Here is a 57,671-nt window from a genome sequence, read left to right on the forward strand (position 1 = left end):
CGGCTGAAGAAATGCCGCTTCGCCAGTGCATCTTATGCCCGTCGAATCTAAACGGGCGCTTCCGCTTTTCTTATTTTCCACCAGATTGCAAGTTGATCCCTTGAATAAAGTACTTTTGGAAGAAGAAGAACAGCAAAATAACCGGCAACAGGACAAGCAAAGATCCTGCCATCAAATAATTCCATTGGGTGTTCATCTGGCCTTTGAAAACCTGCAGGCCAATTTGAAGGGTATATAGATTTTCGTCGTTCAAGTACAGCAACGGCCCGAGGAAGTCGTTCCAGGCACCATTGAAAGAGAAGATGGCTACCGTCGCAATTGCGGGCTTGGTTAAGGGCAAGCCGATCTTCCACCAAATATAAAAATGATTAGCCCCTTCCATTTTGGCTGCTTCAATCAATTCATTTGGAATAGTCATGTAAAATTGGCGCAGCAGGAAAATATTAAATGCACTTCCAAAAAACGCCGGAACTACGAGAGGAAAGTAAGTATTAACCCAATTTAATTTCGCAAACAGCACATATTGAGGAATCAATGTAACAAATCCGGGAATCATCATAGTTGCCAGTACGATGGCGAACAATATGTTTTTGCCGCGGAAAGGGATTTTGGCAAAACCGTAGGCGATAAATGAATTGGATATGACATTGCCGATGACGACAAGCGTCGTGATGGTTAAGGTATTAATGGTGTACCGGGTAAATGGTGCCGCTTCCCATGTCCGGATATAATTTGCCCAATTCCAGGATTCCGGAAAGAATGTCGGGGGAAAAGACATAACCTCAGCCATCGTTTTCAAAGAAGTTGAGATCATCCACCAAAGAGGAGATAAAATCAGTAAACTGCCAGCTGCTAATAGAATGAAATTGATAAGCTTCAACAAGTTTTTGCGATTTCCGCGATGTTCAAAATATCCTGGATTTTCATTTGTACCGGAGAGGGTTTTCAATCCATCTTTTTTTTCCACATAAGATGCATCATCGGTGGTTTTGGCCATTTATTTCTCCTCCCCTTCGTAATGCACCCAGCGCGGAGCAAGTTTTAAATTGATCAAAGTCAGCACAAAGACGATAACGAATAAAATCCACGACATGGCCATGGCGTAACCCATGTTAAAGTTTTCAAATGCCTGCCTCCACATGTATAAATTATAGAATAGCAGGGAGTTGGCGGGTCCGCCTTCACCATTGCTGGACATGACGTAGGCTTCCTGAAAAATTTGGAACCCGCCTATCAGGCTGGTGACCACGTCGAAGAAAATGACTGGAGTGATCATAGGAATGGTGATATGACGGAATTGCTTCCAGGTATTTGCACCGTCAATTTCCGCTGCTTCATAGAGTGACTTGGAAACTCCCTGCATGCTTGCTAAGTACAGGAGCATCGATCCTCCGACACTCCACATCTTCATCAAAATAAGTGATGGTTTTGTCCAATCTGGATCAAAAAGCCAATTGGGGCCATCGATATTAAACCAGCTCAGAATTAAATTGACCATACCGGTGCCTGGATCCAGTAATTGCATCCACAGCAGGTAAACGCCTACTCCCGACAGGACAGCAGGCAAATAATACAGGGTGCGGAAAAACCTGATACCCGGGATGTCCTGATTTAAAAGAGCCGACAGCAGGATCGCTCCGATTGTCGTCAATGGTACGGAAAATGCTACAAAGTACAGCGTATTCCAAAGGGAGGTCCAAAAAAGACTGTCTTCTGTAAAGAGTCTTTGATAATTGTCCACTCCGACAAAGTCCATCTGCGATGTAATATTATAGTTGGTGAAACTTGCCATAAAGGAAAATACCAAAGGTCCCGCAGTAAAGGCAAGAAATCCGATAATCCACGGCATAACGAAAATATAGCCGTAAATGCTTTCCTTCCGGCGCATCGTCAATCTTTTTTTCCCCAAAGGATTTCCCCCCTTACTGACTGTTGTTGTCTACCAGATTCTCCACATCGGCCTGTGATTTGGCCAACGCTTCTTCCGCTGTCATAGAGCCCAGGAAGAATTCTTCCACGTTAGGATTTATATAGCTCGTGAAATCAGGCGCAATAACCGGCACCGGTGTCAGGAGCGTATGCTCCATATTGTCAACTGCCATTTGATAGACCATTGAACCGTCTTCTGTAAATTCATCGCTAGCCGCGGCATTTTCAGCGGCTTCGATATTCGCTACGTTATCAAAGTTTTGGACTGCCCAGTATTCTTGTGCATCAACGTCAGTCAAATATTTGATGAATTCGTATGAAGCTTCAGGATTTGCAGCTCCTTCTGGAATTTCGGCTACGAAACCGCCGCCCCAGCTGGTATTGCCGCTTCCGGACTCACGTTCCGGAAGGGGAGCCACACCAAAATTCAGCTCTTCTGCATAGTCGCGGATCTGTGTATAGAAAGTTGGTGTGATGGCATACATGGCAAGGCTGCCGTTAAAGAAAGGATTTCCTTGCTGGCTGTCGATTTGTGCCTTAAAGGCGTTGATGACATCGTCGCCATATTTTGTCTGCCAGGTTTTCAGCCATTCAAGTGTTTCCAAGTTCGATGCTGTGTCGATTTGAACATTGTTGTTTTCATCGAAATAGTTTTGGCCGCCTGCGTTCAGCATCCAGACGTCAAAATCGATTCCCCACCGCGGATAGAAACCGATGCGCTCGTAATCATCGCCATTCTTCACATCCAGTTTTGCAGCATATTCCTCGAGTTCTGCCCATGTTGCAGGCGGCTTCTCCGGATCTAAACCGGCATCTTCAAAAGCATCTTTGTTATAAAAGAGAACGCGTGTGTCGGTATTAAAAGGGATGCCGTAAGAATCACCTTCGTGAAGTGTAGCATTCCACAATTCCGGATAAAAACGTTCTGAAATGTCGTCTTCTTCAAGAAACTCGGATAGGTTCATCGCTTGTTTTTCCTGGCCTCTTAGTGCTGTAGTATTGATGTCATTGATGACGACATCAGGTGGATCGCCAGCAGCAATGGAAGCTAGCTCCTTGGTCCAAATATCACCGAACGGAAGATAGGTGTGCTTAACCTCAATTTCATCCTGTGACTCGTTGAAATCTGCAATAATCTGTTCAATGACCGGGCGACGGATTTCGGAACCCCAAAATGTCCAGAAATCGATGACAACTTTGCCGTCTTCATTGACAGTGGATTCGTCGCTGTTACTCGTCTGGAAACCAGCACAGCTGCTTAGAGCCAGAGTTGACCCCATTAAGCCGATTAAAAATAAACGCGTTTTTTTCATCTCTTTCTCTCCTTTTTTGTATGATTGTTTTGAATCTATTGAGCTAGGGTATTTATGGAATAAAATTAACTTCGATTCACGAAGTTTCAAACGAGAGTCTCTGTAATCTCCTTAAAATCACTTCCCTTTTTTCTCTTTTTAGAAACACAAAATATTCCATCTTCTATTCAAAAGGTGCATACATTAACAAACCAAGGTTTCCAACCCTGTTTGTAATTCACAGATAATTGTCTATAATTAAGACAACTAAGATACAGAAGGAGAATGCGAAATGGCAGAGATCAGGATTGAAAATCTGGGGAAGAGGTATGACAAAGGCGCTCTTGCCGTATCGGATTTTAATCTCCATATTCAAGATGAAGAATTTATCGTCTTTGTGGGTCCATCAGGATGCGGAAAATCCACCACTCTCCGGATGATTGCCGGCTTGGAGGAAATAACGGAAGGTGAATTTTATATAGATGGCAAGCTGATGAACGGAGTTGAGCCGAAAGACCGTGACATTGCGATGGTTTTTCAGAACTATGCCTTATATCCGCACATGACTGTGTTTGAAAACATAGCTTTCGGCTTGAAATTGCGGAAGGTTAAAAAATCCGAAGTTAAACGGCTTGTCGATGAGGCCGCAGCCATTCTTGGATTGGAAGACTATTTGGACAGAAAACCGAAAGCACTGTCAGGGGGGCAGCGCCAGCGTGTCGCTCTAGGGCGTGCCATCGTGCGCGATGCAAAAGTCTTCCTGATGGACGAGCCGCTTTCCAATTTGGACGCCAAACTGCGTGTGCAGATGCGTGCGGAAATCGTCAAACTGCATAGACGGCTGAAAACAACGACTATTTATGTAACACATGACCAAACAGAAGCAATGACGATGGCCACCCGAATCGTCATCATGAAAGATGGTCTGATCCAGCAGGTAGGTTCCCCAAAAGAAGTGTATGATTTTCCGGAAACACGGTTCGTTGGCGGATTTATCGGCTCGCCAGCCATGAACTTTTTTGAAGGAAAGATTGATAACGGAACTTATGTGCTGGGGGACAAGGTGTTGGATATTCCGGCGCAAATAATGGCAATGCTGAAGAGCGAAGGCTATGAAGGAAAAGCGGTGACTTTAGGCATCCGTCCGGAGCATATCCACGTCAACAATGAGGATTTGTCCGGTATTCCGGCAAGTGAGTTTGAAGCGGTCATTACAGTTGCTGAATTGACAGGAGCTGAAACAATTCTGCATGCAGTTTATGCAGAGCAGGAGTTTATTGCTCGTGTCGAAGCTGCCACGACGATTGAGCCCGGCCATACGGCAACATTGGCATTTGATATGGCTCACGTCCATTTCTTTGATGAGGAAACAGGAAATCGCATAAAAGCTATAGAATTATCAGAAACTGTGATATAGTGATTTCGAAAACATAAATAAAAACACCACTAGGGGAGCCGGATATCGGCTGAGACGAGCATTAGCTCGGACCCTTTGAACCTGATCTGGATCATACCAGCGGAGGGAAGTGGCGACCGTCTGCTATTTCTTTTATCGACTGCATACGCCGCTTCCCTTTGCCGGGAAGCGGCGTTTTTATTTTGTCCAAAATGAAAGGGAGATGGAGAAATGACATTTTGTGAAGAAGTGAGAAAAGAATGCAACAACCTGTGGCAGGCAAGTTTTGATCACCCATTCGTCAAAGGAATTGAAGATGGTACTTTGCCGATCGATGTTTTTCGTTTTTACGTGATGCAGGACGCTTATTATTTATCGCATTTTGCGAAAGTGCAGGCCTTGGGCGCATCCAAAGCAACCGATTTGGAAACTACGCAGCGATTTGCGGTTCACTCCGCTCACACGTGCAGTGCAGAAATGGCGCTGCACGAATCGTTCATGGAGCTGCTGGAAGTCACTGAAGAAGAATGGGCTGCCTTTGAGCCTTCGCCGTCTGCTTATGCATACGTATCGCATATGTACCGCGCTGCTGAAGGGGATCTGGCGGATGTACTGGCAGCCATTCTGCCCTGTTATTGGCTTTACTACGAGATTGGGGAACGCTTGAAAAATGCCAAGCCGGATCATCCAATTTATGACAAGTGGATTGAAACATACGGTTCAGAGGAATTCGGAGCACTTGTCCATGAACAGATTCTTCGCATGGATCAATTGGCGGAAGGACTTTTGGAAGAACGCCGCAAAAAACTGAAAAATCACTTCTGGAAGAGCAGCTATTACGAATGGAATTTCTGGGACCAGGCATGGCGAAAAGAATCCTGGTCTATCGATTCTATCGACAAGGTAGGTGTATAGGATGATTCGTCAAATCAAGAGAAAAAATCCGCTTATCCATTGCATCACCAATCATGTGGTATCAAATTTCCAAGCCAATGGGCTTCTCGCAATAGGTGCTTCGCCAATAATGGGAGACGCACCGGAAGAAGCGGCAGAGCTTGCCGCATTGTCACAGGGCCTGTCACTGAACATTGGAACCCTTCATGCAGAGTCGCTAAAAAGTATGCTGATTGCTGGGGAAGCTGCCAACCGCCTGGGAATTCCAGTCGTTCTGGATCCGGTTGGAGCAGGAGCGAGCAGTTTCCGGAAAAATGCTGTACACAAAATTTTAAATACAGTTGACGTCAGCGTCCTTCGCTGCAATGCAGGAGAGCTTGCCGCTGTGGCTGGGGAGCAGTGGCAGTCAAAAGGTGTCGATGCCGGAGAAGGCTCCCTGGACGTCAGAGAGTTGGCCACCTCGACAGCCAAACAATTGGGCTTGCTGGTTGCAGTCACAGGAAAGACGGATATTGTCACTGACGGAAAATCGACAATAGAAATCCCTTTTGGGGATCCGATCATGGCTTCCATCACGGGAACAGGCTGCCTATTGAGCAGCATTGTTGCTGCAAGCCTAGCCGTTCAATCCGAAGTTCCATTGAAGACGGTCAGCAACGCGCTGAGGTTTTATGCGATTGCCGGGGAACGGGCTGCAAAAACTGCGTTTCTTCCGGGTGATTTTCAACTGGCTTTCATCAATCAGCTTGCGGGTCTGACAGATAACGAAGTAAAGGAACAAATCTTTTTGCAGGAGGAGAGGATATGACAAAGACTCCACAAACTTTGACTATTGCCGGATCGGACTCAGGTGGGGGAGCGGGCATCCAGGCTGATTTGAAAACGTTCCAGGAACTTGGTGTTTATGGCACTTCGGTTATCACTGCAGTGACCGCACAAAATACAACAGGGGTCACTGCCATCTATGCAATGTCCGCTGAATCGGTGCGTGAACAGTTGAAAGCAGTGGGCAGTGATTTTGAAATTTCTGCTTTGAAAACCGGGATGTTATTTGATCCGGAAATCATCAAAGAAGCCGCCGCAGCCATCCAGCAGTTTGGCTGGAACAAGCTGGTCGTAGATCCGGTCATGATCGCTAAGGGTGGTGCCAATTTATTGCAGCAGGAGGCGGTGCAGGCATTGAAAATTCACCTTTTGCCCCTTGCTTTTCTGGTTACTCCGAATATCCCGGAGGCACAAGCACTGACGGGGATTGCTATTACAGACTCCGCCAGCCGGCACCTGGCAGCCCAGCGGATTTTGTCCATGGGAGCAGAATCGGTTGTCATTAAAGGAGGGCATGGCAAGGACCCGAAGTATGCAGAAGATTATTTTCTGCATTCGAGTGGAGAATCGGTGCTGTATCGCGCGGCTCGCATTGCGACTGTGCAGACACATGGCACCGGCTGTACGTTCGCAGCGGCTGTGGCTGCCCAATTGGCTAAAGGCGAAGAGCTGCAAAACGCGATTTGTACGGCAAAGGAATTTATTCAAGCTGCACTCAGAGTGCCGCTGAATATTGGTTCCGGCCACGGGCCAACCAATCATGCCGCATATAAAGCAGACCTGGCCTCAAAAAGAGGAGTGGATAGCATTGAAGTTTTCCGATAAAGCTGCAGTTTATTTTATAATGGGATCAAAAAATTCAGGGGCACGAAATCCTCTTAAAGTGTTGGAGGCGGCATTGGAAGGAGGCATCAGCCACTTTCAATTGCGTGAAAAAGGAGAAGGCGCTTTGACAGGTGCCGACTTGCTTGAATTTGCTTTAGACTGCCAGCAATTATGCCGCAGCTACGGTGTCCCGTTTATCATCAATGACCTTGTGGAACTGGCTTGCCAAATTGATGCCGATGGCGTTCATATTGGACAGGACGATGCAGAGGCGGGACAGGTCCGCCAAAAGATCGGAAAAGAAAAACTCTTGGGCGTTTCTGTCCACTCTGTAAAAGAAGCGCAACTGGCTGCCAAAGCCGGCGCAGACTATGTTGGAATGGGTCCAGTTTTTGGGACAACTTCAAAAGCGGATGCGAAAAAGCCGGCCGGTGTTAAAGAAATACGGACAGTTGCAACAGCGTTTCCTTTCTTGCCAATTGTGGGCATCGGGGGCATCAAGCCCGAAAACGCAGTGCAAGTTTGGAAATCCGGTGTTGCAGGAATTGCTGTTATATCATCGATTACAGAAGCACAGGATATTGCAGGGCAGATTCTTGCTCTGCAGGCCGCCAGTAAAGTTGGTGACTGGAAATGAACACAAAAAAACTGGTCCTTATGGCAATGTTCGTCGCCATTGGAGTGGCAGGCTCCGCTTTTGTTTATTTTCCAGCGGGTATTGCCCGCGCCTATCCCATCCAGCATGCCATCAATGTACTTGCGGCTGTTCTTTTTGGACCCGGCCCTGCCGTACTAATCGCTTTTTTGACTGGAGTTGTCAGAGTGCTGACGGGAACCGGCTCCCTTTTAGCTTTTCCTGGCGGGATGATCGGGGCTTTGTTTGCAGGAATCTTGTACGCCAGATTTGGCAAGGTCTGGTTTGCTGCTATAGGTGAAGTCGTAGGTACGGGCATTATTGCTTCCTTGGTGGCTGTTCCCTATGCCCGGCTTTTTCTCGGAACGGAATTTGGCGCTTTATTTTTCGTGCCGCCGTTTTTTATCTCCAGTCTGGCTGGAGCCATACTGGGCATGGTCTTAGCAGCTCGTCTCTTAAGAATGGAAACATTGAAAGTGTGGCAATAAATCACGGAATTTTCTGGAAGGAGTTTATAAATTCTTAATTGCGGGGAAACAGTGCAATATAGACTTTTAAAAAGGGAGTGGACAGAATATGGTAAAAATTGCAGTTGAACATCCATTTACGTCAGTACGCGAAGCTTTAGAGAAAAAAGGGTATCAGACAGATATGTTAGAAGACAAGTCAGATTCTACTGACTACGATGTGATTGTCGTTCGAGATCAGGAAGATTTAGCTGATTATCACATGAGCGTTTCACTTGTTGAAGCTAAGGGCCGTACATTATATGAAATTGTAGAAGAAGTAGAAGAGCGTCTTGTGCGCGGCGGTAAAATTCAAGCGCCGCAGCCTACAGAAGCTGAACGCAAAGACAATAGCGGCGGAAGCGGCGGTGGATTCTTGGCCGGTGCAGCAACCGGAGCAGTAATCGGTGCAGCAGCCGGGTTATTATTCGCACCTAAGAGCGGGAAAGAGCTCCAGGAAACCGTCAAAGAAAAAGTTGCCAGCTCTAAAGACCAGGACGGTGAAAGTTCTGGCGGAGCGATGGACCAAGTAAAAGAAAAAGCCAATCAGTTAAAGGATAAAACCAGCGGCATTACAGAAAAAGCCAAAGGAAAAGCTGATGAACTAAAGGCAAAACGTGCAGAAAAACAAGAAGAAAAACAAGAAGAAAAAGAGTTGAAGAACCAGAAGAAAGTTATTGAAAAAGAAATAAAAGAGCAGGAAAAGGCTGAAAAAGAACATGAAAAAGCTGAAAAAGCAGTAGAAAAAGAAATCAAAAAAGCCGATAAAGAAGCCGATAAAGAAAAAGGCGGCATCGAAGTTGTTGAATTAGGTGACGCTTCTGTCCAAAAAGACAGCACCGGCAGCGTAACGGTAAAAGCTGAAGACAAAAACAAAAAGTAATGCTTTATAAAAAGGTGTCCGCCAAAAATTGGCGGACACCTTTTTTTATTGAAAACAAGAAAGTGTCCAGCCTCTCGAGTCGCTTCAGCCTTGTCGGAGGTCCGCAGGATGCGGATCAGCTAACCGTTGCGACAGGAAGTCGCGCTCTTAGGTTAGCTTCTGCTTTCGGCTGCTTCCGCTTTTCTTATTGTCCAGACTCCAGCGCCCAGCTCTTTGGGTCATAAGCCAACCCGTTGTCCAGTTGCAGTGCCTAGCTCTTCGGGATGTAAGCCAATCTGGCTGCGCGGCTGAAAACACGCCGCTTCGCCAGATCGTCTTACACCTGTCAGAGCTGAACAGGCACTTTCACTTTTCGTGTTGTGCGGCTGAAAACACACCACTTCGCTGGTCTGTCTTATGCCCGTCAGAGCTACACGGGCGCATCCGCTTTTCTTTATTCCGCTGCGACTTTGTCTATTGGGTCATGGGGTGTGGGCTCGGGTACGCGGGAAAGGATCACCAGGCCGATGACAAATAATATGACAAGGCTGAAAACGCCCATACTGGAGTTGCCGGTTACTTGTGAAGTGACTGCTACAAGCAGGGGACCGGTAATTGCCGCAAACTTTCCGAAGATGTTGTAAAAGCCAAAGAATTCATTGGAATTCTCTTTAGGTACAAGTTTGCCGAAATATGAACGGCTGAGTGCTTGAATTCCGCCTTGGCTAGTAGCCACAAGCATTGCCAGAATCCAGAAATCCGTGATGGTTTCCAAAAAGAATGCATAGATGCAAACCAAAATATAAACACAGATTCCGACATATAGCATTTTCTTGCCAGTGAACCGATTTGCTAATCGCCCGTATAGGATGGCAAAAGGAGCGGCGACAACTTGGGTAACGAACAGTACAATTAAAAGGTTTGTCGCGCTCAAACCCAAATCCGTTCCATAGGCAGTGGACAGGGAAATGATCGTACCAACCCCGTCAATATAAAAGAAGTAGGCAATCAGGAATAAGAACAGGGACCGGTACTGGCGGATCTCCCGGATGGTTTTTCCAAGACGCTTAAAGCTTTGATAAACTGGATTGGGTTCACGTTCAATGTAGTGAAGCTGCTTGACGTGCCGGAACATCGGCAGGGAAAAACAGGCCCACCAAACTGCTGTAATCAAAAAGGCGATCCGGCTTGCAACCGTAACTGAAATCGGCAATACGCCATTTTGGGCAAGAAGGATAATTGCAATAGAGATGATAAATGGGATGGTTGAACCGATATAGCCAAGTCCGTAGCCGAATGCGGAGACGCTGTTCATCCGTTTTTCTGTCGTGACATCAACAATGAAAGCGTCATAGAATAAATTGGCGCCGGTTGCGCCGAGAGCAGCAAAAACGTAGCAAGTCAGCATCAATAGCCAATTATCGCTTGGCACAAAAGCTAATAGCGCTGTAGAAATGGTACCCAATAGAAAGAAGGCCGTAAAAAACTTTTTCTTCATTCCCTGATAATCGGCAATGGTTCCCAGTATGGGGCCAATCATGGCTAATATAAAAGTGAAGATTGCAATTGTGTAGCCCAGATAAGCTGTTGAATCGGATAAACTGACACCTGCTTCAGTCGCGGACGCTTTGTAGTAAATGGGAAAAACTGCGGTTGTAATAATTATAGAATAAGCAGAACTTCCCCAATCGTATAAAGCCCAGCTTTTCTCTTCTTTGGAAAACTTCTTCATGGCTCTTCCCCCTTTATCACACGTAAAGTACCATTAAACTAACTGGTGCTCAGTGGAATCAGTCTCTTTAATAATTGAATTTTCTCTATATATGTTAAGTTTATTGTACAAGAAGACTCTAAAAAATGATGCATATTGTTTAAAAAAATACAGAAATTTTACATATTCCCCTGGGAGAAAAAATGCTCTGCGAGTTGCTTTTATGATTGGCAGTAATGGGAGGTTGGGACTGCATGCTGGAATTCCCCGCATTGGTTGAGTAGAGCTCAGCATTCGTTTAAACTTAATAAAGGAGAAGAAAGTAGGGATTGTTTTGAAGATGATTTCGTGGAACGTCAATGGCCTGCGAGCAGTTATGAAAAAAGGCTTTATGGATTTTTTTGCTGAAGCAGATGCGGATATTTTTTGTCTGCAGGAAATTAAATTACAAGAGGGCCAAATTGAGATGGACCTTCCCGGCTACTATACATATTGGAACTATGCACATAAAAAAGGTTATTCCGGTACAGCGATTTTTACGAAAGAAGAGCCTCTGTCTATTCAATATGGTTTGGGATCGGAAGAGCATGATACAGAAGGACGGATGATCGCGCTGGAGTTTGATGGCCACTACGTCGTCACCGTCTATACACCCAATTCTCAGCATGGTTTGCTTCGTTTAGATTATCGCCTGTTATGGGAAGAAGCGATCTTGTCATTTGTGAAAACCTTGGATAGTCACAAACCAGTCATTCTATGTGGAGATTTGAATGTCGCACATGAAGAAATCGATTTGAAAAATCCAAAAGCGAATAAGAAAAATTCAGGTTTCACTCCTGAAGAGCGCGGTAAGATGACCCAGTTTCTGGCGAACGGTTTTGTGGACACGTTCCGCCATTTCCATCCGATGGAAACAGGTTTTTACTCCTGGTGGTCATACCGTTCCAATTGCCGTGAAAAGAATATAGGATGGCGAATCGATTATTTCCTTGCTTCACAAAAATTGCTGCCGCACTTGAAAAGTGCAAAAATCCATACGGATGTATGGGGCTCTGATCATTGCCCGGTTGAGTTGCAGTTAGCGTTATAAAAAAACACACTCAAAAATGAGTGTGTTTTTGCTTTGATCACCTACCGATAGTTTCACGTGAAACTATCAGAGGCCCATGACGCGTTTTGTCAGGCGTTTGCAGTTGTCTTGGTCAAAGTAGTCAATATACTCTTTCGCCCTTGGATACCATTCGTTGGAAGTGATGTTTTCTTCGATAATTTTTTTCAGGTATTCATAAACATTGTCGATTGAAACAGCGTTATAACCGTAAAGATCCGTATCCATGTTCAGGTAAGCACCTCTTTTTTCAAGGTATTCCTGCTTGTCGAACATATAGAATATGATGGGTTTATTAAGGTATAGAAAATCCCAGGAAACACTGGTTATATCGGTCAGCAGCATATCGTTATGATCAATCGAATACTCGATGGTTTCATGATTGAAATCCAGAAATTTAATGCCGTGCTCATTGTCTGTAAGACCGGCAAAGTACTTTTCAAACTTCTTCATAAAAGGATGAAGAGCAATGTTCAGGTGAAGATTGTGGTCAGTAAGCAATTTTTGAATGCCTTCATGCTTCAACAAACCAACGGTGCTCTTAAAATATGCGCTGTCGGTAAACTCTTCTTTTGTCAGGTCAAAAAGCCATTCCCGCCACGTCATCATCATCAAAATGTTTTTGACTGCCGCAGAAGGCTGGTTTGGCGGGTACCGGTCAAATCGAGGGAAACCGGTGATGATCAGTTTCTGCTCAGGTATCTTCCATTCGTTGAGCTTCAAGTTGTATTCATATTGCGAAGCACAATTGAAATAATCAGTTCTCTTTAACAACGGTATATCTTCTTTTTGAATCAGTATCTTTTTAAAGCCTTCAATTCCGTGGCTGACATGGGTAATGAGGGTTTTCCGGTTGAGGAAAAGAAATTTGTCGGCTGAGGGAACAATGTCATACAGAAGAGAATGTCCGTGGAACGTGTAATCGGCTTGGAAAAACAGCAAATAATTTTTGAAACTTCCGAGTGGAACAGCATTTTCAATCCTTTGTTCCTGTGCATAAGTGGTTTTTGGATCATACATCCAATAGGCCGTTACTTGTTCCTTGTGGTTGTTTACTAAGTATTTATGATAAACCGCAGCATTATCTTCATACTTTTCACCCAAGTTTCCTCCAACCAAGGCAATTTTCTTTCCGTTTTTCTTTTTCGTGAAAAAGGCGAGGAGATATGCGGCTGAGACTTTTGAAAAAACTTTCAAAGGATCCCATCTCCCTTTTTCTTTTAATTCTACACTCATCTAAAAGCCCTGCTTTCTACTAGTTGTCATTACTTTAGTTTTTCATATATCGCTGTCTTTGTCTATCTTCAGTTAAAAAACTAATTTTTCATTCATTTTAGGGTATCTTCTGATTGCGACAAAACTCGATAGGAGGCTATATTTTTCACCTGCAGGTCTGCTCTACCCAAAGCAGCCGAAGCGGTGGATGAAAGCCGGTTTCTTTCTTTCAACTTATATAGCAGACGAAGGGTGTAGAAGGTTCTGATCAAGCATCCAGCCACTTGGTGTAAAGAGCAACGGCAAAAGGGAATGAGGCTAAGCCATACCAAGTAAGATAAAAAGTAAAGGCACGCCATTGGGCATCCCTTTACTTTTTATAAAGTTGCATTCAGCGATCCCGGTGTTGCCGATTATGGCGGTCGAGAGAAGAATGGTTGACGCCAAACACATTTTCTACATCAATGAGAAATGCGATGCCCTTACCTGGAGCATTTAAATCTACAGCTTCTTCAATGCTTTGGATTACGCCTTCTGCGTAGCTGGCAGGAACCAGCGTCAGTACGACATCTTTCTCGGGATCTATTGTGAAGTTCATGAACTTTTGCTGTTCGTTGACGCCGGTGCCACGGCCATTTAAAATGGTTCCACCCTCTGCACCCGCTTTTGAGGCTGCTTTGACAACGGCTGCGGAATCTCCTGAATTTACAATGGTTACAATTAATTGAAAGTCTTTTGCTGCTGATTCCAAGTCTATGGCTCCTCTCTTCTTCCTTCTATCATCGCTCCGTTCGGATAAATGAGGCACTCCCAGCAACTTGCTTAAATGGACAGTAAAGCCCAATCCATAGCCCGGTTTTCCTAATTCACCTGCTTTGGAGACAGCCTGGGCCACCCCACTTTCAAGTTGGCCATCCAATGCCAGGAAAATAACGTCTTTTTCATGGGTTGCCGGCAGACCCAAAAAAGTGGGTTTTTCATTTCTTCCTATTCCTTCTCCATAGATAACGGTTGCCCCATCCACCCCGGCATGTTTAGCGGCCGCAATTACGTCGCGCGAATGGCCTCTTTTGACGATGGCAATCATCAGCCTGTGATTAAGAACCATTGGTTTTTTTCCCACCTTTTCTAGTGAAGATTAAACCCAGTATCAGTACTGCGATGATCGGAGTGAGGGCAACAAGCGCGATCATTCCGAAGCCATCTGTCAAAGGGTCGCTGCCTTCAATAGCAGTTGAAATTCCAACTGCCACAGCCACCACAAAAGTAACGGTCATGGGCCCGGTTGCCACTCCTCCAGAATCAAAGGCGATGCCTATAAATGTCTGGGTTGAAAAAAATACTAGTATGAAGGCCAGCAGGTAACCCGGAATGATAAAATACCACAACGGCCAGCCAGTTAAGATTCTCAGCATGGACAAAGCGATCGAAACGCCGACTCCAATGGATAAAGTGTAAAGCATCAGTTTTCGGGAGATGTACCCTCCGGTTTCCTCATCGACTTCGTCTGTCATGATGCTGACTGCCGGTTCTGCAAAAGTAGCTGCAAAGCCAAGAACGAAACCAATGGGAATCAGCAGCCATTTATTGTTCCACCTGCCAAGTTCTTCTCCCATCATGGTTCCGACAGGCATGAAACCGACGTGGACTCCTTGCAGAAAAAAGGAAAGACCAAAAAAAGTTAAAATAAAACCGAGTCCGACCTGCAGAACACGCTGCATGGGCAGCTTCAGCATGAAGATTTGAAAAGCAGCGAAGAAAACCAGAAGCGGCAGCAGGGCTACGCTGACTTCGGCCATCACGGTTTGGAATCCATCGAAAACGTGGATATTCACCTGAATAACACCCCCAGCATCATCACTGCCAAAATCGGTCCAATGGATGCCAGCCCAATCAAACCGAACTTTTCGCCGGAACTGTCATCTTCTGTGCGAAGAACGGAAGCGACGCCAATGCCGAGCGCCAGGATAAACGGAACCGCCATGGGGCCTGTTGTAACACCTCCGGAATCGAAGGATATGGAAACAAAGGCTTCGGGTACGAACAGGGATAAGAGGAAGACAAGAGCATAGCCGCCGATGAGTAAATAATGGAGAGGAATTCGAAAGATGGTGCGGATCATGGCCAATGCGACGAAAATTGCCAAGCCCAGAGAAACTGAGAGGATGAGAATTGCTGCGCTGACTGTTCCTTCAGAAACCTCTTCAATCTGCTTGGCAAGAACACGGACATCCGGTTCTGCAATGGTGACGGCTAGACCTAGTAAAAATCCGGTTGCGATAATAAATCCGGCTTTTTTGGTGCTAGGCAGCCTTCTGCCAATCATTTCACCTATGGGCAGCAGCCCGGCGTTGACCCCAATAAGAAATAGAAAAAATCCGAGACTGACAAAAAGTACTCCAATAAGGAACTGGATGACCGCTTCAAAAGGGACCTGTATAAAGACGAGCTGCAAAAGAATGACGACTACCGTGACTGGAAGGATTGCGGCGGCAACTTCTTTAAAAGTGTCTCTCACATTTTCCATCAGATGTCCGTCTCCAATTCTGTTTTTTTATTCCTATTCCCTGTGAATGGGATCATAAACTTTTGCTTTCTTATTAAAAAAGGGGCATCTGCACACTCTTCGGAGTGGCAATGCCCTGTAAGTTCTGAATTTATAAAGTATGCAGCAAAGTGCGTCGTAAATCATACATCCTTTTTATTTCTTAATACCTCTTCCAGTGCATCCTCTGTAGAAGAATCAGCCAGTTTAACATTTGAACGGTAAGCGGCCCGGGTAATGAGGTGGCCCGAGACAGGAGCTGTTAAAAAGACAAATGTTATACCCAATAACAGCCTGACGCTGATGAAATTTTCGGATGCCCAGAAATAGATGAAGGTACCTAATAAGGACAGCAACACCGCTAATGTCGAGCTTTTGGTGGCGGCATGCGAACGGGTGTAGACATCCGGCAGCCGAAGAATTCCGATTGCACTGATTACAGCCATGATGCTGCCGATCAAAATCAGAAAAACACCAAAATATTCACCGATCATGTTTATGCTCAACAATATCGCCCCTTTCCACAAAACGCGCCAATGCAAGGGTACTGATAAATGCCAGTATACCAACAATCAGGATGACTTCGAGAAATGCATGTGTGCTAAGAACAACCGAAAATACAGCAACACCTGAGATCAAATTGACGCCGATCATGTCGAGGGCGACTACGCGGTCCGGCATCGATGGTCCACGGATGATGCGGTAAAGCGCCAGGATAATAGCCAGGATGAAAAGGGATAGGGCGATGGTCAATATCGTATCGATCAATTTCTCGTCACCTCCATAATTGCTTTTTCAAAAACCTTGATGGATTTTAAAACGGAATCACGTGAACTTTCTACATCCATGGCGTGTATATAGAATGTTTTCCCATCCGGAGACACTTCCATTACGACCGAGCCCGGAGTCAAAGTCAGCAGGAGGGCGAGTGTGGTCAATTCATAATCACCTTCCATGCTGTGCTCGTAGGTAAAGATTCCGGGTTTTATTTTCAGCCTGGGACTAAGAATCTGTTTCATGATCAACAAACTGGATTGGGAAAGTTCCGAAACGAAAATAAACAGCAGTTTAATGGTGGAGTAGACCCGCAATAAGTAAAACTTTGTACCAAAAAAACGATGCATGAGGAAAAGAATCCCAATGCCGATCAAATAACCGGTCAGAAAAGTTGTGATATAAAAAGCGTCTTCATCCATCAACAACGTCCAAAGAAAGGCAATAGTGATGTTTAATAGGAACTGAGCCGGCATTTTCATTCACTCCTTTCAATAGAAAATGGATTTACTGGATGATGCCTAAAACAGCATTGATATAAGTACCTGGATTCAGTAATGTTTTAGCAGCATCTGTAACGTAAAGAGACAAACCTTCAACGCCCAAGCCGATGCCGATGGTCAGGAATACCAGTACTAAACAAGGCAACAGGACGCCTCTGCGCAAAGGCAGTTGTTCTTCCTTGCTGACAATTGTTTCACCCCAGAAGCAGTTTTTAAAGACACGAAGCAGCGAGTAAAGGACAAAAATACTGGATAACAGTGCCAGCGCAAGCAACACGTAGGATCCGCTGTCGATTGCAGCACTTGAGATCAGGACTTTGCCAATAAAACCACTGAGCGGCGGAATGCCGGCAAGTGACAGCATTGCTATGAAGAAAGACCATCCAAGCAATGGATAGTTTTTCATGAGTCCGCTCATACCCGCCATTTTTGAAGAACCGCTTAACGTAATCATCGTACCAACAAGCAGAAACAGCAGCGCTTTGGCAACCATATCGTGAATTAGGTAGTAGATAGATCCTTCAATTGCCTCAGGAGTGGCAATTGCCAGCCCGACAAGCATGAATCCAACCGCAATGACAACATTATAGGCCGCAATGCTGCGTATATCATTAAAGGCAATCGCGCCTAAACTGCCGCCGATCAAGGTCAAGCCGGCCATGATGCCGATGATGGTATGGGTGATTTCAGGCTGATGGTAAAAGATCAATGAAAAAATGCGGAACAGGGCATACACCCCGACTTTGGTCAATAATGCTCCAAACAGAGCAGAGGTGACGATAGGCGGTGAACTATAAGATCCAGGAAGCCAGAAGTAAAGAAGCAATCCCGCCTTCAAGCTGAAGACAACCAAAAAGACGAGGCTGATAGTTGTCAGGAGCGGGGTTTGGCCCACTTCTGCAACCCGTTCCGCTGCATGTGCCATATTCAATGTACCGAGGGTTCCGTAAAGAAAAGCCAGGGCTACCAGGAAAAACCAGGAAGAAACGATATTGATGGAGACATACTTGATAGCCTCGCGCAGCTGGCGTTTGGAATTCCCCAAAGTCAGTAATACATAGGAAGACAGCAGCATCACTTCGAAACAAACAAACAAATTAAACAAGTCGCCAGTTAAAAATGACCCGTTGACGCCGGCTGCCAGAAACAGTACGGTCGGATAAAAATACATGGTCTGTAATTCTTTGCTGGTGGAAATCAGCGCATAGCTTAAGCAGACGGCTGTCACGATGCTGGAGGTCAGCACCAGCAGAACGGAAAAAGAGTCTGCAACGAACAAAATGCCGAAAGGCGGTTCCCAGCCTCCGAAATCTAAACGCAAAATTCCATCGGCCTGTACCGTGTGCAAAAGATAGATCGAAATGCCAGCCGTTACGACCATGGCGGCAATGCTGATCCAGGCCTGGATACGGCCATAGGTCCGGAGGAAAATCAGCAATACCCCGACGATAATCGGGAGCAGCATAGGGAGGACTAAAATATTATTCATCATCAGAACCTCGCATTGCGCCTAAATTATCCGTTTCCAATTCCTGATAGGCACGGTAAGCCAGCACAAGAATAAAGGCTGTAACAGCAAAACTGATAACAATGGCAGTTAAGATCAATGCCTGGGGCAGGGCATCCACGTAAATTTCAGCTTCTTCACCGAGCAGTGGGACCGTACCCTGTTTCAATCCGCCCATTGCCAGAATCAGCAAATGGACAGCATGGGACAAAATAGCGGTCCCCAATATGACGCGCACTACATTTTTTGATAATACAAGATAGATGGCGACCGTGGTAAGGACGCCGACCAAAATAATGATCAATGATTCCACAGGCTACTCATCCTCACTTATGCTAAGAATTATATTCACGACAACACCAACGACAGTCAATGCAATGCCGGCTTCAAATACGGTAACAGTGGCCAGCTCTGTTTTTCCGAAAATCGGCAAATTGAAATAGCCAAAACTTTGCGCTAAAAACGCACCGCCAAAAAACATCGGTGCTATTCCGCTTAGCATGGCCAATAGCACACCAAACGCGGATAACTTTTTAAAATCAATCGGCAATGCATCACTGACAGTTTCAGAATCGTAGGATAAAAACATCAGCACAAAAGCCGAAGCAATTACCAATCCTCCGATAAATCCCCCGCCTGGCTGATTGTGTCCGGAAAGGAACAGGTAGATGCCGAAAGTTAAAATAATCAAGACGGCGCCTTTCGATACGGTTTTTAAGATCACGTCATTAATGTTCATCTTTTCCCGGCCCCTTTCCATGTTTTAAACGGATTAATGTGTAGACGCCAAGTCCGGCAATAAACAGAACCAGTGATTCCAGCATGGTATCAAAAGCACGGAAATCCCCGAGAATGGCATTGACAATATTGTCTCCACCGGCCAGCTCATAGGAATCTTCAAAATAGCCTGAAATGCTTTCGAACAATCGTCCGCTGTTGACTGTCAAGCCGATCAGCGTGACTGTAACCCCAGCAGCGATTGCGATAACTGCATTTCGGATTTTAATGCGTTTAGAAGAATCTTCCGTCTTCCACTCCGGCAAAAAGTTGAAGCACAAAAGAAACAGAACAGTGGTTACTGTTTCGATGACCAATTGTGTCAACGCCAGATCGGGTGCCCGGAAAAGCACGAAGAATATGGCGATGGAAAAACCAAGCACGCCATTCAGTAAAATAGCTGTAAGACGGGACTTAGCGAACGGGATGCTGATGGCCGCAATCGCCATCACTACTATCAGCATGCCTTCATAAGTCGTGATGGGCGAATCGGCTGTCAGATCAATTGACAAAGCCCCCGTAGAAATCAGTGTGCCGCCAGCAGCCGCAATGAAGAAAACGAAGATATAGGCAAAATACGCTGGCAAATGGCCAGTCATATAATGTGTAGTAATCCAATTTGCTGCCCTTTTCAAATCCTGAAGTAAAGAATTGTAAAGGACGGTGAAATTCCAGCCAGCGGGTTGAATGAGGTAAATTTTATACCAGCTGCGGAAAGTAAGAAAAAGAAGCGTCCCAACTGCAATAATTCCCAAGGTCATAAATAATTCAGTATTGAATCCATGCCATGCGGAAATGTGCGGGGCAGCACCAGAAATTCCCGGTATGATGCCATGCAAGGCCGGTTTCAGCAAATGGTCGCCCAGCAGGTTAGGGGCAAAAAACAAACCGACAATCAGTACGCATAGGATAGCTGGAGAAATAAGCATGCCGATAGAAGGTTCTACAGGCTTTCTATCCAACTTTTTCAACTGAGGAGCACCAAAAAAAGTACGGAATACGAAAATCATGCAGTAGACGAAAGTGAAAACGGATGCAGTCCAGGCAATGATCGGAATTAACAAGCCCCAACTGGAAACTCCAAAAATTGGAAGGCTAACCGCATTGACAGAAGCTGTGAAAAACATTTCTTTGCTCAAAAAGCCGTTGAGCAGCGGAAGGCCCGCCATTGAAAAACTCCCGATGACAGCAAAGGTAAACGTAATCGGCAGAAATGCCATAAGACCGCCGAGGCGCCGTATATCACGCGTCCCCACCTGGTGATCGACGATGCCGACTACCATGAAAAGCGCACCCTTGAATGTAGAGTGGTTGACCATATGGAACAAAGCCGCAAATATGGCTAAGCCGTATAACGCACCTTGTTCTCCATCTCCGAAATGCAGTGCTGCTGAACCAAGGCCGAGCAAGCTCATGATGAGGCCCAGCTGGCTGATGGTTGAATAAGCGAGCAGAGCTTTCAGGTCAGTCTGGCGAACGGCACAGAATGCCCCCCAAAACAAAGTAATAAGCCCGACAATTGTTACTGTCCAAAACCACTCGGCTGTCCCCCCGAAAATTGGTGTGAACCGGGCCACCAGGTAGAGGCCCGCTTTAACCATCGTGGCAGAATGCAGATAGGCGCTGACCGGAGTCGGTGCTTCCATTGCATCCGGCAGCCAGATATGGAAAGGGAATTGCGCTGATTTTGTAAAGGCACCTAGAAGCACCAGGAACATCGCCGGGTAAAACAATGCGTGATCTGTATATTGGCCGATAACAGTGACGGTTTCCCGAATGCTGAAAGTACCGGTCATAGAGTGCAGCATCAAAAACCCGGCAAGCATGCCTAAGCCGCCGAACACAGTGATCAATAGTGATTTTTGAGCACCATAACGCGAGTTTTTTCGGTGGTACCAGAATGCGATCAACAGGAATGAAGAAATACTGGTCAATTCCCAGAAGACGTATAAAACAAGGAGATTGTCAGATAAGACGACACCGAGCATAGCGCCCATAAACAACAGCAGGTAGGCATAAAAATGCGGAAAGGAATCGGATGATGATAAATAGTAGATGGAGTAGAGAACTACCAGGCTTCCCATGCCGGTAATCAGCAACGCCATAATCAAACTGAGGCCATCAAGGTAAACTGTAAAGTTAATGCCAATTGAAGGAATCCAATTGACTGCCTGGATCAGGGTTTCACCATTAGAGATAGCGGGGATTTGCATGATGAAAATCAGGAACAGGGCGAGCGGGACCAACAGCACGAACCAGCCAATATGAAAGGCTCCAATTCGTTTATGTATGAGCGGAATGAGGGCGGTGGCGATAAACGGGATTAAAATAGCTAAAATCAATAAGTACACAGCAGAACCTCCTGTATTGGATTAGAAAAGCAATTGTGAATGGAAAAAACGGAGAGTGGGTATATAATAAGGGAAATGGGTTTCGTTTTTCCTGCAATATGATATGATAAGGGCTCGTAAAGCAACCAATATAAATTATACAGGAAAATCAAGTGCTTTTCATGCGTCAGCCCACGCTGAGACCAAAAGTCCGGGAATTCTTACTGAATAGAAAACATGAAAGTAAATGAAAACCCTTGATTTTCTATAATGGAAGAAGTATAATTTCATAGTTTTGAATGTCAGGATATGAATTATATTACAGGGGGGTGAACATAAATGAAAAAGATTAGAGGACGAATGGATGAAAGCATCCTGGTATGTGTTTTTTACGGGCCGAATGGTGAGCGGTTGATCAATCGGGGTAATAAACTCGCTACCATGTTGGATTGTCCATTGTATATTTTAACGGTGGATCAGAAGCCCGTAGGCGAGTTCGATGCTGAAAAAGCAGCCTATATTGAACGGTGGAGAGAACTTGCAGAAGAATATGAAGCCGAAGAGTTTATTGTTCGTGACAATGAAAAGCGCCCCTCTGCAAAAGTGATTGCGGAAGTGTCTCATGAATTTAATATTACGCAAATTATTATTGGGCAGACTGCAAGAAGCAGATGGGAAGAAATTACCAAAGGGTCATTCCTAAATATGCTGCTGCGCGAAATTCCATTAGTGGATCTTCACGTCGTTTCATTGGCACGCACGGTGAAAGGCGTTGAAGGGGACGAGTTTGAAAAAGGTGTACGCTGTTATTTGGTGAAAGATGAAGACAGCTATAAAATCAACTTTACCCAATCGAAAAACTGCCAGCTTGAAGGGATTTTCTTTAAAGAAATCGGCACTGACTTTGACAATGGCATCTTTAAGTTCATGCAGGACAATAAAGTTTATCAAGTTGAAGTGACGGAAGACCGAATTGACTTGCCTGAAATTATAGATGAATGTTTAGGGAAAGAATTAGTGAAAAAATAAGCATCAACATCAAAAGGCTGCCTCGCCATCGATGCAGCCTTTTGTTGATTCAGGAGGCGAATCGGGAAGTCATGAAGAAAGCCAAAAGGTTGGAGCCGCTAATCCCAAAAGAACTGGAAACGCAGTCTTTTATTGAGGCGATAGATGATAATTACATAAGCAATTGCAAAATTTCACAGGAAACCATTGATTTTAGCGCGGAAGAAGCCCTTCATTTTGATAAAGTAATTTTTGAAAACGTTAATTTTCTTGAAACGGTTTGGCCGCGTTCCGAGTTTGTCGATGTGGTTTTTTTGAATTGCGATCTATCTAATGCGGACTTGAGCCGCACCGTATTTCATCGGACGGAATTCCGCAATTCCAAATTGTTGGGCACTAATTTTGCCGAGGCAGGAATCCGGCACACTCTGTTTGAAGAATGTGTCATGAATTATGCAACTTTCGGTTTTTCTTTATGCAACACAGTTAGTTTTGCTTCTTCTTCTCTGCGTTTTGCAGACTTTTACCAGATGGAACTGAAGACCAGCGAATTTCTGATGTGTGAGATGAATGATATCAATTTCACGGAAACGAGTCTGAAAGGCATCGACTTAAGCACAAATACTTTTGACAGCATCCAAGTATCCATTGAAAAGCTTCAAGGGTGCAAGGTTTCACCCGATCAAGCAATCGCTTTTGCGCGGCAAATGGGAATGATCGTCGAAAACAACTAGTATTATAGAAGAAACATGAAAAAATGCCAGACAGTTTCCACTGTCTGGCATTTTTTAATTATATAAGTTGAACTTAAGAATTATCATTTCATACACCGCTTCAGTCTTACCGTCAATGGCTGAAGGACGCCATTACCAGAAAGGCTTCCAGCGCTTTTCGAATCTACACGGCAGCTTGCGCTTTTCTTGATGTCCAGCTCCAGCGCCCAGCTCTTCGGGTCATAAGCCAACCCAGCTGTGCGGCTGAAGAAACGCCGCTTCGCTGGTCTGTCTTATGCCCGTCAGAGCTACACGGGCGCTTGCGCTTTTCATTGTCCAGACTCCAGCTACCAGATTCTAGGGTCATAATCCACTCTGGCTATGCGGCTGAAGAAACGCCGCTTCGCCAGAGCGTCTTATGCCCGTCGAATCTACACGGCAGCTTGCGCTTTTCTTGTTATCTTACACCTTTCATAAAGCTTTGGATGCGTGGGGCGAAGATGAATAGCAGGATACTAAGGACGATGGATGCGCCGCCGATAATTCCGAAGTACATCATTTCATTTTCAACTGTGTAGAACTTGACCAATTGGGCATTGATGGCTTGAGCCGCAGCGTTGGACAAGAACCAAAGACTCATTGTTTGAGCAGAGAAAGCGGCAGGTGCCAATTTGGTTGTTGCTGATAACCCGACTGGAGACAAGCAAAGTTCGCCAAGCACTACAATAAAGTAACTAAGAACGAGCCAAAGTGGATTGACCAGTGCCGCAGGACCGCCAAAATAAGCAGGCAATAGGATAACTAGGAAGGACAATCCGGCAAACAGAAGTCCAAGTGAGAACTTCTGGGGAATAGACGGCTGTCTGCTTCCCAGCTTAACCCATAGCCAAGCAAAGACCGGAGCCAGCATAATGATGAATAATGGATTTAGTGATTGGAACCAGGCAGGAGAAATGGTGATTCCTGCAAATTCAAGATCCGTACGTGTATCCGCGTATGCCGCAAGAATGGTTGAACCCTGTTCCTGGATTGCCCAGAACATGACCGAAGCAATGAATAATGGAATGTATGCCAATAAGTGTGAACGTTCCACTTCCGTTGTTTTTTTGCTGCGATACATAACCGTGAAATAAGCAATGGGAATCAAAATCCCAAAAATCCCGACAATCGCTACAAAGCTGTCAAAAGTCAGCAATCCTGTTGGAATACCGATGGCAACTGCTGCTGCGATGATCAATGCACCAACAGTGAAGATTTTGATGGTGGTCTTGCGTTCTGAAGGCAATAGTGGGTTCGGCACGACCGTTCCTGCCAGTCCAAGATTCTTCTTCTTTGTAGCAACAAAAATCACCAAACCTAGGAACATGCCGACAGCTGCTATACTGAAACCTAAATGGAAGCTGATGTTCATGCCGACAGTACCAACGAGTAACGGGGCAAGGAATCCTCCCATGTTGATTCCCATATAAAAAATGCTGAAGCCAGCGTCGCGGCGGTCATCGTTTTCTTCGTAAATCTCACCGACAACACTTGATACGTTGGGTTTCAATAAACCGGTACCAAGGACGATCAAAACCATGGAAACAAAGAATAAAGCAAGGCTGCCTGGAATCGCAAGAGCGATGTGCCCAAGCATAATAAGAATTCCTCCATAAAAAACAGCCTTTGAAGTGCCAAAAATCCGGTCAGCTAACCAGCCGCCAATGATCCCGGACATATAAACGAGTGAGCCGTAAATTGACATGATGGATAACGCAGTCGTTTGATCAAGGCCAAGACCGCCTTCGGAAATTTCATAATACATATAAAAGACCAGAATGGCTCTCATCCCATAATAGGAGAAGCGCTCCCAGAATTCAGTGAAGAATAGGGTGAAAAGTCCTTTTGGGTGGCCAAAAAAGCCTTTTTGAGGAACACTATTGACAATCTCTTGTCGAGAATACTTTTCAGACATTAAACTAACCTCCAATTGTTTATTCTAACATAATACTTTTTTTAGTTAAAAAAATCAAAATTATTTTATCGTCTTTAAATAAAGCGTTTTTTCACTTAAACATTCAAACTTCTATTAATTTTATATGAATTAAATTTTATTAGAATAATTTTTATATTCAAATTTGTATTATTAATTACTTTTTTTATGGGTGATGTGGCATGGGGGTAGGAGATAATCTTTAAAAGTGTCTATTTACCTGCTATTTGAAATACTATTTAAAATGGCAATTTAAGTAAATAAAATATCCTATTAAATTACCATATTTAGTAATCTTTAGTTAGTGTTCACTAATTATTCACACTTTTTTAAAGAATTATCCAATAAAGATTGTGAAAAAGCGCAAGGTGCAGTATATTTAAAATAGTTAGAATATTAATTAGGAAGCAGGAGTATAAAATGAAACAGTTAAGCAAACGAATCAAGGACTTAAGAGAAGCTAAAGGACTATCTACTGAAGAGTTGGCAGAAGAAATCGGCTTTGCAAAAAGTACGGTCTGGGCTTATGAAAGTGGGAAGAAACAAGTGTCTGTAGTGCATCTCGAAAGACTTGCCGATTATTTTGAGATATCGGTCGACAGTTTGTTGGACCGCAACGAACGGACAATTAATGTGGATCTTCAAAATACCAGTTTCTTAAACGATTACAACTTAATGCTGGACGATCAGCCGCTTAATCAGCATGAAATTGCTGAAGCTGCTTCTTTTATCCAGGTTAAACGCCGTATGGGCAGTTATGGAGTCGCGACTTCCTAATTGCTTAATAAAAGCCCAATAGAAATGCTCAATCCTGTTCAAGGGATTGGGCATTTTTTCGTTCGAAAAAAATTAAGTGAAAACAGAGAATGGTTTAACTGCGTTTTACTTCAGAATCTGAGGGGAAGACACGGGGTATAGCAAATTGATTATAGGAGGCTAAAACAAATGGGGAAAACGATTTTTATTACAGGAGCAGGAAGCGGACTGGCGAAAGGAACAGCATTTGGCCTTGCAGTACAGGGCCACAAAGTAATTGCGCCGGTAGAAACTGCTCCGCAAGTGACAGCATTGCGTGAGGAAGCAGAATTAAAAGGCTTGGATTTAGATGTATTTAAAATGGATATCAAAAACCCTCAGGATCTGGCGCAAATGCTCGATTACGATTTCGACATTTTTGTTGCTAATGCTGCAGTTAATGAAGGTGGGCCACTTTCAGAAGTGCCGATGCGGAATTTCAGAGAATTATTCGAAGTCAATGTTTTCAGCACTTTGGAGACTGCGCAGATTGCTGCGCGTAAATTTGTGGATAAAGGCAAAGGAAAAATTATTTTCATGTCTTCAATGGCAGGGATTATGGCAACACCATATGTCGGGCCATATACTGCGACTAAACATGCAATCGAAGCGATTGCGACGACGATGCAGAAGGAACTGGAAGGTCATGGAGTACAAGTCGCAACTATCAATCCAGGAGCTTTTGCGACAGGCTTCAATGACCGCAGCGCGGAAGCGAAATGGAAATGGTACGATGAAGCCATTCACTTTACGCGGAAAGAAGATATGGAAGAGGCCGATCAAGCTTTGGAAAATCAATACGATCCTGCTGAGATGATTGCGAAGATGGTGGAAATCATTCCTCTTGATACGCATAAATTCCGCACCGCCTTTCCTGAAGAAACTGAAAAGCAAATGAAAGAAGAAGAAGCGAAGCGATGGGATTTAGAAATTTAACAATGATTCTTTCATTATAAGTAATTGGCGCATGAAGAAATGCACAGAAAACAACCATCCGTTACCTTTAATTGAAAAGTGAGGAGAGTAGGGGAACTGCCTTTGAAGCGAAAGCTTGAAGGGCGGTTTCTTTATGTTTTTACAGGAGTTTTTTGTTGGCGTTTAATCGGGGAAAAAGGGTCGAAAATGTGGTAAGCTAACTCATACGATACGAGTATTAGGAGTGTTTTATTTTGTTGGAAAGCGCAAAAAAATTACTGCAATCCCATTTTGGCTACGAGTCTTTTCGGATTGGGCAGGAACAAGCTATTACGCAGGTGTTTGAAGGGCACAATTCGATTTGCGTCATGCCGACCGGCGGGGGCAAGTCCATGTGTTATCAAATTCCGGCACTTGTTATGGAAGGAACCACGATTGTCGTGTCGCCGCTGATTTCGTTGATGAAAGACCAAGTGGATGCCCTATTGGCAGCCGGCATTCCGGCAGCTTATATAAACAGTTCGCTTGGTTTTGATGAAGTCCGGGAAACGCTGATGGATGTTCAGCGTGGGGCCATCAAATTGCTTTATATTGCTCCAGAGCGATTGGATTCGGAAATGTTCCTGAATGAACTGCAGGGAGTCCATGTTCCGCTTATTGCAGTCGATGAAGCTCATTGTATCTCTCAGTGGGGCCATGATTTCCGTCCGAGCTACCGGTTGATCAGCCGCATGACGGAGTTGTTTCCAAATAATCCGACAGTACTTGCTTTAACGGCAACTGCTACGCCTCAAGTGCGGGAAGACATTTGCCGGATTTTAAATATTGAAGAACAGCATACTATCATGACCGGATTTGAGCGCGCTAATTTGACGTTTTCTGTCATACGGGGACAAGACCGGGAACGGTTTGTAAAGGAATATGTAGCAAAAAACGACAAAGAAGCGGGGATCATCTACGCTGCTACGCGCAAAACGGTAGATTCGGTTTACGAGATGTTGATAAAAAAAGGCATCAAAGCAGCGAAGTACCATGCCGGAATGCCGGATCAGGAGAGGAAAGTCGGCCAGGAGCGTTTTCTCAACGACGAAGCAACTGTGATGGTCGCTACCAACGCATTTGGTATGGGCATCGACAAATCCAATATCCGCTTTGTCATCCATTATCAAGTGCCGAAAAACATGGAGAGCTATTATCAGGAAGCGGGGCGTGCAGGGCGTGATGGTTTGCCAAGTGAATGCATCGTGCTGTATGCGTCGCAGGATGTCCAGACACAGCGCTTTTTAATTGACCAAGCGCAAGACCCAAGCCGCATTCCCGGAGAATTGGTGAAACTTCAGGGAATGGTTGATTATTGCCATACTGAAAGTTGCCTGCAGCAATTTATCATTCATTACTTTGGGGATGCTGCCGCTGAAAAATGCGGCCATTGCGGCAACTGTTTGGACGACCGGGAAAGCATGGATGTGACTAAGGATGTTCAAATGGTCCTGTCTTGCGTGATCCGAATGGGACAAAAATTTGGCAAGGCGATGACGGCCCAGGTGCTGACCGGTTCACGCAATAAAAAGGTGCTGGATTTTGGTTTTGACAAACTTTCTACTTATGGGATTTTAAAACATCAAAATGCCAAGGAAGTTTCAAATTTAATTGAATTCATGATTTCCCAGGAGCTATTGGCGGTGGAACAAGGTTCGTTTCCGACTATCTATGTACCTGATGGCGGAAGAGATGTATTGCTGGGCAAGCGAAAAGTGCTGAGAAAAGGTGCGGTTGCCACAAAACAGATTGCTTCAAACGATCCTTTGTTCGAAGAGTTGCGCGTAGTTCGAAAAAGTTTGGCTGACGAAGCCGGAGTGCCGCCTTTCGTTATTTTCTCTGATAAGTCATTGCAGGATATGGTAGCGCGAAAGCCCAAAACCGATGAAGAGTTTTTAGAAGTTAATGGCGTCGGTGCGAATAAGCTCGAAAAGTATGGTGAAGCCTTTTTGCAGGCTATCCATTCTTTTGGCGGCATAAATAACTGAATAAATATAAGCAGTGAAACTCCGGTTAAATCGGGGTTTTTTTATTTTCAAATTGTCAGATTTGTATAATTATGCAGTTAATTCTAATAAAACGTTGAGTGTATTTCATTGGTATTGGAAGCGTTTTCAATAAAACGTAGGATTTTGGCCTTAGCATAAACAATTTTTTACTCGGAGTAATTGTATATATATTCAGACTTATGATATACTATCAAAATATTATGACACAAGAGTGTAATGAAGGAGGCGGTTTGATGAGCAAGAAAGAATATCCAATCCCACAAGGACTTTATCATCCAGATCAAGAGCATGAGGCGTGCGGAATAGGTATGATCGCCAATATTAATGGACAAAAATCACATGCTATCGTTCAAAATGCCATAAATATATTGTGTAACTTGGAACATCGCGGCGGACAGTCGTCTGATACAAGCACAGGAGATGGTGCTGGGATCTTAACCCAAATACCCCATCGTTTTTTCCTCAAACAATGCGAAAAAGAAGGCATCACATTGCCGGAAGAAGGAAAGTACGGCATTGGTATGTTATTCATGCCCCAGGATTATGATCTTCGAATGAAGACAAAAGAAATGATTCAACAGATCATTCAAGAAGAAGGGCAAATCTGCCTGGGATGGCGTCCAGTTCCCGTAAACGATTCGTTTGTTGGGAAAGTCGCATCAAAAACAAAGCCCGTTATCCGCCAGGTATTTGTCGGAGCTGCACATGGTTTAGAAAACCGAATAGATCTTGAGCGCAGGTTATATATTATCCGCAAGCGGATCGAACAGGCAATGGTCGGCAAAGAAGATTTTAAAGATGTCTATTTCAGCAGTCTTTCAGCAGGGACGATTGTCTATAAAGGCATGCTAATCCCGGAACAGCTGGATTCGTTTTATATTGACCTCAACCATCCGGAATTTAAGTCGGCATTAGCTCTTGTCCACTCACGTTTCAGCACGAATACCTTCCCGAGCTGGCAGCGTTCACACCCTAACCGCTACTCAATCCACAACGGCGAATTCAATACCCTGCGAGGCAATGTCAATTGGATGCGTGCCCGCCAGATGCTGTGTACGTCCCCGGCATTCAATGAAGAAGACCTTCAAAAAGTCCTTCCCGTCATCGATGAATCGGGCAGTGACTCGTCTATGTTCGACAACTGCTTTGAATTTTTGCATTTGTCTGGAAGATCGCTTGCACACACAGCAATGATGATGGTCCCGGAACCATGGGTCAATGACCCGACCATCAAGCAGGAGAAAAGAGATTTCTATGAATACCACAGTACACTTATGGAGCCATGGGACGGACCGGCTGCACTGGTCTTTACTGACGGCAAACAGATTGCGGCTTGCCTTGACCGAAATGGCCTTCGTCCAGCGCGTTATTATGTGACGAAGAGCGGCATGATTGTTATGGGTTCAGAAGTGGGTGCATTGGATATTTTTGCAGATGACATCATTTATAAAGATCGTCTGCGTCCAGGTAAAATGCTGCTGGTGGATCTGGAAGAAGGCAAAATCATCCCGGATGAAGAAATCAAGCTTCAGATTGCGGGAGAACTGCCTTACAAAGATTTTATCGAAAAAAACATGTTTGACCTGGAAGATTTGCCAGAGCCGGTGAAACCTTCTAACTCTGAGGATACGCAACCCTTGATCAAGCGTCAATTGGCTTTCGGCTACACGATGGAAGAAGTCCAAAAAATCATCAAACCGCTGGCAACTGACGGCAAAGATCCTGTTGGGTCAATGGGCTACGATTCACCATTGGCTGTTTTATCGAAAAAACCACAGCTTCTTTACAATTACTTTAAGCAACTTTTTGCTCAAGTAACAAATCCGCCGATAGACGCGATCCGTGAACATATTATTACAGCTGCACGGACTACTATCGGTGCAGAAGGAAACCTGGTTCAGCCAAGCCCTGAAAGTGCACGCCACATCCGATTGGAAACTCCGGTTTTGACCGCTGCGGAACTTGAAAAGCTGCGCCAGCAAAATATTGCGGATTTTAAAGCTGCAACAATTTCCATCCTGTTTTCAAAAAATGACGGCACGGAAGCAATGGAACAAAAGCTGGAATCCGTTTTCAAAGAAGCAGATCAGGCGCTTAAAGACGGCGCAACCCTGCTGATTTTATCTGACCGCGGTGTAAATGAAGAGTATGCAGCAATTCCTGCGCTTCTTGCCGTTTCTGGCCTTCACCATCATTTGATTCGCCAAGGAACCCGTACGCAAATGAGTATTTTACTGGAATCTGCAGAACCTCGTGAAGTCCATCATTTTGCGGCATTGCTTGGCTATGGGGCAGAAGGCATTAACCCTTATTTGGCTTTTGATACAATTAAGAATCTGGTTGAGATTGAAGATATTCCCAATATGAGTTTTGAAGAAGCAGAACAAACCTATGTAAAAGCTGTTACAGATGGCATCATCAAAGTGCTGTCTAAAATGGGTATTTCAACTATTCAAAGTTACCGTGGTGCACAAATTTTTGAAGCGGTCGGCATTCATATGGATGTAATCGATAAATACTTTACACGTACTTCTTCACGCCTTGGCGGAATCGGCCTTGATATCATTGCCAAAGAAGTACTTATGCGCCATGCGGCAGCTTACCCGGCTGCTCAAGGAGACGATCAGGCGCTGGATTCGGGTGATGAGTTCCAATACCGTGAAAATGGTGAAAACCATCAGTATAATCCGAAAACGATCCATACACTGCAGCATGCATGCCGGACCAATAATTATGATGTTTTCAAAAAATACACCAATCTTTTGACTGATGAAAAAGCGAATCTTCAATCACTGCGCGGTTTGATGTCCTTTAAGAAACAGACACCGGTGCCAATTGATGAAGTAGAAACGATCGAGGAAATCTGTGCACGTTTTAAAACAGGTGCCATGTCTTACGGTTCTATCAGTAAAGAAGCGCACGAAGCTCTTGCGGTTGCGATGAACCGCATCGGCGGACGAAGCAACTCCGGAGAAGGTGGAGAAGAAATTTCCCGCTTTATTCCTGACGAAAATGGCGATAATCGCCGCAGCTCCATCAAACAGGTGGCATCCGGACGTTTTGGTGTAACCAGCCATTACCTGGTGAATGCCGATGAAATCCAAATTAAGGTGGCACAGGGAGCAAAACCCGGAGAAGGCGGCCACTTGCCAGGCAAGAAAGTTTATCCTTGGATTGCAGAAGTCCGCGGGTCGACTCCAGGTGTTGAATTGATTTCACCGCCTCCGCATCACGATATCTATTCGATCGAGGATTTAGCTGAATTGATTTTCAATTTGAAAAATGCAAATCCGGATGCACGCATCAGCGTTAAATTAGTATCGGCTGTTGGTGTCGGCACAATTGCGGCCGGCGTTGCAAAAGGCCGTGCAGATGTCGTACTGATCAGCGGATATGATGGAGGAACGGGCGCAGCACCGAAAACAAGCTTGAAGCACACCGGTCTGCCGTGGGAAATCGGCTTGGCCGAAACGCATCAGACCCTTCTGCTCAATGGTTTGCGCGATCGGATTGTTGTTGAAACAGATGGTAAAATGATGACCGGACGCGATGTCGTGACAGCAGCTCTTTTAGGTGCTGAAGAATTTGGGTTTTCAACTGCCCCTCTTGTCGTACTTGGCTGTATCATGATGCGCGTTTGCCATCTGGATACGTGCCCTGTCGGCATCGCTACCCAAAACCCGGAGCTGCGTGAAAAATACGGCGGAGATCCGGAGCATGTCGCGAACTTCATGCGCTTTATCGCACGAGAAACGCGTGAGTTAATGGCAGAACTTGGCTTCCGCACAATTGATGAAATGATTGGCCGGACTGATGTTATCGAAGCCAATCAGGCGGTGGATCACTGGAAAGCAGGCGGCATTGACTTGAGTGCGTTGCTGTATCAGCCGGATCTTCCTGAAAAAGTCGGACGCTATGCAACCATCAAACAAAACCATGAGTTGGAAAAGACTTTGGATCATCAGGAATTATTGCCGCGTTGCCGGAATGCGATTGAAACAGGTGAGCGCGTGGAAATAGCAACGGCAATCCGCAATATTCATAGAGCCACCGGGACAATTGTAGGCAGTGCCATTTCGAAACGCTATGGTGCGGAAGGCTTGCCTGATGACACGGTCAACTTGAACTTCCAAGGGTCTGCCGGACAAAGCTTCGGGGCATTTATTCCAAAAGGGATGTCGATGAACTTGATCGGCGATGCCAATGACTTTGTCGGAAAAGGCTTGTCGGGCGGGAAAATTACGGTTTACCCGGCATTGGATTCAACATTCCTGCCTGAAAACAACATTATTATCGGAAATGTGTCGTTCTACGGTGCATCTGCCGGTGAAGCTTATATTTACGGTGTGGCTGGCGAGCGTTTTGCAGTCAGGAACAGCGGAGCAAAAATTGTCGTTGAAGGTGTGGGCGACCACGGCTGCGAATATATGACAGGCGGCCGGGTAGCGATTCTCGGACAAACCGGCAAAAACTTTGCAGCCGGCATGTCCGGCGGCGTAGCCTATGTGCTGGATGAAGAAGGCACATTCAGTGAACGCTGCAATGCGGAAATGGTTCATTTACAGCCGCTAGCCGACCCGGCAGAAATCGAAGAATTGCGCCAGATGATTAAGAAACATGTTCATTACACAAGCAGTGCAAAAGGAACTCGACTCCTGGCGCATTGGGATATTTATACGGCCAAGTTTGTGCGTGTAATCCCGAAAGCTTACCTGCAAATCAACGAACGCATCAGCAAGCTGCAAAGCAGCGGCATGGCGAAATCCGAAGCCGAAATGGCTGCTTTTGAAGAAAGCAAAATGGCTGGCGCCGGGAAGTAGAAAAGCGAAAGCGCACGTGCCTATCCAGCTCTGACAGGTGTAAGACGATCTGGCGAAGCGGCGTGTTTTCAGGCGTGCAGCCAGAGTGGCTTACATCCCGAAGAGCTAGGCGCTGAAGTCTGGACAATGAAAAGCGAAAAAACACTTGAGACTCGACAAAATAAAAATCCCGGACTTTCGCAAAAGAGCGAAAGCTCCGTGGATTCATCATGAGAAACTGTGAGTAGGAGGGAAAAGATGGGCAAACCAACTGGATTTATGGAATACGACAGACAAACAGTCAAAGAGCGCCAACCGGCTGAACGGACAAAAGATTGGAACGACTATACAATTCCTTTGTCAAATGAAGAAGTGGCAAAACAAGGTGCGCGCTGTATGGACTGTGGAGTGCCGACGTGCCATACCGGAATGGATTTAGACAATGTGACCACCGGCTGCCCCGTAAATCATCTTATCCCTGAATGGAATGATCTGGTTTACCGCGGACAATGGAAGGAAGCATTGCATCGGGAGCATCTGAAGAATAATTTCCCTGAGTTTACTGGAACTGCCTGCCCGGCCCCTTGTGAAGGAGCTTGTGTTCTTGGAATCAATGAACCGCCTGTAGCTATCCGTACAGTGGAGCGATCCATTATTGAAAGAGGCTTTGCGGAGGGATGGGTTGTACCGGAACCGCCCAAATCACGGACTGGTAAAAAAGTCGCTGTAATCGGTTCAGGACCGGCCGGACTTGCAGCCGCCGCTCAATTGAACAAGGCAGGGCATTTGGTGACCGTATTTGAAAAAAGCGACCGCGTGGGCGGCTTGCTGACATACGGAATTCCGGAAATGAAACTGTCTTACGATATGGTGCAAAGACGTGTGAATATTCTTGAACAGGAAGGCATCACTTTCATCACGAGTGTAGAAGTAGGCAAAAACTACCCTTCTTCAAAACTGAAAGATGATTTTGATGCAGTTGTCATGTGTACAGGGGCAACTGTTCACCGCAATATTGACGTAGAGGGCCGCGATTTGGATGGTGTTCACTTTGCGATGGACTTCTTGCATGCCAGCACGAAAAGTCTTTTGGATTCAAATTTTGAAGACGGCCAGCACATTTCTGCAAAAGGCAAAAATGTTATCGTCATCGGAGGCGGAGACACAGGAACTGATTGCTTAGCAACTTCCGTCCGCCACGATTGTGCAAGCCTTGTTCAGTTTGATGTCTACGATAAAAAAGGCGCGATTCGCGATGAAAAAGGCAATCCGTGGCCGCAATATCCAAAAGTTCACCGCATCGAATACGGCCATAAAGAAGCGGCTGCAACTTTTGGCGAAGATCCAAGAGCCTATGCAGTCATGACAAAGAAATTTGTTGGCGATGAAAGCGGACGAATCAAAGAAGTGCACACTGTAAATGTGAAATTGAAGATCGATGAAAACGGCAATCGGATTCGCGAAGAAATTCCAGGTACAGAAAAAGTCTGGAAAGCTGATTTAGTACTGATTGCCATTGGTTTCAGCGGCCCTGAACAGGATCTGATCCAGCAATTGGAACTGGAAACAGAAGTGAACTCACGAGTAAAAGCTGAATATGGCAAATATATGACCAGTGTTGAAGGTGTTTTTGCGGCGGGAGATGTGCGCCGCGGCCAGAGCCTGATCGTCTGGGCAATCAATGAAGGGCGCGAAGCTGCACGTGAATGCGATCGTTTCCTCATGGGAACTACGGTATTGCCGTAACAAATAAATAGCAACACCTTTTAAGAAAGGCTGTGGACAAACTCGATATTCAGTTTGTCCACAGCTATTTTTATAGGAAGAGGTTAAACACTCTACTAGGAAGCTTTACTCCAGGAAAAATAGGTGCTTCAAATCGAAGAAGTCTGATAATTAAATGATTTCAGCTTATTATATTGATGTAAAAAATGTGTCTTTTATCTAAATAATGCAACAGCTAGTTGTGCAAAAGACCTACTGGGTATATACTATAGAAGGTAAGAGCTGGTATTTTAAGTCAAATCTAGGTGATACGATATACATATTCACTTATAATAGTTTAGAATTTCAGACCCTGCTACCAAATTTAAAATGGGGGGAATACATATGTTAAAAAAGAGTTTGATCGCCGTACTATTTTCATTGATTATGGCACTAGGAATGGGCACGAGTGTTTTTGCAGAAAGCAATAACGAAGCAATAGATTACGAAATTACAAATGAAATGACACCGGAAGTTGCTAAAGCGATTACTGAAGTTAATAAAACCAACGATAAAATATATGCAGAAATCAATAAAGCAGTCGACAAATCTGAGAAGATGTATGCTAAGTATCAGGAACAAAAATCCAAACATCAAGATCCAGCGAAACTGGATAAGCTCACTAAAGATTACGAAAAAAAATCTGCTAAATTAATTAGCGACTTGAAAGTGAAAACTGAAAAAATGACCCTTAAAGGCATTGAAAAAGCGGAGAAGGCCGGTTTGGATGTAGCTATCGAGTTTGTCCCAATTGAGTTTGCTGATCGCACTGAATTAATTGATCCAATCGTTGTAATTGCCTGGTAACCATGTTGTTCAAAAAACTTTAATTAGAGTAGTATGAGGGTAGAGAAGTTCTTCTCTACTCTTATATTTTTTGAAAAGGAAGTGTATATGTGAAGGGCTTGGATATATTAACAAATGGTCATCTTGAAAAAGTGGAGAATGGCTCAACCACGCTAGATCTTTTAGGGCGTGGAAGTGGAATAGAGTTGATGAGGCAAACTGTTAAGCAAGGCAGTACTTTCATGCTTTTTCCAGGAGATCAAAAAGATGCCCAAGAATTTTTCTATATACTAACTGGTGAAGTAGAAGCTGAAGTTGATGGCGAAATTTTAAAGTTAGGCATTAATGATTTTTTTTCGTGTAAAAATTTAGAGAGCGCCATTCATTTTACAGTATTGAAAGATGTGACGTTTCTATCTGTTTCTACTACACCCGTATTTCATTATTTGAGTAATATGATTAGTGAGTTAAGAAAAATTGGAAAAGCGGTCGAGAAAAAAGATCGATATACCTTTAATCATAGTTCCAGAGTAGCTAACTACGCAGTGAAGACTGCTGCTAAGATGGAATTAGGGAAAGAGAAAATAGAGAATTTATTTCTTGCTTCTATTCTTCATGACATCGGCAAAATTAATATTCCTGAAGAAGTTTTGAAAAAACCAAGTAAATTAACAAATGAGGAATTCGAAATTGTGAAGAAGCATCCAGGTGATGGTGCGACAATGATTAGAGGAACAGCATATGCTGATTTGGCAGATATCGTCGAACAGCATCACGAGCGTGTTAATGGCAGAGGTTATCCGTTTGGCCTTAAGGGCGATGAAATACTGATAGAAGCAAAAATTATTGGAGTATGTGATACGTTCGATGCGATGACTGAAGACAGAGCTTACCGGTCTGCCTTTTCCGCTGAGTATGCAATGGCTGAACTTAACAGTCTAGTGGGGAAGCAATACGATGAGGACGTTGTTAAAGCTTTTGAGCAGGTTTTAAAAGAAGAAGGAAAGCTAACTACCTAAGTTCATAAATGTTTTGCCCTTGGCACCCCGGATATTTTGAGGTGTCTTTTATTTTGTTTGAAATGTTTAAAAAAATGAAATTTAGTCAATACTTTATACACAATGATTTATACAAACAAGGAGGAGAGATCTATATGGCTAGAAATTCATCAGGCGGTATGTTCGGTAAACTTGTATTGATCGGCCTTGGTGCTGTAATCGGTGCAGCAATGACGCAAAAGAAAACAGAAACAGGTGGAACTTCTCAAACCAGCAAAGAAGATATCAAGGCAAACATAAAAAAAGGGCTTGATCGCCTGAATGAACAATCAGGCGGTATGGTCGATAAAGTAAAGCCGACCGTTAACAAAGCGGTGGAAAAAGTGAAAACGGCAATAGATGCACAGCAAGACATGATGAACAAAGAGAAAGATGCGCTGGACAAAGCCAATAAGACACTTCAGGATGATGTTGGCGGAAATGCTGACAAGAGCAGCAGTTCAACAGCAGATAAATCGAGTACAAGCAGTGTTTCCCCTAGTACTAACAAGCCAACAGGCGGAGTTTATGGCGGCAGCACAGCGTATACCGAATCTCTGAAAAAAGATGCGTCAGATAATTCTTCAAACAAGAGTGACTCAACAGAAAGCTCTTCTTCCAATGCAGGCAAACCATTCGGAAGCAGCACAGAATATACAGATTCTCTAAAAAAAGATTTATCGGACAAATCATCTGAAAAAGACAGCTCATCTTCAAATGATTCAACATTCGGAAAATAATTTAGGTATAATAGAATTAAGATAAGCTATGCGCGTTTATAGAAGCGGCATAGCTTTTTCTTAATTCATTTTTTGTCTGAATATTCTACGTATGAAAGGGGCTGCTCGTTTGTTTAAAAGTTATTCAACAGGAGCATTTTTTGATGAGATGTTCACGCCGCAAGGAAAACCGAAATCGCATTATCGAAAGTTTTTCGATGTACTTCAAAGTTTTTCAAAAGAAGAATTAAGAGAAAAGCATGAGACGGCTCAGCTGTCATTTTTAAGGCAGGGCATTACGTTCACGGTTTACAATAATAATGTTGGTACGGAAAGAACGATGCCTTTTGATTTTATTCCCATCATTATTCCATCTGAGGAATGGGAAGTGGTAGAGAAAGGGATGATTCAGCGGGCAGAAGCGCTTAACCAGTTTTTGGAAGATGTGTATCATGACAAGCGCATTCTTAAGGATGGAATTGTCCCAAGGCAGTTAGTCGAAGAAAATCCATATTATTACGAAGAGCAAGTAAAAGACATCGATATTCCGTTGAAGAACCATATCTTTTTAGCGGGAATTGATTTGATTCGCGATGAAAATGGAAAATACCATGTACTCGAAGATAATTTGCGCAATCCATCCGGGTTGTCCTACGTTTATCAAAATCGGTATGTCATGCGCCAGGTTTACCCCGAGTTTTTTGCCAGCCAATCGGTTCATACCCTCGAGCATCAACTATCCCATTTGCATCAAGCCATATTGGATCATGCACCGGAGTCAAGAAAAGAAAAGGCATTTGCGGTTCTGCTAACACCGGGAATGTACAATTCCGCTTATTATGACCACGTGTTTTTAGCACAGCAAATGGGAATTGACTTGGTCGAAGGAAGAGATCTGATTGTCAAAAAGAACATTGTCTATATGAAATCCATCCGGGGATTAAAGCGGGTGGATATCATCTATCGCCGAATTGACGATGATTATTTGGATCCTGAAGCATTTCTGGCTGAATCGGCGCTGGGCGTTCCCGGTCTGTTGGTTGCCTATAGAAAAGGCAACGTGGCAATTTTAAATGGCATCGGCAACGGAGTAGCAGACGATAAAGCCATTTATGCCTATGTCCCGGACATGATCCGGTATTACCTCGGCGAAGAGCCAATTATTGATAATGTGAAAACGTATCTTTTGGACAATCCAGAAGAGCGGGAGTGGGTACTGGACCACTTGAATGAATTGGTGGTCAAAAATGTTGGGGCTTCAGGTGGATACGATATGCTTGTAGGGCCGCATGCTTCTGAAGAATTGATTGCGGAATTCCGCGAAAAAATCATCGAGACCCCTCATCAGTATATTGCACAACCTACCATTAAATTATCCAGAGCTCCCGCCTATCAAGGAGAAGAATTTTATCCCTGCCATGTCGATTTAAGGGTCTTTGTAGTTCGGGGAGTGGATACGCACGTCATGCCGGGCGGACTTTCCCGCGTAGCCTTAAAAGAAGGTTCGCTCGTTGTGAATTCTTCACAGGGCGGCGGCGGGAAAGATACATGGGTGTTCAAAAAACGGGAAGAAGAGGGGGACGCCTGATGCTGAGCCGCGTAGCGAATTCATTGTACTGGATGTCAAGAAACGTTGAAAGAGCGGAAAACAATGCCCGCATTTTAGATGTGCAGCTGCTGCAGATGATCGAAGCTGCAGACGAAGAGCTGATTCGGGACAGTGATTGGAAGCTGATTTATGAAATCTGTGCTTCGACTGAAACGATGGAGCACATCAAATCCTTGCCGAGCTATCAGGAAGACCAGCTGGTCCATTATTTGGCAATGGAAGAAAGTAATTTTAATTCTGTAGCACGCTGTGTAAGAATTGTTCGTGAAAATGCCAGAATCAGCCGGGATCATATTCCGGATGACTATTGGGAAGCTTGGAATGACTGCTACTTGGCTTTGAAGGAGATAGATCAGCAAAGCTGCACCGTCAAGGAAATGCGCCAATTTCTTGAGCAGGTGAAGCTAACGTCGCTGATCACTCAGGGCATTGTTGAATCTGCAATGCCTAGAGGTGTGCCATATCAAATTATTAAAATTGCAAAATGGCTGGAGCGTGCAGAAAAAACAGCGCGGGTTTTGAATGTGGTATGTGAGCGGACACGGGAGCGGGTGCTGGAAGCCCAGTCCGAAGATTATTACTATTGGCTCGCCGCATTGCGGATGACGAACGGCTATAATGCCTATTTGAAAATGAATCCGCCTCAAATGGATCCCAAGAAAGTTCTGACTTTCCTGATTGCCAATACAAACTTTCCCCGGTCGATCCGCTATTGCCTGACGCATGTCCGCAAAGCGATCGATGAACTTGAAGGAGGAAAGATTTCTCATTATTCCTGGGAGCTTTATGCAAAATTAGACCAGCTCCAGGAAGAATTTGAAGAAATCAACATAGATGAGTTGAATTCTGATGAAATTATGGATTTTCTCAATGATTTTCAAAATGGCTGCAATGAAGTCGGAGAAATTTTTTCGAAAACCTACTATTTAAGCGATTCCGAGACCAAACCGAGGGAGTCCAGCCAATCACAGAGCATGGGCGCGAAAGGAATAACTTCTATGAAATATAAAGTTGAGCATACCAACGTCTTTCAGTACGAAACCATTGTCGACCAGAGCATGAACTCGATTCGCTTAAAACCAAGAACCGATGAATGCCAGCGGCTATTGTCTTATCGCGCTGACATCACGCCGGCTTCTCTGACCAAGGAACATATTGATATTTGGGGCAACCACGTTGAAACATTTTTCATTGCAGAGCATCATCAACATCTGGAAGTGAAAACAACATCAATTGTCAGTATACAAAAAAGTCCATTTATCCATCGCATTGACTACTCACCTGAAATGAGTGCCATTTTTCATTCGCAATTATTCAGAGAACATTATTTGGCATTTCTAAGCAATACGGCGTATACGTATTTAACAATGGAGCAGATGAGCCAGGTAGATCGGGAGCTCGGGATCATGAAAAATCCGGTGCAGTACGCGATTGACGTAATGGAACATATTCATCAGCATTTTACCTATGATGGCGAATCAACGACCGTCGATACAAAAGCGCAGGAATCTTTTGACTTGAGAAAAGGGGTTTGCCAGGACATTACACATGTGATGCTTGGCATTCTTCGCAGCAAATACATTCCAGCCCGTTACGTCAGCGGCTACTTATACGTCGGTGAAAATTCGGCGCTGGTCGGGGACGCTGCAAGCCATGCTTGGGTGGAAGTGATGGTTCCGGGTATTGGCTGGGTCGGTTTGGATCCGACGAACAATGTAGAGGCGCTGGAAAATCACATCCGTGTTGGTGTGGGGCGGGATTATAACGATGTCAGTCCAGTGCAGGGCGTCTACCGAGGCGGCAGCCAATCATTGGATGTCAAAGTCTCAGTAAGCCTGATGGATCAATAAAGAAAAAGGTTGATCACCATGGCAATCTTCAGCCTGAAGCCGTTAAAATGGGATAAATCTTAATAATCGTTTAACGGCAGAATTTTCTAATCCGTGCGATAATAGGAGAACCTGAAATTTTTGAACGGAGATGGAGAGCAATTATGAACAACAAACAATTTAGCGATTACGATATAAGTGAAACAATAGTAAAAGCCCTGGAAGGACTTGGCTACACGGAACCGACAGAAGTACAAAGAAAAGTGATTCCTGTCGCGTTGTCAAAGACTGACTTAACGGTCAAGTCCCAAACAGGCAGCGGGAAAACAGCAGCGTTTGGCATTCCAATCTGTGAATTGGTCGACTGGGAAGAAAACAAGCCGCAGGCATTGATTTTGACACCGACCCGGGAACTGGCAGACCAAGTAAAAGAAGATTTAACGAATATCGGCCGTTTTAAGCGCATCAAAGCGGCAGCGGTCTATGGCAAGCAGCCTTTCGCTTATCAGCAGGCTGAGCTGAAGCAAAAATGCCACGTAGTAGTAGGAACGCCAGGACGTGTTTTTGACCATATCGAACGAGGGACATTAAACCTTGAGCGAATAGAGTACCTCGTTTTGGATGAAGCGGATGAAATGCTGAATATGGGCTTTGTGGAACAGGTGGAAGCAATCATCAACAAACTGCCGAAACAGCGTACTACTATGCTGTTTTCAGCAACTTTGCCTGAAAACGTAGAAAACCTGCAGAAAAAATACATGATCGATCCGAAGCATATTGAAATTGCGTCTGCAGAAAACCTCACTGCCCAAATCGATCATTCACTGTTTGTTGTTGCAGAGCAGAAAAAGTTTGCCTTGCTGCGTGATGTGACCATCATTGAAAATCCGGACAGTTGCATTATTTTTTGCCGGACAAAAGACAATGTCGATTTTGTCATGGAACAATTGGAAAAGCATTTTTATACATGCGATAAATTGCACGGCGGCATGCTGCAGGAAGACCGGACTGCGGTCATGAATGATTTCAAGCGTGGTGAATTCCGCTACTTGGTGGCAACGGATGTTGCGGCACGCGGAATTGATATCGACAGCATTACACATGTCATCAACTACGACCTGCCAATGGAAAAGGAAAGCTATGTACATCGTGCAGGCCGCACCGGGCGCGCAGGGAAAACAGGAAAAGCAATTTCGTTCGTCACACCAAACGAAGACAAATTCCTGGATGAGATTGAAGAGTATATCGGATTTGAAATTCCGCGCAGAACGGCTCCTTCCACATACGAAGTAGAAGAAGCAACGCAGGCATTCACTGAGAAACTTGAAAGCCGTCCAAAGCTGAAGAGGAATAAAAACGAGCAAGTCAATAAGGATATTCTCAAGCTGTACTTTAATGGCGGCAAGAAGAAAAAGCTTCGTGCCTTTGATTTTGTCGGAACATTGACAAGCATCCCGGGTGTGACGGCTGAAGACATCGGAATCATCAAGATTCAGGATACGGTGACATATATCGATATTCTGAACGGCAAAGGCCCAATGGTGTTGAAAGCGATGAAAGATAAGACGGTAAAAGGAAAAACGCTGAAAGTGCACAAAGCGAATAAATAAAGGGAAGCTCAGGCTGATCATCAGCCTGTGCTTTTTTCATTTCCTGGGAAATAAATCCGGGGAGTGTCATATAGAATGGTATAAAAGACTTTTAATATCCCAATATTTAGGTTTTAAAATGAGCCTATACAATACTTATGTCACAAATTGAAGCGGTATTGTAATGAAAGATGTTCTTAATTGTCACGCGTCTGTAATATTCCCGTGCTATTTTAATTGTACTTACAAAAAGCAAAGGGGATAGCAGATTGAAAAAACTATTGGCAGTCTTAAGTTTTGCACTGATTTTATTCCTAGCAACTTCGATTCAGAGCTCAGCAGCATCAAACACATACACAGTAAAAAGTGGGGACACACTCTATAAGATTTCAAAAACGCAAAAAGTAACAGTCAGCAACTTGAAAATTTGGAACGGTTTAAAGTCCAATACAATTTATCCAAAACAAAAACTTCAATTAAAGAAACCGGCAGCGAAGACGGTTTCGAAAAAAACTACTCCATCCCGCTCTGCAAGCGGATCAGTAGTTAAAGAATTCACAGTTAGTGCAACTGCCTACACAGCCTACTGCAAAGGGTGTTCAGGAATTACCCGCACCGGGCTTAACTTAAAGAAAAACCCTGGCCTTAAAGTCATTGCGGTAGATCCGAAAGTTATTCCACTCGGAACGAAAGTCCATGTTAAAGGCTACGGCTATGCAGTCGCTGGAGATACTGGCGGCGCTATCAAAGGAAACAAAATCGATGTCTTTATTCCTACTCAAAGCAGCGCCCTTAAGTGGGGACGCAAGAACGTAAAAATAAAAATATTGAAATAAGCAAAAGCCGGTTCATGAAAATGAGCCGGCTTTTTTATGGCTTTTATTTGTCATGGTAAAGGAGGATTTGCCGAGGGCTTGCAATTGGGATCTTCTCTCGAAAATGGCGGTTCCCCAAGGTGCAGCGATTTTGAAAGAGCCTAAATTCAAATGAATAGTCTTTTTTTGAGTTTGACGGTATAATATTTGTATAATAAATGTAGAATTATTAGGGCTATTTGAATTGGAGGCATCTGTTATGTCGGAGAAGATGATTGTGATAGGGGCCGGACCTGGCGGCTTAGCTGCAGCCATGTTATTGGCGAGTAGAGGATACGAAGTGGATGTCTATGAGAAACAGCCTTGGGTAGGTGGCAGAAATGCAGAGCTGCGTTTAGGTGACTTTACTTTTGATACAGGACCGACTTTTTTGAGTATGCTTCATTTGGTAGAAGAGTTATTTGAAACGACCGGTCGCAATTTAAAAGATTATATGAATGCAGTTGAATTGGATCCTATGTACGAATTGATTTTTGAAGATCAGAACCTGATAATGACACGAAACAACCAGGAAATGAAGAAACAAATCAATGAAAACTTCAAAGGCGACGGTGATGGATACGAGCGTTTCATGAAAGAAACAGGAAAAAAACTGGAAGTTCTATCGCCCATGCTGCAATCGAAGATGGATAGCTATTTTAGTATGATCCAGCCGAAAGTTTTAAGGGCTTTGCCGGAACTTGAAGTGAACAAAACTCTCTATGATGTTTTATCCCGCTACTTTAAGGATGAACGATTAAAGATGGCCTTTGCCTTCCAGTCCAAATATTTGGGTATGTCGCCATGGGAATGTCCAGGAGCTTTTTCCATCCTGTCGTATATGGAGCACGCTTATGGTATTTACCATCCCATTGGAGGCGTAAACCAATTGTCTCAGGCAATGGCAAAAGTTGTTGAAGAACTTGGCGGTAAAATTCATACCAGTACAGGCGTCAAAAAATTATGGATTGAAAACCGAAAAGTTAAAGGGGTAGATCTGGAAAACGGACAGCGTGAAGCGGCGGACGAAGTCATTATTAACGGTGACTTTGCCCACGTCATGAACCATTTGGTTGAACCGGGAATCCTGAAAAAATATACACCGGAAAAACTGGCGAAGAAAAAATATTCCTGCTCCACATTTATGCTGTATTTGGGCCTTGATAAAAAATACGACTTGTCTCACCACACTATTATATTTTCAAAAGATTATAAGAAGAATGTAGAAGAGATGACAAAATCGCGCATTCTTTCCGCAGATCCTTCCATCTATGTACAAAACGCCAGTGTAACAGATCCAACACTAGCGCCAGAAGGGAAATCTGCCTTGTATATTTTAGCTCCTGTCCCAAATAACTTTAGCGACATTGGCTGGGAAAAAGAACAGCATGCGTTTCGGGAGTTGGTTTTGGATATCATTGAAGAAAAGTCCGAGTTTAAAAATCTGCGGGACCATATCGAAGTCGAAAAAATGCTGACACCGATGGGATGGCAGGAAGATTATTCAGTGTATCAGGGAGCGACGTTCAACCTGGGGCACCAATTAACGCAAATGATGGTATTTCGTCCACACAACAAATTTGAGGAACTGGAAAGTTGCTGGTTGGTTGGCGGGGGAACTCATCCAGGAAGCGGATTGCCAACGATCCTGGAATCTGCCCGCATTACAGCCAATGGCATTCTTGAGCAGCATGGCAAAAAAGGAATTCCGATTTTGCCTCTTCCGGCACTGGAGGGATTTGCATGAAAATCGCTATGATCGGCGGCGGCGTCGGCGGTATGATGGGTGCGCTGTATTTAACGGATATGGGCTTTGATGTCACCATTTTTGAAAAAGAAGAAAAACTTGGCGGCCGTTTAACTTTTGTGGAAAGAGATGGCTTTAAAGTAGATCAGGGCCCAACAATTGTCTTGTTGCCTGAAATGTTTCAGGATCTGCTTCAACAGGCAGGTGTTCCTGCTGAAGATATCGAATTGTTACTATGCGACCCACTTTATTCTATTCGTTTTCCAGATGGCACGGTATACACCAAATATCCCGATATCAACCGCCAGCTGGAAGAAATTGAAAATGTCTTCCCTGCTGAAAAAGAAGGATTCCTTCGGTACATTTCAGAAGGGCGCAAGCGATTTGAAATCGGAAAGTCATCATTTTTAGAGCATTCATTTGTTAACAAAGCCGATTTTTTTACAGCTGCAAACATTAAGAAATTATTAAAACTAAAGCCTCAACAGTCAGTCAAAAAGCTCACGTCAAATTATTTCCGCGATGAACGGCTGCAGTTGGCTTACTCGCTGCAATCCCTTTATATCGGTGGGGACCCGTTCCGCGCGCCGGCTATGTATTCGCTCGTTCCTTTCAGTGAACACGAACATGGAGTATATTATTTGAAAGGCGGTTACGGCAGCCTCATTCCTGTTTTGGAAAAAGAGCTGCGGCAACGCCAAAATGCGACCATCCAAACAAACTGTCCAGTGAAGCGGATTGTGACAGAAGACGGGAAAGCCAAAGCAATCGAAACAGCAGAGGGCTATGAAGAGTTTGATGCGATTGTTTATAATGGCGATTTCCCAGGCATTGAAAACGTTTTGCCCAAACAGAAGAAGAGGAGCTATACAGCTTCTTCCGGATGCGTGTTGTTGTATTTTGGACTAAATAAAGTATATGAAGAAGGAAATGTTCATCAATTTTTCATTGGCGATAGTTATGAAGACCACATGGACGATGTATTTGTGAAAAAACGGAAAACGGAAAATCCGGCAATTTATACTTTCCATCCGTCGAAGATAGATGATTCGCTTGCTCCTGAAGGGAAAGGCGTTCTCTATGTATTGGTTCCAGTACCTTCAGGGACAGATATTGACTGGGCGAACGATACGGCCTGGATCGAAAAAATCATTGACCGCATGGAAGAATTGGCTTTTCCGGATTTCCGGAAAGCAGTTGAATGGATGGAAGTCCGTACACCGACAGAAGCAGAAGCTTTTGGCCTCTTTAAAGGAGGCAGTTTTGGAATCGGTCCAACCTTGTTTCAGTCGGGTGTTTTCCGTCCCCAAGTCAAACCATATAAAACGGATCGCTTGTATGCAGTCGGTGCTTCTGTCCATCCCGGAGGAGGCATTCCGATTGTCATGCAAGGTGCAAAGCTGCTGGCAGAGCAAATCCAAGGCGATTTTGCAAAGGAAAGGAGCAATGCATGATGAATTTAAAAGATGCTTATACCTCCTGTGAACAAGTTATCGCTGTAAATTCAAAGAGTTTTTACAAAGCATTTTCCTTGTTGCCAAAGGAAAAACGCAAAGCCGTTTGGGCTGTTTATACGTTTTGCCGGACAGTGGACGATATTGTGGACGAAGGACTGAATTCCAAAGAAGAACTTGAACAATTCAAATTTGATTTTGAAAAATTTCAGACGGGCATCTACGATACTGAAAATCCGATGTGGGTAGCTTTGGCGCATGTATTCGAAAACTACGAAATGGATGTGGAAGCATTTTCAGGTTTAATTACCGGTCAGGAGATGGATTTGACCATCAATCGCTACCGGACGATGGAAGAGCTTTTGAATTACAGCTATCATGTGGCGAGTACTGTTGGACTGATGCTGCTGCCTATCTTAGCTCCAGGCAAGACCGGAGTTCTGAAGGAAGGCGCTATTTCACTGGGATACGCCATGCAGATCACCAACATTCTTCGGGATATTGGCGAAGACTTGAAAATGGGCCGAATTTATTTGCCTGAAGAAATCATGGGGAAATATGAGCTATGCGAAGAAGAGCTACGCTCCGGAAGAGTAACTCCTCAATTTATTGCAGTGTGGGAAGAACTGGCCGAAAAAGCGGAGTTCCATTACAAAAAAGCATTTGAAACCATCCAGGACTATCCTTTATCTTCAAGAGTTCCTGTAAAAGGGGCGGCATTGGTATATCGGGAAATTCTAGTCACCATCCGTTCTAAACAATATAATGTCTTCCTTGAAAAGCACTACGTACCAGAAGAGTCGAAACAAGCAATACTAGCTTGTTTGTAAAAAGAAAAGCGGAAGCGCCCGTGTAGATTCGACGGGCATAAGACGCACTGGCGAAGCGGCGTTTCTTCAGCCGCACAGCCAGAGTGGCTTATGACCCTAGGATCTGGCGCTGGAGTCTGGACAATGAAGAAAAGCGGAAGCGCCCGTGTAGCTCTGACGGGTCTGCTCCTATAACAGCAAAAGACACATCCATCATCGTGATGGATGTGTCTTTTTGAATTTCGCAATAATTTTATCGGCAACATTCAAGCCGCTCAATACGACCATGGGCGATCCGCCGCCGGGGTGGGTGCTTCCTCCGACGAAAAACAGATTGTGAATATCGCGGCTGGCATTGGGCGGACGCAGGAAGGCATCTTTTGGCCGATTGGATGAAGGGCCATAAAGAGCGCCGCGGAAGGAGCCGAACTTGTCGCAAATAAAAGCCGGTGTGAATATTTTTTCTTCAGCTAAATGGCTTCGAATATCGACGCCGTAGCTCGAGAGAAAGTCGTAGATTCGTTCTTTGTAAGCTTCAGGTTCAATTTGCAGATGCCCTTCTTTATTCAATGCGGGTGCATTGACTAAAATGAACAGGTTGTCGCCATCCGGTGAAATTGAAGGATCTGTATAGGAAGAGTTGCTGATATAGACTGTCGGTTCGTTGCTGTAGATTGAAGCATCAAACAAATCATGGAACTCCTGACGGTAGTCCGATGAGAAAAAGACGTTGTGATGCTTAAGAACATCGAGCCGTTTGGTCAAACCGGCAGTAATGACGAAAGCCGAAATGGATGGTTCAAAATCAGCCACTTTAGCATCATTTAAAGACGGCCGCTTTGCTTCTTCGACCAAAGCAGGAAAAGCTGACAACAGATCTCCATTTAAAATGACGAGGTCTGCCTCGATCCGGGTCCCGTCTCCAAGTATGATGCCCTGGGCTTCGCCATCTTCTATGAGGATTTTTTCGACCTCTTTATTGGTGTGCAATTGAGCACCGCATTTCCTCGCCACAGCAGCAAAGGCATTAGCGATTCCGGTATTTCCGCCTTTTGTGTAATAGACGCCTTCCACCAATTCCAAGTAAGCAATCATGGAAAAAGTGGCTGGTGCTTTGTAAGGGGAGGAGCCGATGTATGTGGCATACCGGTCGAATGCCTGAACGAGCATAGGATTTGTGAAATAGCGTTGGAAAAAATGGTGCATCGATTCTGCCGGCCGCACTTTAAGAAGTGCGAATCCGAGAGAAGGCGATAGGTAATCGCGCCAGGATTGAAACGTCACCGGGAAAAAGTAGCGTTCTGAATAACGATACAAGCGGCTGATTTCTTTTATGAATGCCTGGTACTTGTCGGCAGCCGAAGGATCAAGAGTTTTGAGCTGCTGAATCATCTGGTTCTGGTCGCTGGTAAAATCGAATAGACTGCCATCCGGAAAATGATTGCGGGTATGGGATTGCAAAGGGATGAAATCCAGATATTCCTGTGGCTTTTCACCCGTCTGGGAAATGACCCGATTAAAGACAGCCGGCATCGTGATGGTGTTGGGCCCGAAATCAAAACGGTAATTCCCCAGCTCGACAGGCATCAATTTGCCTCCTAGGTGACTATTCTTTTCAAAGAGTTCCACGTCGAATCCAGCATGGGCTAGCGTCACTGCAGAAGCAAGTCCGCCCAGTCCACCGCCGACTATGACAATTTTTTTCATGAATAATGTCTTCCTTTCCATGAATACGGCTGTTTTTTAAAGGATTTGCGCATCGATTCAACTAATACAGCAAGCATGGCGGCTGCCTGCAGGGGAATGAGGAATGACAGGTACCAGCGTTGATTGGTCACCATGTCCACATACCAGCGCTGGACAACTGTCAGCAAGTAAGGAAGGGTCCACCAATAGAACCCGCTGAACAAGCCGTAAAGAGCCAGGAACGGCGGAAGAATGTAAAAGATTGAATAGAACAAAATGAGAGCTGTGGCCATAACGGGTGACCGGCCGATTCCAGCATAGCTGTTTTTCAGGAAGCCTTCCCACACTTCAGCGTTGGTAGTATACATCCGGCATTTTACGGACATCGTGATATTTGCAAGCACGACTTTGAATCCGTGCTTTTTTACTTTTCGTGCAATGTGGACATCTTCAACCAGCGAATCATAGACAGCTGTATGTCCACCGATTTTTTGGTAGCTTTCGCTTTCAAACATCATCCACATGCCATTGGCCGCGGTTGCTGCTTTAAATTTGGTGTAATTGGCTAATGCCAGAGGCAGGTGGAATAAAATCACAAAATGCAGCATCGGGACAAGAAGCTTGCTGAGAAAAGGCGCTACATCAAAAGCGGGGAAACCTGTGAGCAGTTGGGCGCCTTTTTGCTGCATCAATGAAAGCGACTGTTCGATGGCTTTTGGGCGGAAGCGGACATCTGCATCGACAAACAGCAAATAGTCTCCGGAAGCGGCTTGCTGAAGCTGATGGCAGGCATGCACTTTGCCGACCCAGCCATCCGGCAATTGGGTACCCTGCAGGATGGTGAAGCGGGAATCTTCGGCAATCGCACGTTCCAGCTCCGTTTGAGTACCATCTGTCGATTGGTCATTTAAAATGATGAATTCTGCGTGTCCATATGTAGAATTCTTTAAGGACTTTATCAGAACCTCTACATTGCGTTCTTCGTTTCTCATGGGAACCAGAACGGATACCAAAGGGTCAAGAGAAAGTTGCGGCTGCTTGGGCAGGGCTGGAAGAAACAGGCGATTGATGATGATCCAGGCAAGAAAGAAAAGGTGAATTCCGATATAGATGGCCATAATCATCTTCTCCTTTTTCCGAGTGGCCGAAACCCTTCGCTGTTTTCACTGATGACTGTATCTCTCAAAGAATCGAGCTGTTCTATTGAAAGCTCTTGAAGATAGGCAGTTTTCTCTTTGCGCGACAAGTGTTTCAAAGTACCGGTCGATATCATTGGATGCTGACGAATCCAAATTTCGGGTTTTTGCTGATGACCGAAGGAATAATAAAAGCTGAGCGGCACAACCGGCACTTCCGGACAATGCTCCATCAGGTATGCGGCACCTGTCTGGAAAGCGAGTGGTCTTGTTTCAAGATGAAATTCATCTCCTTGAGGAAAAAGCACAACCGATTTTCCTTGCTTCAATAAGCCCTCGGCATATTGCAGCGACGTCAGAATTTCTTTCGGTTTTTTGCGGTTGATGGAAAATGCTCCTAAGTATCGGAAATAAGGATGCTTTTGGAGCCCTTCTTCGTGCATCATCATATGGATATCGTGACGCCAGACTGTACGGTTCAAATAGAAGAACAACAGGCCGTCCCACCAGGAACTGTGATTGGCGATAAACAATACCGGTTTCTTTGGTATAGCTTCCACACCTTGCCCGAGCATTCGGGAAAAAGAAGAACGGATGAGCGGCGTTAAGTACATGTTAAAGCCCGTTTCAAATAATGCCGATTTTTTTGCATCGATCATACAGGTCGCCTCTTCCATGCCACTAAGACAATCAAAGCAGTCAAAACAGTTGTTAGGAAAGCAGCCAGCCACAATCCCCCAATTGCCCCCAGCATGATGAACATGGCAATCATCAATACATACAGCACAACCATCCGTTTTTCAGGCAATTCGGATGCTATTGCCATAGATTTCTTTTTCATGGCCAAGTCGATTATCAGATGAAGGACGAATGCCACGACAAACCATCCAAAAAAATTGGTCCATGGAATTTCGTAATAAATGCCGGTATCTTCCCAAATCCAATATTGTTTGATTTGGTAGGCTACAGGATCGATGATCAGATCAATAATTACCGCTCCTATGCCGCCAACTGCGGCATACAGCAAGCCGCCGGCAGGCACAATCCAGCGCGCGATGACATGTGTAGTGGCCATGACCATTAACCAGGCGAAACCGATGGCAACCGGAACACCGAAGACATTTGGCGCAAACCGGTCTGTATAATCATAGGAACCAAAAAGAAATCCACTGTCTGCGCCCGCCCATTCTACAATGAATGTTGAAAAGAAAATGAGGATGCCGAGCACTGATCCACTAACAGCGCCAAAACGCTTAACGAAATATAAAAAGCCGAGTGTGCCAGCCAGCATCAAAAAGAATGCATTTGCCCATTCCAGCCAGGAAGGCAGCAGGTCAAAGCCAAGCAAAATGACACCGCATATGTACCAAAAAATAAAAAGTTTAAAAATCCGATTTTCCCACACCCAGAACAGCCCCTCAATAAATTGACTTATACAAAGATTATACAGGAATAGAATCGAAATATGAAAACCATAGCTATTAAACAAACAGAATCGTTATATTTAAAGGCCGAATGGGACTACAGAGTTTTAATTTTACAGAAAACGGGCATAAAACCTTATATCAAATTATCTATATTTTGTATCCTTGGAAATGAAAGCGTCTACGTTAAAGGGAATAGCGTGTTTACTTAGATAAAAGTAATAATTTTAATAAATGTTTTTTCTGAAACACAGAGCTCTGATCGCCTCTAGAACAAGCCTTCCGCACCTTTTTTCCCTGTCTGATAATATTGTCAGCTTCGAATTTTCTGTAAACTATTGCAGGGTTTCCTGCATACTAGTATACTTTAGAAGAGTAAATGAGTGTGTTCTTCAAGTGGAGGCGTTAAATATGCAGGATTTACTGCGAAGTGTGTCTAATTCTTACCCGGAATTTAGTTCAGGCCAAAAAAAAGTCGGTGATTTGTTTTTTAAAGAGCCAATTTTTTTAGCGTTCTCTTCTGCTCTTGAAGTCGGCAGGCGTGTCAATGTCAGTGAATCGACGGTGATACGGTGGACACAAAAGCTCGGGTACACAGGATATGCGGAATTTCAACAGGTTGTGCAGCGTAAATTGGCTGAAGAACGATTGGAAAAGGCCGAACAAAAAATACCGGAACCTGTCGCTGATCAGTCTTTTTTGGAAAATCTGCTTGATGCGGATATTTCCAGTATCGTGAAACTGAAAAAAACGATCAAAGAAGATCAACTTCTAAAGGTTGTTGACAGAATCAGCCAGGCAGACAGAATCTATGTGACTGGCAATTTTTTTGATTATGGCATAGCGCATTGGTTTTCCAATTGGCTGAACCTGGCACTTGACCATACAGAGATGATGTATTCTTCGACAGGGGAATACTACACCCAGCTCTCTAAGATGGCAAAGGGCGATTTGGTAATTGCTTTTGTTTTCCCGCGTTATTCCAGAATGGTCATTGATACGTTAAAGAGTGCAAAATCACAAGGAGCGGATGTAATCGTTTTGACTGATTCGGCAGATTCTCCAGCACTTGCATATGCAGACCATGTACTGACCGTATCCGTGAACACAAATTTGAACATTGATTCGTACACCTCTGTCCACGCACTTTTGACTTCAATCATGCGATTTGTTTATGTCAAAGAACAGGAAAAAGTAAATGACAATTTAGCAAAGGTTGAAGCGGTCTATAAAGAACGCAATATTTTCATGTAGCAGCACGCAATTCATTGGGAAGTTCCAAAACGCCTCGGCGATTTGGTCAATTATAAACGAAAAGGGGAGAGAAAGATGAAAAAGAAATTATCATTTTTAAGCGTAATTTTTTCCGCAGGAGTAGTATTAGCAGCTTGTGGAGGGGACGACTCATCCAGTTCGGAAGAAGGATCAGGCACAGAAGGCGAGAGCGGTGATTTGAACTTGTTAGAAGATGGCATGTTTACAACCGCCTCAAGCGGACTTTACAAGCCTTTCAGTTTTGAAGAAGGCGGAAATCTTACAGGGTTTGATATTGAAATCGGCAACGCACTTGCAGAAGAGATGGGTCTGGAGCCGAATCCGGTAACAACGCCATTTGAAACGATTATCCAAGGATTGAACACCAACCGCTATGATGCCATTATCGGTTCGATGTCAAATACGGCAGAACGTGCTGAGCAAGTTGCATTTTCTGATCCATATTATTATTCAGGTGGAGCAATTTTCGTCCGTGAAGGAAATACCGAAATCCAGTCTGCTGAAGATTTGGAAGGCGTCAAAATCGGTGTAGTAGGGCAAAGTACATATGACACAGCTGCCCAAGAATACACAGATGATATTCAAATTTACTCCAGTGACGTAGTCGCATTGCAGGATTTAACAGTTGAAGGTCGTTTAGATGCAGTAATTACAGCAGATGTTGTCGGTTTTGAAGCCCAAAATGAAGGACTGGCAGTTGAAATGGTCGGTGATCCGTTATGGGTTGAACAACCATCAATCGCTGTTCGCCAAGAAGATGAAGCATTGCTTCAGGCTATAGATGAGGCATTGGATACAATCATTGAAAACGGAACATACGATGAGATTTCACAAAAATGGTTTGGCCGCAACCTCCTTGATATAGATCTTGAAGGCGTAGAAGTTCTCGAATAATTATTTGAGATGAAGAGGAGTGGAAGGCATGCCAGAGATATTTGTAACAGTTTATGATGTATTCATGCGAACATACCCTGGTTTTTTAGAAGCCACTGTCGTTACGCTTCAATTGACAGCAATCGGTGTAATTTTAGGGACAGTTATCGGACTCGTCTTTGCATTGATGAAAATTTCAGGATCAAAAATCTTACAGACTATTGCCAACATTTACATCACGATCATTCGCGGTACGCCGCTGATTGTGCAGATTATGTTTTTGTATTTCGGCATCGTCGAAATTTATACAATGTCTAATTTCTGGGCGGGGGCTATTGCACTCGGTGTCCATAATGGAGCATATATTGCAGAAATTTTCCGCGGCTCAATTCAGGGAATCGATCCTGGCCAGCGCGAAGCCAGTATGTCACTGGGGATGGACCGCCGCCAGACTATGAGCCGAATCGTATTTCCACAGGCTTTGCGCCGTTCGATTCCGCCGCTTGGCAACCAGTTCATCATTACGTTGAAAGATTCATCACTCGTTTACATCATCGGGGTAGCGGAAATCTTCTCTCTTGGAAACCGGGAAGCTGCACAATCATACCAGCCATTTGAATCATTCCTGGTTGTTGCGCTCTACTACCTCGTGCTTGTCATGATTTTCACATTCTTATTGCGTTTGTATGAAAACAAACTCGATGTCGACAGAGCCTAAGGAGGGACTAACATGATTATTGGAGAAAACATTCATAAATCCTTTGGTGACCTCGAGGTACTGAAAGGCGTAGATCTTCACGTCAAACCACAGGAAGTTGTCGTACTTGTCGGAGTCAGCGGCTCTGGGAAAAGTACACTTCTCAGATGCTTCAACTTTCTTGAAATGATCAACGAAGGAAAAATTACAATTGATGGCCATACAGTCAATCCGAAAAAAGATAACTTAACTAAAATTCGTGCTGAAGTTGGCATGGTGTTCCAGCATTTCAACCTCTTTCCTCACAAGACAGTATTGGAGAATGTGATAGAAGCACCCATCACTGTCAAAAAGATGAAAAAGGAAGAAGCGAAAAAACTGGGAGCGGAATTGCTGAAAAAGGTTGGTTTGGAAGATAAAGCTAATGTCTACCCGAGTAAGCTTTCCGGAGGACAAAAGCAGCGTGTTGCCATCGCCCGGTCACTTGCAATGCAGCCGAAAGTCATGCTGTTTGATGAACCGACGTCAGCACTGGATCCGGAACTGGTTGGAGAAGTGCTGCAGGTTATGAAGCAGTTGGCTGAAGAAGGAATGACTATGGTCGTTGTGACCCATGAGATGAAGTTCGCCAAAGAAGTGGCGGATCGCATTATCATGATTGATGAAGGTAGAATCATTGAATCTGCAGATCCAAAGAATTTCTTTGAAAATCCGCAAAACGAGCGGACAAAACAGTTTATTCAACTTGTGGAATAACTAGCTGGCAGTGGGTTTAAAATACTAAGTGGATAAGAAGGAGTCGGTTCAAATGAACTGATTCCTTCTTTCTTTTAATAATTGACGTTTGCTAAACGGCAAATCGGTTAAGCTATAAGTAATGAGAGTACTTGAGGAGGCAGAAGGGATGAAAATCGAAGATATCATGACGACAGACGTCGAAACGTGCAGACCCGAATCAACGCTTCAAGAAGTTGCCTCAATGATGCGTGAAATAAATGTAGGGTCAATTCCCATCTGTGAAGATGGACGTTTAGTTGGGATCGTTACAGATCGCGACATTGTCATTCGTGGGCTTGCCGAACAGATTCCAAGTGATGCTGCTATCGCGGAAATCCTATCGGCGGAAGTCATTACCGGAACAGTAAGCCTTACCGTCGAGGAAGCGGCTGAGTTAATGGCCATCCACAAGATCCGCAGGCTTCCCATTGTAGCGAATGAACGAATCATTGGCATTGTTTCGTTAGGTGACTTGGCTATCAGAGATGATTCGGCTAATCACTATGCAGAAAATACCATTATTGAAATCTCGGAGCTGGATTAAGCAGCTGGCCGTGAAAAAGCCTTTCCACATAGGAAAGGCTTTTTTGCATGGCGATTACTCGTCTTTTTCAATGATGGAAACAGAAATCATCGGCATATTTTCGTCGGCATTGCCTTCGAAGATACCATCCGCTGAAATACTGTCACCCACCTCTACCGGCGTTTCTGCCATATTCCGAATATAGATGCGGTTTTCTCCATTTCCGATGATAAATGAAGGAAAGGCGATGTCGTCTGCCAATTCTTCAACTGTGCCTTGGACAGAAACACCAGTGCCTTCTTCAATCGTTCCAGAAGCTAACTCTTCAAAACTCGCAAACTCTGCATTTTCCGCTTCCTCTGGAGAGGTTGGATCCAATTCTCCGTCAGGGGCAGTAACTTCTGTCTGACTTTCTTCACTGGTATCAGGTGCTTCTCCCCCGCAGGCAGCCAGCAACAAAATCATACTTAGCGGAATAAAAAATCTGTACACACAATCACGCTCCTTCAAAATTAAATGCTGTTAGTTGAACATACCCTTTTCAAAAGCTTGCTAAAACTGAGTCGAATTTGAAAAAAAACCGTCCAGGTAGTATAGTAAAAATCAAATCCATTCTGAAAAGGAGATTTACATGGCCAGAGCTACCAGAAAAATCGAGATTCTTCATGCAGCATCAAAAATTGTCAGTGAGCGGGGCATTTTTAATTTAACTTTAGAAGCTACAGCGATTGAAGCTGGAGTCAGCAAAGGAGGACTGCTTTACCATTTCCCTTCTAAGGAAGCTTTGGTCAAAGGGATGGTGGACCATTTGGCTGAAAATTACCGGGATAAAATTGCTGCTTCGGTAGCTGAATCAACAAAAGAAAAAGGGAAATGGATTCAATCCTACGCGGATGTAACATTCAATAATCCTTATCCAAATAAAGAAATGCATGCGGGCTTATTAGCGGCTAAAGCAGTGAATTCTGATTTGTTGGATCCAATCCGTGACCTTTACAACGAATGGCAGACTAAAATTGAACAAGACGGAATCGACCCGGTGAAAGCCACGATTATCCGTTTAGCAACAGATGGAATTTGGTTGTCCGAGCTTTTCGACATTCACCATTTAGGCGAAGAAAGAAAAGAGGAAGTGTATGTAAAGTTGAAAAACTGGATAGATGAATAAGCCGGAATCACGTCATTTTAAAAATGATGTGA

52 protein-coding genes and 1 riboswitch are annotated in these 57,671 nt (G+C 44.3%); of the genes, 31 read left to right on the forward strand and 21 right to left on the reverse strand.

The window, feature by feature from the left end; translation table 11 throughout:
* Positions 1-70: 70 nt before the first annotated feature.
* From GJB59_RS08140 to GJB59_RS08150, 3 genes are read right to left on the reverse strand one after another with little or no spacing between them, the layout of a single operon-like run.
* Positions 71-997, reverse strand: coding sequence for a carbohydrate ABC transporter permease (locus tag GJB59_RS08140; RefSeq protein WP_142826766.1), 927 nt, complete (start codon positions 995-997; stop codon positions 71-73).
* Entirely contained in the window at positions 998-1,909 is a 912-nt protein-coding gene (locus tag GJB59_RS08145) for a carbohydrate ABC transporter permease (protein WP_236015528.1), read from the reverse strand.
* Between the two features lie 13 nt (positions 1,910-1,922).
* A complete protein-coding gene (locus GJB59_RS08150; RefSeq protein WP_142826767.1) occupies positions 1,923-3,242 on the reverse strand; it encodes an ABC transporter substrate-binding protein in 1,320 nt (439 codons plus the stop codon).
* Positions 3,243-3,513: 271 nt separating this feature from the next.
* On the opposite strand from GJB59_RS08150, the gene GJB59_RS08155 reads away from it, so the two are divergent.
* From GJB59_RS08155 to GJB59_RS08185, 7 genes are all read left to right on the forward strand, one after another.
* Positions 3,514-4,638: an ABC transporter ATP-binding protein gene (locus GJB59_RS08155; RefSeq protein WP_142826768.1), complete on the forward strand. Its 1,125-nt coding sequence runs from the start codon at positions 3,514-3,516 to the stop codon at positions 4,636-4,638.
* Positions 4,639-4,659: 21 nt separating this feature from the next.
* A riboswitch (TPP riboswitch) is annotated at positions 4,660-4,763 on the forward strand.
* Between the two features lie 85 nt (positions 4,764-4,848).
* Positions 4,849-5,532: a thiaminase II gene (gene tenA, locus GJB59_RS08160; protein WP_142826769.1), complete on the forward strand. Its 684-nt coding sequence runs from the start codon at positions 4,849-4,851 to the stop codon at positions 5,530-5,532.
* A 1-nt stretch (position 5,533) separates the two neighbouring features.
* On the forward strand, positions 5,534-6,319 hold the full coding sequence (gene thiM, locus GJB59_RS08165) for a hydroxyethylthiazole kinase (protein WP_142826770.1): 786 nt from the start codon (positions 5,534-5,536) through the stop codon (positions 6,317-6,319).
* Entirely contained in the window at positions 6,316-7,161 is an 846-nt protein-coding gene (gene thiD / locus GJB59_RS08170) for a bifunctional hydroxymethylpyrimidine kinase/phosphomethylpyrimidine kinase (RefSeq protein WP_142826771.1), read from the forward strand. Before thiM ends, thiD begins: the two co-directional genes overlap by 4 nt.
* Before the next feature lie 19 nt (positions 7,162-7,180).
* Positions 7,181-7,798, forward strand: a complete 618-nt coding sequence (thiE, locus tag GJB59_RS08175) for a thiamine phosphate synthase (RefSeq protein ID WP_236015568.1) — start codon at positions 7,181-7,183, stop codon at positions 7,796-7,798.
* A complete protein-coding gene (gene thiW, locus GJB59_RS08180; RefSeq protein ID WP_142826773.1) occupies positions 7,795-8,283 on the forward strand; it encodes an energy coupling factor transporter S component ThiW in 489 nt (162 codons plus the stop codon). The genes thiE and thiW overlap by 4 nt, the downstream gene beginning before the upstream one ends.
* An 88-nt stretch (positions 8,284-8,371) precedes the next feature.
* On the forward strand, positions 8,372-9,184 hold the full coding sequence (locus tag GJB59_RS08185) for a YkuS family protein (RefSeq protein WP_142826774.1): 813 nt from the start codon (positions 8,372-8,374) through the stop codon (positions 9,182-9,184).
* Between the two features lie 433 nt (positions 9,185-9,617).
* Here the strand turns inward: GJB59_RS08185 and GJB59_RS08190 are convergent, their stop codons facing one another.
* Positions 9,618-10,895 (reverse strand): MFS transporter, encoded by a 1,278-nt coding sequence (locus GJB59_RS08190; protein ID WP_142826775.1) that lies wholly within the window; start codon positions 10,893-10,895, stop codon positions 9,618-9,620.
* A 313-nt stretch (positions 10,896-11,208) separates the two neighbouring features.
* On the opposite strand from GJB59_RS08190, the gene GJB59_RS08195 reads away from it, so the two are divergent.
* A complete protein-coding gene (locus tag GJB59_RS08195) occupies positions 11,209-11,964 on the forward strand; it encodes an exodeoxyribonuclease III (protein WP_203583266.1) in 756 nt (251 codons plus the stop codon).
* 66 nt (positions 11,965-12,030) lie between these two features.
* Here the strand turns inward: GJB59_RS08195 and GJB59_RS08200 are convergent, their stop codons facing one another.
* The 11 genes from GJB59_RS08200 to GJB59_RS08250 form a co-directional block, all read right to left on the reverse strand.
* Complete coding sequence (locus tag GJB59_RS08200) at positions 12,031-13,218, reverse strand: CDP-glycerol glycerophosphotransferase family protein (protein ID WP_142826776.1); 1,188 nt, start codon at positions 13,216-13,218, stop codon at positions 12,031-12,033.
* A gap of 370 nt (positions 13,219-13,588) precedes the next feature.
* A complete protein-coding gene (locus tag GJB59_RS08205; RefSeq protein ID WP_142826777.1) occupies positions 13,589-14,305 on the reverse strand; it encodes a P-II family nitrogen regulator in 717 nt (238 codons plus the stop codon).
* Complete coding sequence (locus GJB59_RS08210; RefSeq protein ID WP_142826778.1) at positions 14,295-15,032, reverse strand: DUF1538 domain-containing protein; 738 nt, start codon at positions 15,030-15,032, stop codon at positions 14,295-14,297. The genes GJB59_RS08205 and GJB59_RS08210 overlap by 11 nt, the downstream gene beginning before the upstream one ends.
* Positions 15,029-15,724 (reverse strand): DUF1538 domain-containing protein, encoded by a 696-nt coding sequence (locus GJB59_RS08215; protein WP_142826779.1) that lies wholly within the window; start codon positions 15,722-15,724, stop codon positions 15,029-15,031. Before GJB59_RS08215 ends, GJB59_RS08210 begins: the two co-directional genes overlap by 4 nt.
* A 161-nt stretch (positions 15,725-15,885) precedes the next feature.
* A complete protein-coding gene (locus GJB59_RS08220; protein ID WP_142826780.1) occupies positions 15,886-16,248 on the reverse strand; it encodes a Na+/H+ antiporter subunit G in 363 nt (120 codons plus the stop codon).
* The gene (locus GJB59_RS08225) at positions 16,226-16,510 is read right to left on the reverse strand and encodes a Na(+)/H(+) antiporter subunit F1 (RefSeq protein WP_142826781.1); all 285 of its coding nucleotides are present in this window, start codon (positions 16,508-16,510) and stop codon (positions 16,226-16,228) included. The genes GJB59_RS08220 and GJB59_RS08225 overlap by 23 nt, the downstream gene beginning before the upstream one ends.
* Positions 16,507-16,992, reverse strand: a complete 486-nt coding sequence (locus GJB59_RS08230) for a Na+/H+ antiporter subunit E (RefSeq protein WP_142826782.1) — start codon at positions 16,990-16,992, stop codon at positions 16,507-16,509. The genes GJB59_RS08225 and GJB59_RS08230 overlap by 4 nt, the downstream gene beginning before the upstream one ends.
* A gap of 31 nt (positions 16,993-17,023) precedes the next feature.
* Positions 17,024-18,508 carry a Na+/H+ antiporter subunit D gene (locus GJB59_RS08235; RefSeq protein WP_142826783.1) on the reverse strand — a complete coding sequence of 495 codons (1,485 nt, stop codon included), beginning with the start codon at positions 18,506-18,508 and terminating at the stop codon, positions 17,024-17,026.
* Positions 18,501-18,839: a Na(+)/H(+) antiporter subunit C gene (locus tag GJB59_RS08240; RefSeq protein ID WP_142826784.1), complete on the reverse strand. Its 339-nt coding sequence runs from the start codon at positions 18,837-18,839 to the stop codon at positions 18,501-18,503. Before GJB59_RS08240 ends, GJB59_RS08235 begins: the two co-directional genes overlap by 8 nt.
* Before the next feature lie 3 nt (positions 18,840-18,842).
* Positions 18,843-19,265, reverse strand: a complete 423-nt coding sequence (locus GJB59_RS08245) for a Na(+)/H(+) antiporter subunit B (protein WP_142826785.1) — start codon at positions 19,263-19,265, stop codon at positions 18,843-18,845.
* Entirely contained in the window at positions 19,255-21,654 is a 2,400-nt protein-coding gene (locus tag GJB59_RS08250; RefSeq protein ID WP_142826786.1) for a Na+/H+ antiporter subunit A, read from the reverse strand. The genes GJB59_RS08245 and GJB59_RS08250 overlap by 11 nt, the downstream gene beginning before the upstream one ends.
* Before the next feature lie 318 nt (positions 21,655-21,972).
* Between GJB59_RS08250 and GJB59_RS08255 the strand changes: the two genes are divergently transcribed.
* A complete protein-coding gene (locus tag GJB59_RS08255) occupies positions 21,973-22,662 on the forward strand; it encodes a universal stress protein (protein WP_142826787.1) in 690 nt (229 codons plus the stop codon).
* Positions 22,663-22,733: 71 nt separating this feature from the next.
* A complete protein-coding gene (locus tag GJB59_RS08260) occupies positions 22,734-23,375 on the forward strand; it encodes a pentapeptide repeat-containing protein (protein ID WP_142826788.1) in 642 nt (213 codons plus the stop codon).
* A gap of 436 nt (positions 23,376-23,811) precedes the next feature.
* Here the strand turns inward: GJB59_RS08260 and GJB59_RS08265 are convergent, their stop codons facing one another.
* Positions 23,812-25,308, reverse strand: a complete 1,497-nt coding sequence (locus tag GJB59_RS08265; protein WP_142826789.1) for a peptide MFS transporter — start codon at positions 25,306-25,308, stop codon at positions 23,812-23,814.
* Between the two features lie 438 nt (positions 25,309-25,746).
* Here GJB59_RS08265 and GJB59_RS08270 point away from each other — a divergent pair, with 438 nt between their 5' ends.
* The 15 genes from GJB59_RS08270 to GJB59_RS08340 all read left to right on the forward strand — a co-directional run bounded on the left by GJB59_RS08270 (position 25,747) and on the right by GJB59_RS08340 (position 48,101).
* Positions 25,747-26,103: a helix-turn-helix domain-containing protein gene (locus GJB59_RS08270; protein WP_142826790.1), complete on the forward strand. Its 357-nt coding sequence runs from the start codon at positions 25,747-25,749 to the stop codon at positions 26,101-26,103.
* A gap of 168 nt (positions 26,104-26,271) precedes the next feature.
* The gene (locus tag GJB59_RS08275; RefSeq protein WP_142826791.1) at positions 26,272-27,057 is read left to right on the forward strand and encodes an SDR family oxidoreductase; all 786 of its coding nucleotides are present in this window, start codon (positions 26,272-26,274) and stop codon (positions 27,055-27,057) included.
* A gap of 233 nt (positions 27,058-27,290) precedes the next feature.
* The gene (gene recQ, locus GJB59_RS08280; RefSeq protein WP_142826792.1) at positions 27,291-29,063 is read left to right on the forward strand and encodes a DNA helicase RecQ; all 1,773 of its coding nucleotides are present in this window, start codon (positions 27,291-27,293) and stop codon (positions 29,061-29,063) included.
* A gap of 254 nt (positions 29,064-29,317) precedes the next feature.
* Positions 29,318-33,904 (forward strand): glutamate synthase large subunit, encoded by a 4,587-nt coding sequence (gene gltB, locus GJB59_RS08285; RefSeq protein WP_142826793.1) that lies wholly within the window; start codon positions 29,318-29,320, stop codon positions 33,902-33,904.
* A gap of 237 nt (positions 33,905-34,141) precedes the next feature.
* Positions 34,142-35,629 carry a glutamate synthase subunit beta gene (locus GJB59_RS08290; protein ID WP_142826794.1) on the forward strand — a complete coding sequence of 496 codons (1,488 nt, stop codon included), beginning with the start codon at positions 34,142-34,144 and terminating at the stop codon, positions 35,627-35,629.
* Positions 35,630-35,992: 363 nt separating this feature from the next.
* A complete protein-coding gene (locus GJB59_RS08295) occupies positions 35,993-36,454 on the forward strand; it encodes a hypothetical protein (RefSeq protein ID WP_142826795.1) in 462 nt (153 codons plus the stop codon).
* Positions 36,455-36,543: 89 nt separating this feature from the next.
* Entirely contained in the window at positions 36,544-37,452 is a 909-nt protein-coding gene (locus tag GJB59_RS08300; RefSeq protein ID WP_142826796.1) for an HD-GYP domain-containing protein, read from the forward strand.
* Between the two features lie 62 nt (positions 37,453-37,514).
* Positions 37,515-38,210, forward strand: a complete 696-nt coding sequence (locus GJB59_RS08305) for a hypothetical protein (RefSeq protein WP_236015578.1) — start codon at positions 37,515-37,517, stop codon at positions 38,208-38,210.
* Positions 38,211-38,319: 109 nt separating this feature from the next.
* Positions 38,320-39,777: a circularly permuted type 2 ATP-grasp protein gene (locus GJB59_RS08310; RefSeq protein ID WP_185959995.1), complete on the forward strand. Its 1,458-nt coding sequence runs from the start codon at positions 38,320-38,322 to the stop codon at positions 39,775-39,777.
* On the forward strand, positions 39,777-41,648 hold the full coding sequence (locus tag GJB59_RS08315; protein WP_142827227.1) for an alpha-E domain-containing protein: 1,872 nt from the start codon (positions 39,777-39,779) through the stop codon (positions 41,646-41,648). The genes GJB59_RS08310 and GJB59_RS08315 overlap by 1 nt, the downstream gene beginning before the upstream one ends.
* A 143-nt stretch (positions 41,649-41,791) precedes the next feature.
* Positions 41,792-43,237, forward strand: a complete 1,446-nt coding sequence (locus GJB59_RS08320) for a DEAD/DEAH box helicase (protein ID WP_142826798.1) — start codon at positions 41,792-41,794, stop codon at positions 43,235-43,237.
* 248 nt (positions 43,238-43,485) lie between these two features.
* Positions 43,486-44,052 (forward strand): 3D domain-containing protein, encoded by a 567-nt coding sequence (locus GJB59_RS08325; protein WP_185959996.1) that lies wholly within the window; start codon positions 43,486-43,488, stop codon positions 44,050-44,052.
* A gap of 238 nt (positions 44,053-44,290) precedes the next feature.
* Entirely contained in the window at positions 44,291-45,817 is a 1,527-nt protein-coding gene (locus GJB59_RS08330) for a phytoene desaturase family protein (RefSeq protein WP_142826799.1), read from the forward strand.
* Complete coding sequence (locus tag GJB59_RS08335) at positions 45,814-47,271, forward strand: phytoene desaturase family protein (RefSeq protein ID WP_142826800.1); 1,458 nt, start codon at positions 45,814-45,816, stop codon at positions 47,269-47,271. The genes GJB59_RS08330 and GJB59_RS08335 overlap by 4 nt, the downstream gene beginning before the upstream one ends.
* Complete coding sequence (locus GJB59_RS08340; protein WP_142826801.1) at positions 47,268-48,101, forward strand: phytoene/squalene synthase family protein; 834 nt, start codon at positions 47,268-47,270, stop codon at positions 48,099-48,101. The genes GJB59_RS08335 and GJB59_RS08340 overlap by 4 nt, the downstream gene beginning before the upstream one ends.
* Positions 48,102-48,293: 192 nt before the next feature.
* Here the strand turns inward: GJB59_RS08340 and GJB59_RS08345 are convergent, their stop codons facing one another.
* The 4 genes from GJB59_RS08345 to GJB59_RS08360 are packed head-to-tail and all read right to left on the reverse strand — an operon-like array spanning position 48,294 to position 52,307.
* Positions 48,294-49,787 carry a phytoene desaturase family protein gene (locus GJB59_RS08345; RefSeq protein WP_142826802.1) on the reverse strand — a complete coding sequence of 498 codons (1,494 nt, stop codon included), beginning with the start codon at positions 49,785-49,787 and terminating at the stop codon, positions 48,294-48,296.
* A complete protein-coding gene (locus tag GJB59_RS08350; protein WP_142826803.1) occupies positions 49,784-50,884 on the reverse strand; it encodes a glycosyltransferase family 2 protein in 1,101 nt (366 codons plus the stop codon). Before GJB59_RS08350 ends, GJB59_RS08345 begins: the two co-directional genes overlap by 4 nt.
* A gap of 2 nt (positions 50,885-50,886) precedes the next feature.
* The gene (locus GJB59_RS08355) at positions 50,887-51,561 is read right to left on the reverse strand and encodes a lysophospholipid acyltransferase family protein (RefSeq protein WP_142826804.1); all 675 of its coding nucleotides are present in this window, start codon (positions 51,559-51,561) and stop codon (positions 50,887-50,889) included.
* On the reverse strand, positions 51,558-52,307 hold the full coding sequence (locus GJB59_RS08360) for a carotenoid biosynthesis protein (RefSeq protein WP_142826805.1): 750 nt from the start codon (positions 52,305-52,307) through the stop codon (positions 51,558-51,560). The genes GJB59_RS08355 and GJB59_RS08360 overlap by 4 nt, the downstream gene beginning before the upstream one ends.
* Positions 52,308-52,737: 430 nt before the next feature.
* Here GJB59_RS08360 and GJB59_RS08365 point away from each other — a divergent pair, with 430 nt between their 5' ends.
* The 5 genes from GJB59_RS08365 (at position 52,738) to GJB59_RS08385 (ending at position 56,492) form a co-directional block, all read left to right on the forward strand.
* On the forward strand, positions 52,738-53,580 hold the full coding sequence (locus tag GJB59_RS08365) for a MurR/RpiR family transcriptional regulator (RefSeq protein WP_142826806.1): 843 nt from the start codon (positions 52,738-52,740) through the stop codon (positions 53,578-53,580).
* A gap of 75 nt (positions 53,581-53,655) precedes the next feature.
* Entirely contained in the window at positions 53,656-54,495 is an 840-nt protein-coding gene (locus GJB59_RS08370) for a transporter substrate-binding domain-containing protein (protein ID WP_142826807.1), read from the forward strand.
* A gap of 28 nt (positions 54,496-54,523) precedes the next feature.
* Positions 54,524-55,192, forward strand: coding sequence for an amino acid ABC transporter permease (locus GJB59_RS08375; RefSeq protein ID WP_142826808.1), 669 nt, complete (start codon positions 54,524-54,526; stop codon positions 55,190-55,192).
* Positions 55,193-55,204: 12 nt separating this feature from the next.
* Positions 55,205-55,927, forward strand: coding sequence for an amino acid ABC transporter ATP-binding protein (locus tag GJB59_RS08380; protein ID WP_142826809.1), 723 nt, complete (start codon positions 55,205-55,207; stop codon positions 55,925-55,927).
* Positions 55,928-56,075: 148 nt separating this feature from the next.
* Positions 56,076-56,492, forward strand: a complete 417-nt coding sequence (locus tag GJB59_RS08385; protein ID WP_142826810.1) for a CBS domain-containing protein — start codon at positions 56,076-56,078, stop codon at positions 56,490-56,492.
* A 54-nt stretch (positions 56,493-56,546) separates the two neighbouring features.
* Here the strand turns inward: GJB59_RS08385 and GJB59_RS08390 are convergent, their stop codons facing one another.
* Positions 56,547-56,963 carry a hypothetical protein gene (locus GJB59_RS08390; protein WP_142826811.1) on the reverse strand — a complete coding sequence of 139 codons (417 nt, stop codon included), beginning with the start codon at positions 56,961-56,963 and terminating at the stop codon, positions 56,547-56,549.
* Between the two features lie 139 nt (positions 56,964-57,102).
* Between GJB59_RS08390 and GJB59_RS08395 the strand changes: the two genes are divergently transcribed.
* Entirely contained in the window at positions 57,103-57,639 is a 537-nt protein-coding gene (locus GJB59_RS08395) for a TetR/AcrR family transcriptional regulator (protein WP_142826812.1), read from the forward strand.
* Positions 57,640-57,671 lie beyond the last annotated feature (32 nt).

The organism is Planococcus soli (assembly GCF_016881065.1).
In the GTDB taxonomy this organism is placed as follows: Bacteria; Bacillota; Bacilli; order Bacillales_A; family Planococcaceae; genus Planococcus; species Planococcus soli.

Coding starts and splice junctions, on each gene's coding strand:
- GJB59_RS08140 (WP_142826766.1), bottom strand. CDS start 997: ATGGCCAAAACCACCGATGATGCATCTTATGTGGAAAAAAAAGATGGA.
- GJB59_RS08150 (WP_142826767.1), bottom strand. CDS start 3,242: ATGAAAAAAACGCGTTTATTTTTAATCGGCTTAATGGGGTCAACTCTG.
- GJB59_RS08155 (WP_142826768.1), top strand. CDS start 3,514: ATGGCAGAGATCAGGATTGAAAATCTGGGGAAGAGGTATGACAAAGGC.
- tenA (WP_142826769.1), top strand. CDS start 4,849: ATGACATTTTGTGAAGAAGTGAGAAAAGAATGCAACAACCTGTGGCAG.
- thiM (WP_142826770.1), top strand. CDS start 5,534: ATGATTCGTCAAATCAAGAGAAAAAATCCGCTTATCCATTGCATCACC.
- thiD (WP_142826771.1), top strand. CDS start 6,316: ATGACAAAGACTCCACAAACTTTGACTATTGCCGGATCGGACTCAGGT.
- thiE (WP_236015568.1), top strand. CDS start 7,181: ATGGGATCAAAAAATTCAGGGGCACGAAATCCTCTTAAAGTGTTGGAG.
- thiW (WP_142826773.1), top strand. CDS start 7,795: ATGAACACAAAAAAACTGGTCCTTATGGCAATGTTCGTCGCCATTGGA.
- GJB59_RS08185 (WP_142826774.1), top strand. CDS start 8,372: ATGGTAAAAATTGCAGTTGAACATCCATTTACGTCAGTACGCGAAGCT.
- GJB59_RS08190 (WP_142826775.1), bottom strand. CDS start 10,895: ATGAAGAAGTTTTCCAAAGAAGAGAAAAGCTGGGCTTTATACGATTGG.
- GJB59_RS08200 (WP_142826776.1), bottom strand. CDS start 13,218: ATGAGTGTAGAATTAAAAGAAAAAGGGAGATGGGATCCTTTGAAAGTT.
- GJB59_RS08205 (WP_142826777.1), bottom strand. CDS start 14,305: ATGGTTCTTAATCACAGGCTGATGATTGCCATCGTCAAAAGAGGCCAT.
- GJB59_RS08215 (WP_142826779.1), bottom strand. CDS start 15,724: ATGGAAAATGTGAGAGACACTTTTAAAGAAGTTGCCGCCGCAATCCTT.
- GJB59_RS08230 (WP_142826782.1), bottom strand. CDS start 16,992: ATGCCGGCTCAGTTCCTATTAAACATCACTATTGCCTTTCTTTGGACG.
- GJB59_RS08235 (WP_142826783.1), bottom strand. CDS start 18,508: ATGAATAATATTTTAGTCCTCCCTATGCTGCTCCCGATTATCGTCGGG.
- GJB59_RS08245 (WP_142826785.1), bottom strand. CDS start 19,265: ATGAACATTAATGACGTGATCTTAAAAACCGTATCGAAAGGCGCCGTC.
- GJB59_RS08255 (WP_142826787.1), top strand. CDS start 21,973: ATGAAAAAGATTAGAGGACGAATGGATGAAAGCATCCTGGTATGTGTT.
- GJB59_RS08260 (WP_142826788.1), top strand. CDS start 22,734: ATGAAGAAAGCCAAAAGGTTGGAGCCGCTAATCCCAAAAGAACTGGAA.
- GJB59_RS08265 (WP_142826789.1), bottom strand. CDS start 25,308: ATGTCTGAAAAGTATTCTCGACAAGAGATTGTCAATAGTGTTCCTCAA.
- GJB59_RS08270 (WP_142826790.1), top strand. CDS start 25,747: ATGAAACAGTTAAGCAAACGAATCAAGGACTTAAGAGAAGCTAAAGGA.
- GJB59_RS08275 (WP_142826791.1), top strand. CDS start 26,272: ATGGGGAAAACGATTTTTATTACAGGAGCAGGAAGCGGACTGGCGAAA.
- gltB (WP_142826793.1), top strand. CDS start 29,318: ATGAGCAAGAAAGAATATCCAATCCCACAAGGACTTTATCATCCAGAT.
- GJB59_RS08290 (WP_142826794.1), top strand. CDS start 34,142: ATGGGCAAACCAACTGGATTTATGGAATACGACAGACAAACAGTCAAA.
- GJB59_RS08295 (WP_142826795.1), top strand. CDS start 35,993: ATGTTAAAAAAGAGTTTGATCGCCGTACTATTTTCATTGATTATGGCA.
- GJB59_RS08305 (WP_236015578.1), top strand. CDS start 37,515: ATGTTTAAAAAAATGAAATTTAGTCAATACTTTATACACAATGATTTA.
- GJB59_RS08315 (WP_142827227.1), top strand. CDS start 39,777: ATGCTGAGCCGCGTAGCGAATTCATTGTACTGGATGTCAAGAAACGTT.
- GJB59_RS08320 (WP_142826798.1), top strand. CDS start 41,792: ATGAACAACAAACAATTTAGCGATTACGATATAAGTGAAACAATAGTA.
- GJB59_RS08330 (WP_142826799.1), top strand. CDS start 44,291: ATGTCGGAGAAGATGATTGTGATAGGGGCCGGACCTGGCGGCTTAGCT.
- GJB59_RS08335 (WP_142826800.1), top strand. CDS start 45,814: ATGAAAATCGCTATGATCGGCGGCGGCGTCGGCGGTATGATGGGTGCG.
- GJB59_RS08340 (WP_142826801.1), top strand. CDS start 47,268: ATGATGAATTTAAAAGATGCTTATACCTCCTGTGAACAAGTTATCGCT.
- GJB59_RS08345 (WP_142826802.1), bottom strand. CDS start 49,787: ATGAAAAAAATTGTCATAGTCGGCGGTGGACTGGGCGGACTTGCTTCT.
- GJB59_RS08350 (WP_142826803.1), bottom strand. CDS start 50,884: ATGGCCATCTATATCGGAATTCACCTTTTCTTTCTTGCCTGGATCATC.
- GJB59_RS08355 (WP_142826804.1), bottom strand. CDS start 51,561: ATGATCGATGCAAAAAAATCGGCATTATTTGAAACGGGCTTTAACATG.
- GJB59_RS08365 (WP_142826806.1), top strand. CDS start 52,738: ATGCAGGATTTACTGCGAAGTGTGTCTAATTCTTACCCGGAATTTAGT.
- GJB59_RS08370 (WP_142826807.1), top strand. CDS start 53,656: ATGAAAAAGAAATTATCATTTTTAAGCGTAATTTTTTCCGCAGGAGTA.
- GJB59_RS08375 (WP_142826808.1), top strand. CDS start 54,524: ATGCCAGAGATATTTGTAACAGTTTATGATGTATTCATGCGAACATAC.
- GJB59_RS08380 (WP_142826809.1), top strand. CDS start 55,205: ATGATTATTGGAGAAAACATTCATAAATCCTTTGGTGACCTCGAGGTA.
- GJB59_RS08385 (WP_142826810.1), top strand. CDS start 56,076: ATGAAAATCGAAGATATCATGACGACAGACGTCGAAACGTGCAGACCC.
- GJB59_RS08395 (WP_142826812.1), top strand. CDS start 57,103: ATGGCCAGAGCTACCAGAAAAATCGAGATTCTTCATGCAGCATCAAAA.